At 66.8% G+C, this 55074-nt stretch carries 55 protein-coding genes, 1 tRNA gene, 1 other RNA gene and 1 pseudogene (1 of these 58 only partly in view); 33 read left to right on the top strand and 25 right to left on the bottom strand.

Annotated elements, in window-relative coordinates; all coding sequences use genetic code 11:
- Both BM282_RS17965 and BM282_RS17960 read right to left on the bottom strand, forming a co-directional pair.
- Positions 1-1219 carry the 5' portion of a metallopeptidase TldD-related protein gene (locus BM282_RS17965; RefSeq protein ID WP_245758414.1) on the bottom strand. Its footprint begins 239 nt before the window's first position, so only the first 1219 of its 1458 coding nucleotides appear in the window; it begins with the start codon at positions 1217-1219; its stop codon lies beyond the left edge, outside the window.
- Between the two features lie 79 nt (positions 1220-1298).
- Positions 1299-1553, bottom strand: a complete 255-nt coding sequence (locus BM282_RS17960; protein ID WP_089883618.1) for a hypothetical protein — start codon at positions 1551-1553, stop codon at positions 1299-1301.
- 122 nt (positions 1554-1675) lie between these two features.
- On the opposite strand from BM282_RS17960, the gene BM282_RS17955 reads away from it, so the two are divergent.
- The 4 genes from BM282_RS17955 (at position 1676) to BM282_RS17940 (ending at position 6762) form a co-directional block, all read left to right on the top strand.
- Positions 1676-2098 carry a Rieske (2Fe-2S) protein gene (locus tag BM282_RS17955; RefSeq protein ID WP_089883616.1) on the top strand — a complete coding sequence of 141 codons (423 nt, stop codon included), beginning with the start codon at positions 1676-1678 and terminating at the stop codon, positions 2096-2098.
- 71 nt (positions 2099-2169) lie between these two features.
- The gene (locus tag BM282_RS17950; RefSeq protein ID WP_089883614.1) at positions 2170-2787 is read left to right on the top strand and encodes a class I SAM-dependent methyltransferase; all 618 of its coding nucleotides are present in this window, start codon (positions 2170-2172) and stop codon (positions 2785-2787) included.
- A 238-nt stretch (positions 2788-3025) separates the two neighbouring features.
- Positions 3026-5176, top strand: coding sequence for a catalase/peroxidase HPI (gene katG / locus BM282_RS17945; RefSeq protein WP_089883612.1), 2151 nt, complete (start codon positions 3026-3028; stop codon positions 5174-5176).
- Positions 5177-5535: 359 nt separating this feature from the next.
- Positions 5536-6762 carry a CaiB/BaiF CoA transferase family protein gene (locus BM282_RS17940; RefSeq protein WP_089883611.1) on the top strand — a complete coding sequence of 409 codons (1227 nt, stop codon included), beginning with the start codon at positions 5536-5538 and terminating at the stop codon, positions 6760-6762.
- 209 nt (positions 6763-6971) lie between these two features.
- On the opposite strand, the gene BM282_RS17935 is transcribed toward BM282_RS17940, so the two are convergent.
- The 3 genes from BM282_RS17935 to BM282_RS17925 all read right to left on the bottom strand — a co-directional run bounded on the left by BM282_RS17935 (position 6972) and on the right by BM282_RS17925 (position 9319).
- A tRNA-Arg gene (locus BM282_RS17935) sits at positions 6972-7044 on the bottom strand.
- A gap of 58 nt (positions 7045-7102) precedes the next feature.
- Positions 7103-8521: an MATE family efflux transporter gene (locus BM282_RS17930; RefSeq protein WP_089883609.1), complete on the bottom strand. Its 1419-nt coding sequence runs from the start codon at positions 8519-8521 to the stop codon at positions 7103-7105.
- 210 nt (positions 8522-8731) lie between these two features.
- Positions 8732-9319: a 2Fe-2S iron-sulfur cluster-binding protein gene (locus BM282_RS17925; RefSeq protein ID WP_089883608.1), complete on the bottom strand. Its 588-nt coding sequence runs from the start codon at positions 9317-9319 to the stop codon at positions 8732-8734.
- A gap of 152 nt (positions 9320-9471) precedes the next feature.
- Here BM282_RS17925 and BM282_RS18730 point away from each other — a divergent pair, with 152 nt between their 5' ends.
- Positions 9472-9645, top strand: coding sequence for a hypothetical protein (locus tag BM282_RS18730; RefSeq protein ID WP_175501620.1), 174 nt, complete (start codon positions 9472-9474; stop codon positions 9643-9645).
- A gap of 49 nt (positions 9646-9694) precedes the next feature.
- Here BM282_RS18730 and gnd read toward each other — a convergent pair whose 3' ends face one another.
- Complete coding sequence (gene gnd / locus BM282_RS17920) at positions 9695-10591, bottom strand: phosphogluconate dehydrogenase (NAD(+)-dependent, decarboxylating) (protein WP_089883606.1); 897 nt, start codon at positions 10589-10591, stop codon at positions 9695-9697.
- Positions 10592-10729: 138 nt separating this feature from the next.
- Here gnd and BM282_RS17915 point away from each other — a divergent pair, with 138 nt between their 5' ends.
- The 3 genes from BM282_RS17915 (at position 10730) to BM282_RS17905 (ending at position 12896) form a co-directional block, all read left to right on the top strand.
- Positions 10730-11128: a CBS domain-containing protein gene (locus BM282_RS17915; protein WP_089883604.1), complete on the top strand. Its 399-nt coding sequence runs from the start codon at positions 10730-10732 to the stop codon at positions 11126-11128.
- An 87-nt stretch (positions 11129-11215) separates the two neighbouring features.
- Entirely contained in the window at positions 11216-12313 is a 1098-nt protein-coding gene (locus BM282_RS17910) for an aminopeptidase (RefSeq protein ID WP_089883602.1), read from the top strand.
- Positions 12314-12374: 61 nt separating this feature from the next.
- On the top strand, positions 12375-12896 hold the full coding sequence (locus BM282_RS17905) for a type IV pilin (RefSeq protein ID WP_089883600.1): 522 nt from the start codon (positions 12375-12377) through the stop codon (positions 12894-12896).
- A gap of 87 nt (positions 12897-12983) precedes the next feature.
- Here BM282_RS17905 and BM282_RS18295 read toward each other — a convergent pair whose 3' ends face one another.
- Positions 12984-13118, bottom strand: coding sequence for a rubrerythrin-like domain-containing protein (locus BM282_RS18295; protein ID WP_139229757.1), 135 nt, complete (start codon positions 13116-13118; stop codon positions 12984-12986).
- A gap of 134 nt (positions 13119-13252) precedes the next feature.
- On the opposite strand from BM282_RS18295, the gene BM282_RS17900 reads away from it, so the two are divergent.
- From BM282_RS17900 to BM282_RS17890, 3 genes are read left to right on the top strand one after another with little or no spacing between them, the layout of a single operon-like run.
- Positions 13253-13657 carry a 30S ribosomal protein S6e gene (locus BM282_RS17900; protein WP_089883599.1) on the top strand — a complete coding sequence of 135 codons (405 nt, stop codon included), beginning with the start codon at positions 13253-13255 and terminating at the stop codon, positions 13655-13657.
- Positions 13658-13669: 12 nt separating this feature from the next.
- Positions 13670-14104 carry a DUF7112 family protein gene (locus BM282_RS17895; protein WP_089883597.1) on the top strand — a complete coding sequence of 145 codons (435 nt, stop codon included), beginning with the start codon at positions 13670-13672 and terminating at the stop codon, positions 14102-14104.
- A gap of 47 nt (positions 14105-14151) precedes the next feature.
- Entirely contained in the window at positions 14152-14631 is a 480-nt protein-coding gene (locus BM282_RS17890) for a DUF5807 family protein (RefSeq protein WP_089883595.1), read from the top strand.
- A gap of 60 nt (positions 14632-14691) precedes the next feature.
- Here BM282_RS17890 and BM282_RS17885 read toward each other — a convergent pair whose 3' ends face one another.
- Both BM282_RS17885 and BM282_RS17880 read right to left on the bottom strand, forming a co-directional pair.
- Entirely contained in the window at positions 14692-15960 is a 1269-nt protein-coding gene (locus tag BM282_RS17885) for a DHH family phosphoesterase (protein WP_089883593.1), read from the bottom strand.
- A 77-nt stretch (positions 15961-16037) separates the two neighbouring features.
- Positions 16038-16502: a universal stress protein gene (locus BM282_RS17880; RefSeq protein ID WP_089883591.1), complete on the bottom strand. Its 465-nt coding sequence runs from the start codon at positions 16500-16502 to the stop codon at positions 16038-16040.
- Between the two features lie 104 nt (positions 16503-16606).
- On the opposite strand from BM282_RS17880, the gene BM282_RS17875 reads away from it, so the two are divergent.
- Entirely contained in the window at positions 16607-17065 is a 459-nt protein-coding gene (locus BM282_RS17875; RefSeq protein WP_089883589.1) for a universal stress protein, read from the top strand.
- A 4-nt stretch (positions 17066-17069) separates the two neighbouring features.
- Here the strand turns inward: BM282_RS17875 and BM282_RS17870 are convergent, their stop codons facing one another.
- Both BM282_RS17870 and BM282_RS17865 read right to left on the bottom strand, forming a co-directional pair.
- Positions 17070-17609, bottom strand: coding sequence for a GNAT family N-acetyltransferase (locus BM282_RS17870; protein WP_089883587.1), 540 nt, complete (start codon positions 17607-17609; stop codon positions 17070-17072).
- Complete coding sequence (locus tag BM282_RS17865) at positions 17606-17974, bottom strand: universal stress protein (RefSeq protein ID WP_089883585.1); 369 nt, start codon at positions 17972-17974, stop codon at positions 17606-17608. The genes BM282_RS17870 and BM282_RS17865 overlap by 4 nt, the downstream gene beginning before the upstream one ends.
- 101 nt (positions 17975-18075) lie before the next feature.
- Between BM282_RS17865 and BM282_RS17860 the strand changes: the two genes are divergently transcribed.
- A complete protein-coding gene (locus BM282_RS17860; protein WP_089883584.1) occupies positions 18076-18825 on the top strand; it encodes a DUF5806 family protein in 750 nt (249 codons plus the stop codon).
- Between the two features lies 1 nt (position 18826).
- Here the strand turns inward: BM282_RS17860 and BM282_RS17855 are convergent, their stop codons facing one another.
- Positions 18827-19351 carry a DUF7529 family protein gene (locus BM282_RS17855; RefSeq protein WP_089883582.1) on the bottom strand — a complete coding sequence of 175 codons (525 nt, stop codon included), beginning with the start codon at positions 19349-19351 and terminating at the stop codon, positions 18827-18829.
- A gap of 96 nt (positions 19352-19447) precedes the next feature.
- Between BM282_RS17855 and BM282_RS17850 the strand changes: the two genes are divergently transcribed.
- The 5 genes from BM282_RS17850 (at position 19448) to BM282_RS17830 (ending at position 26168) form a co-directional block, all read left to right on the top strand.
- Positions 19448-21916, top strand: coding sequence for an ABC transporter ATP-binding protein (locus BM282_RS17850; protein WP_089883580.1), 2469 nt, complete (start codon positions 19448-19450; stop codon positions 21914-21916).
- A gap of 109 nt (positions 21917-22025) precedes the next feature.
- The gene (locus BM282_RS17845) at positions 22026-23750 is read left to right on the top strand and encodes an ABC transporter substrate-binding protein (protein ID WP_089883579.1); all 1725 of its coding nucleotides are present in this window, start codon (positions 22026-22028) and stop codon (positions 23748-23750) included.
- Positions 23751-23773: 23 nt separating this feature from the next.
- Positions 23774-24799 carry an ABC transporter permease gene (locus BM282_RS17840; RefSeq protein ID WP_089883577.1) on the top strand — a complete coding sequence of 342 codons (1026 nt, stop codon included), beginning with the start codon at positions 23774-23776 and terminating at the stop codon, positions 24797-24799.
- Between the two features lies 1 nt (position 24800).
- Entirely contained in the window at positions 24801-25742 is a 942-nt protein-coding gene (locus tag BM282_RS17835) for an ABC transporter permease (protein WP_089883575.1), read from the top strand.
- A gap of 39 nt (positions 25743-25781) precedes the next feature.
- A complete protein-coding gene (locus BM282_RS17830) occupies positions 25782-26168 on the top strand; it encodes a DUF7268 family protein (RefSeq protein ID WP_089883572.1) in 387 nt (128 codons plus the stop codon).
- Between the two features lie 189 nt (positions 26169-26357).
- Here the strand turns inward: BM282_RS17830 and BM282_RS17825 are convergent, their stop codons facing one another.
- Together BM282_RS17825 and BM282_RS17820 are read right to left on the bottom strand one after the other, a co-directional pair.
- Positions 26358-27674 carry a dihydroorotase gene (locus BM282_RS17825; RefSeq protein ID WP_394327797.1) on the bottom strand — a complete coding sequence of 439 codons (1317 nt, stop codon included), beginning with the start codon at positions 27672-27674 and terminating at the stop codon, positions 26358-26360.
- A 65-nt stretch (positions 27675-27739) separates the two neighbouring features.
- Positions 27740-28459, bottom strand: a complete 720-nt coding sequence (locus tag BM282_RS17820; RefSeq protein ID WP_089883571.1) for a lipoate--protein ligase family protein — start codon at positions 28457-28459, stop codon at positions 27740-27742.
- Between the two features lie 52 nt (positions 28460-28511).
- Between BM282_RS17820 and BM282_RS17815 the strand changes: the two genes are divergently transcribed.
- Complete coding sequence (locus tag BM282_RS17815; protein ID WP_394327795.1) at positions 28512-29414, top strand: hypothetical protein; 903 nt, start codon at positions 28512-28514, stop codon at positions 29412-29414.
- Positions 29415-29431: 17 nt separating this feature from the next.
- Here BM282_RS17815 and BM282_RS17810 read toward each other — a convergent pair whose 3' ends face one another.
- On the bottom strand, positions 29432-29878 hold the full coding sequence (locus tag BM282_RS17810; RefSeq protein ID WP_089883569.1) for a DUF4385 domain-containing protein: 447 nt from the start codon (positions 29876-29878) through the stop codon (positions 29432-29434).
- 78 nt (positions 29879-29956) lie between these two features.
- On the opposite strand from BM282_RS17810, the gene BM282_RS17805 reads away from it, so the two are divergent.
- Together BM282_RS17805 and BM282_RS17800 are read left to right on the top strand one after the other, a co-directional pair.
- The gene (locus BM282_RS17805; RefSeq protein WP_089883567.1) at positions 29957-30277 is read left to right on the top strand and encodes a hypothetical protein; all 321 of its coding nucleotides are present in this window, start codon (positions 29957-29959) and stop codon (positions 30275-30277) included.
- 62 nt (positions 30278-30339) lie between these two features.
- Positions 30340-30843 carry a PaaI family thioesterase gene (locus BM282_RS17800; RefSeq protein WP_089883565.1) on the top strand — a complete coding sequence of 168 codons (504 nt, stop codon included), beginning with the start codon at positions 30340-30342 and terminating at the stop codon, positions 30841-30843.
- A 9-nt stretch (positions 30844-30852) separates the two neighbouring features.
- On the opposite strand, the gene BM282_RS17795 is transcribed toward BM282_RS17800, so the two are convergent.
- On the bottom strand, positions 30853-31434 hold the full coding sequence (locus BM282_RS17795) for a cysteine hydrolase family protein (protein ID WP_089883564.1): 582 nt from the start codon (positions 31432-31434) through the stop codon (positions 30853-30855).
- 108 nt (positions 31435-31542) lie between these two features.
- On the opposite strand from BM282_RS17795, the gene BM282_RS17790 reads away from it, so the two are divergent.
- The 3 genes from BM282_RS17790 to BM282_RS17780 are packed head-to-tail and all read left to right on the top strand — an operon-like array spanning position 31543 to position 35662.
- The gene (locus tag BM282_RS17790) at positions 31543-33033 is read left to right on the top strand and encodes an Hvo_1808 family surface protein (protein WP_089883562.1); all 1491 of its coding nucleotides are present in this window, start codon (positions 31543-31545) and stop codon (positions 33031-33033) included.
- A gap of 52 nt (positions 33034-33085) precedes the next feature.
- The gene (locus BM282_RS17785) at positions 33086-34444 is read left to right on the top strand and encodes an Hvo_1808 family surface protein (protein WP_089883561.1); all 1359 of its coding nucleotides are present in this window, start codon (positions 33086-33088) and stop codon (positions 34442-34444) included.
- A 51-nt stretch (positions 34445-34495) separates the two neighbouring features.
- Entirely contained in the window at positions 34496-35662 is a 1167-nt protein-coding gene (locus BM282_RS17780) for a nicotinate phosphoribosyltransferase (RefSeq protein ID WP_089883559.1), read from the top strand.
- 52 nt (positions 35663-35714) lie between these two features.
- On the opposite strand, the gene BM282_RS17775 is transcribed toward BM282_RS17780, so the two are convergent.
- The gene (locus BM282_RS17775) at positions 35715-36317 is read right to left on the bottom strand and encodes a TIGR00296 family protein (protein WP_089883558.1); all 603 of its coding nucleotides are present in this window, start codon (positions 36315-36317) and stop codon (positions 35715-35717) included.
- Positions 36318-36471: 154 nt separating this feature from the next.
- Between BM282_RS17775 and rnpB the strand changes: the two genes are divergently transcribed.
- The 5 genes from rnpB (at position 36472) to BM282_RS17750 (ending at position 42276) form a co-directional block, all read left to right on the top strand.
- Positions 36472-36995, top strand: an RNA gene (gene rnpB, locus BM282_RS17770) — RNase P RNA component.
- Between the two features lie 114 nt (positions 36996-37109).
- Complete coding sequence (locus tag BM282_RS17765) at positions 37110-39845, top strand: heavy metal translocating P-type ATPase (protein ID WP_089883556.1); 2736 nt, start codon at positions 37110-37112, stop codon at positions 39843-39845.
- A gap of 57 nt (positions 39846-39902) precedes the next feature.
- On the top strand, positions 39903-41000 hold the full coding sequence (locus BM282_RS17760; RefSeq protein WP_089883554.1) for a matrixin: 1098 nt from the start codon (positions 39903-39905) through the stop codon (positions 40998-41000).
- A gap of 60 nt (positions 41001-41060) precedes the next feature.
- The gene (locus BM282_RS17755; RefSeq protein WP_089883552.1) at positions 41061-41927 is read left to right on the top strand and encodes a hypothetical protein; all 867 of its coding nucleotides are present in this window, start codon (positions 41061-41063) and stop codon (positions 41925-41927) included.
- Positions 41928-41973: 46 nt separating this feature from the next.
- Positions 41974-42276 carry a hypothetical protein gene (locus BM282_RS17750; protein WP_089883550.1) on the top strand — a complete coding sequence of 101 codons (303 nt, stop codon included), beginning with the start codon at positions 41974-41976 and terminating at the stop codon, positions 42274-42276.
- Between the two features lie 10 nt (positions 42277-42286).
- Here BM282_RS17750 and BM282_RS17745 read toward each other — a convergent pair whose 3' ends face one another.
- Together BM282_RS17745 and BM282_RS17740 are read right to left on the bottom strand one after the other, a co-directional pair.
- A complete protein-coding gene (locus tag BM282_RS17745; protein WP_089883548.1) occupies positions 42287-42571 on the bottom strand; it encodes a hypothetical protein in 285 nt (94 codons plus the stop codon).
- Complete coding sequence (locus BM282_RS17740; protein WP_089883546.1) at positions 42568-44463, bottom strand: ABC transporter ATP-binding protein; 1896 nt, start codon at positions 44461-44463, stop codon at positions 42568-42570. Before BM282_RS17740 ends, BM282_RS17745 begins: the two co-directional genes overlap by 4 nt.
- Positions 44464-44580: 117 nt before the next feature.
- Between BM282_RS17740 and BM282_RS17735 the strand changes: the two genes are divergently transcribed.
- Positions 44581-45813 (top strand): MBL fold metallo-hydrolase, encoded by a 1233-nt coding sequence (locus tag BM282_RS17735; protein WP_089883544.1) that lies wholly within the window; start codon positions 44581-44583, stop codon positions 45811-45813.
- Between the two features lie 29 nt (positions 45814-45842).
- Here the strand turns inward: BM282_RS17735 and BM282_RS17730 are convergent, their stop codons facing one another.
- The 4 genes from BM282_RS17730 to BM282_RS17715 all read right to left on the bottom strand — a co-directional run bounded on the left by BM282_RS17730 (position 45843) and on the right by BM282_RS17715 (position 49762).
- The gene (locus tag BM282_RS17730) at positions 45843-46382 is read right to left on the bottom strand and encodes a PH domain-containing protein (RefSeq protein ID WP_089883542.1); all 540 of its coding nucleotides are present in this window, start codon (positions 46380-46382) and stop codon (positions 45843-45845) included.
- A 125-nt stretch (positions 46383-46507) separates the two neighbouring features.
- Positions 46508-47641, bottom strand: a complete 1134-nt coding sequence (locus BM282_RS17725) for a YihY/virulence factor BrkB family protein (RefSeq protein WP_175501619.1) — start codon at positions 47639-47641, stop codon at positions 46508-46510.
- Positions 47642-47692: 51 nt separating this feature from the next.
- Positions 47693-48883 (bottom strand): AI-2E family transporter, encoded by a 1191-nt coding sequence (locus tag BM282_RS17720; protein WP_089883538.1) that lies wholly within the window; start codon positions 48881-48883, stop codon positions 47693-47695.
- A gap of 78 nt (positions 48884-48961) precedes the next feature.
- A complete protein-coding gene (locus BM282_RS17715; protein ID WP_089883537.1) occupies positions 48962-49762 on the bottom strand; it encodes a carbon-nitrogen family hydrolase in 801 nt (266 codons plus the stop codon).
- 103 nt (positions 49763-49865) lie between these two features.
- Between BM282_RS17715 and BM282_RS17710 the strand changes: the two genes are divergently transcribed.
- Genes BM282_RS17710 through BM282_RS17700 form a run of 3 tightly spaced genes read left to right on the top strand, consistent with a single transcriptional unit; the run spans position 49866 to position 53109 of the window.
- The gene (locus BM282_RS17710; protein ID WP_089883535.1) at positions 49866-51005 is read left to right on the top strand and encodes a FecCD family ABC transporter permease; all 1140 of its coding nucleotides are present in this window, start codon (positions 49866-49868) and stop codon (positions 51003-51005) included.
- Complete coding sequence (locus BM282_RS17705; protein ID WP_089883533.1) at positions 51005-51853, top strand: ABC transporter ATP-binding protein; 849 nt, start codon at positions 51005-51007, stop codon at positions 51851-51853. The genes BM282_RS17710 and BM282_RS17705 overlap by 1 nt, the downstream gene beginning before the upstream one ends.
- A 47-nt stretch (positions 51854-51900) precedes the next feature.
- The gene (locus BM282_RS17700; protein WP_089883532.1) at positions 51901-53109 is read left to right on the top strand and encodes an ABC transporter substrate-binding protein; all 1209 of its coding nucleotides are present in this window, start codon (positions 51901-51903) and stop codon (positions 53107-53109) included.
- A 183-nt stretch (positions 53110-53292) separates the two neighbouring features.
- Here BM282_RS17700 and BM282_RS17695 read toward each other — a convergent pair whose 3' ends face one another.
- Positions 53293-54456 (bottom strand): Cdc6/Cdc18 family protein, encoded by a 1164-nt coding sequence (locus BM282_RS17695; protein WP_089883530.1) that lies wholly within the window; start codon positions 54454-54456, stop codon positions 53293-53295.
- A 57-nt stretch (positions 54457-54513) separates the two neighbouring features.
- Positions 54514-55074, bottom strand: a pseudogene (locus BM282_RS17690) (hypothetical protein); the annotation flags it as partial.

Genomic DNA, 55074 nt, shown 5'->3' with positions numbered 1-55074 from the left:
CGGGTCTGTCGACGGTCTTTCGGTCGATGTCGCGGGCGTAGAGGATGCTCGCGGGCATGACGCCGGACCGCTGGACGCGTTCGAACTCGTCGCGAAGCCACGGTTCGTCGAAGCGTTCGACGAGGACGTCGGCGTCGGCGGTCAGCGTCGCGGGCATCGCGTCGCCGGGGGCGACGTCCAGATGACGCGCGTGGATGCGCGGCGGTTGGTCGAATCCGAGGCTGTGGACCGCGTTGCCGGCGGGGAACGCGCCCTCTTCGGCCGCACTCGCGGTGTTGTGCAGGCGTCGCGTGACGACGCCGTCGTCGACCAACTGGACGGGCGTCGTCGGACGGAGTTCCGCGTCGTAGCCCGCCGCGGCCCACGACCCCGCCTGAACCGTGTCCGCTATCGAGATAGAGTCCGCGGCGAGTTCGTCGCCGACGTCGTAGGGACTCAGTCCCATGTAGCCGGTGTCGGTTTCGAGATAGCGCGCGGCGAACGCGAACAACTGTCCGGCGGCGCGCGGACTCAACGCGACGGTCACCTCGCCGGTCGGCGCGTCCGCCGGTTCCGCGTCGGTCAAGGCGTGGGCGTCCTCGGTCGCCGACGCAAACACGTCGGGTATCTCGTCGAGGAACGCCGCGCCGGTGGTCGACCCCGCGTGCCGGCGTACGTCCGGGCCGTCGGTGAGCGAGAGGACGGCCGTGAGACTCGCTCTGTCCAACGTCGTCTTCACGGTGCTTCCGGTGGTCGTCCCCAGCACGGAGTCGATGTGCGCGTCGGCGTAGTTCACCCACGCCCGGTCGAGGCCGACGCCGTCGGCGATGGCGAGGCTCTCGTCGAGGAGGTCCCGTTTCGTCTCCAGCGAGACGGCGTCGATTCGGTCCGCCGCCCACCCCTCGTGGACCGCCTGATGGAGGGTGAACTGGTCGAAGCGGGCGGGTTCGTCTTGCGCGAGAAACTCGCCGCCGCGGACCGCCCTGTCGGCCTCGTCTTCCAGCGCCTCTTCGCCGAGACTCGTCGTGTACCGGTAGTCGGCCGCGCCGTCGGCGAACACGCGGAACCAGACGCCCGTCTCGTCGAACTCCAGTTCGTCGCGCGGTCCCTCGTGCGTCACGACGAGGTCCGTCTTCGTCTGGGCGACGGCGCCCACCTCGGCGTACGCCACCGTCTCGTCGTCCTCGAAGCGGTCGAGCAACCACTCCATCGCCTCTATCGGCTCTTCGCTCTCGGTCATGGGCGGAGATACCGACTACCGTGGTATGAAACGTCCGGACGGCGACGCGTGTCGTATCAGCAGAGGGACAACTACTCCGCTAGCGGCGGTTCTCGCGCCGTTGCGCTTCGGCCTCCGCTTCGTACCGTTCGGCGACGACGGTGTCCTGTAGCTTCCGGCGGTACTCCCACACGCCCGCACCGAGGACGAGGACGCCGAGAACCGCCCCGCGAAGCGGGGTTCCGGCGAGGGCGAAGTACGCGAACGCGCCGACGGCGAAGACGACGGAGAGACCGAGTCCAACCGTCGCCCAGCCGTTCCGGCGAAGATTCCGTTCGAGTCGCGAGTTCGTCATACCTGTCGGTTGCTCCGGTGTCGGTATCAACGTTCGGACGGGCCGACTGCGTCGGTATCACCGGGACACGTCCGAGGGCACCGACGACGCCTACTTGACGGCGCGGCGAGTACGCCCGGTCGATGACGGGCATCGAAGGCACGCGAATCGCGGACGTCGACGACGTTCCCGAGACGGGGTCGTACCTGTTCACCGCCGAAGACGGGTTCACCAACGAACGAGAGGTCATCCTCGTCCCGTGCGAAGACGACCCCGGCGTCGAGGCGTGGGTCAACAACTGCACGCACGAGAACCAACGCTTCGACCGCGGGTCCGGGGCCGCCATGCGGAACGGCGAGATTATCTGCCCGAAACACGGCTCGATGTTCGACGCCTGTTCGGGCGCGTGCGACAACGGCGAGGCGGCCGGAACGTCGCTTCCGAGCGTCGAAATCGCGGTTCGAGACGGCGGCGTGTTCCTCACGGACGACCGCTACAGCTACCTGCACGACGGGGGAATCGAGGCGGACGACGGCCCCGACTCCACCTCGCACCTCGGCTTCTGAGTGCCGCGTTCGGCCGCGCGGTGAGCGCGGATTCCGCGGCACCTTTAGCCTTCGACCGCCTCACCTCGCGTGTGGAACCGGACGACAACCGCCGTGGCTGGGCCGAGCGTTCCGGAGAGTTCTCGCCGGGCTACTACGCCGAAATCGGCCCGAACGAGGTGTCAGAGACGCTCGCGACCGTCTTCGAGCACTACGTCGACGAGGACGCCGCCGTCCTCGAAGTCGGCTGTAGTTCCGGGCGACATCTCGCGCACCTCCGGAGCCACGGCTTCGAGAACCTCACCGGTATCGACCTCAACGAAGCGTCGTTCGACGTCATGCGGGAGTACTTCCCCGAACTCGCCGAGACGGGGACGTTCTACACGGGTGCGATAGAGGACGTCGTCGCCGACTTCGACGACGACGCCTTCGACGTCGTCTACTCCGTGGAGACGCTCCAACACGTCCACCCGGACGACGCGTGGGTGTTCGAGGAACTGACCCGAATCTCCTCGGACCTCCTGATAACGGCCGAGAACGAGGGCAACAGCCCACAGCGCGGCCGCGAGGGCGCGGAGGTCAGTTACGTCAACGACGACTTCCCACTGTATCACCGCAACTGGAAACAGGTGTTCTCGGGACTCGGCCTCGCCCAACTGCTCTCGGAACCGGGAAAGCGCGACACGGTGCGCGTGTTTCGCGTGCTCTGAGGCTCTGTCGCGGCCCTCGCGTCGGTGGGCTCTCTTGGCCGTGGTCGCCCCGATAGCCTCCGGTACCTGTTCGGTCCGAGACGACCGACGCGTCTGTGAGGAGTTCGACCGACGCCCGAGACGAGACCGGCTCGTTGCCGACGACGGTTTATTTATTCGGCAGAATAATTTGCTTGAAGCGAATATTTCCTCGCCGGATTAGACAATCTTAACAGGCAAAAGCAACAACTCCCTGACGATGAGAAAGACCAACCGTGACTGGTGGCCGGAGCAGTTGGACCTGGAGATTCTCGACCAGAACGCCCGCGACATCGGGCCGATGGACGAGGAGTTCGACTACGCCGAGGAGTTCCAGAAACTCGACCTCGACGAGGTCAAGGCGGACATCGAGGAGGTCTTGACGACCTCTCAGGACTGGTGGCCCGCCGACTACGGCCACTACGGCCCGCTGATGATTCGGATGGCGTGGCACAGCGCTGGGACGTACCGCGCCAGTGACGGTCGCGGCGGCGCGGGCGGCGGCAGACAGCGCTTCGCACCGCTCAACAGTTGGCCGGACAACGCGAACCTCGACAAGGCCCGCCGACTGCTCTGGCCGGTCAAGCAGAAGTACGGAAAGAAGCTCTCGTGGGCCGACTTGATGATTCTGACCGGGAACGTCTCGATGGAGTCGATGGGCTTCAAGACGTTCGGCTTCGCCGGCGGCCGCGAGGACGCCTACGAACCGGACCCCGCCGTCGACTGGGGCCCCGAAGACGAGATGGAGACGAACGAGCGCTTCGACGAACCCGGTAACATTCAGGAGGGTCTCGGTGCCTCCGTGATGGGTCTCATCTACGTCAACCCCGAAGGGCCGGACGGCAACCCCGACCCCGAGGCGTCCGCGAAGAACATCCGCCAGACGTTCAGTCGGATGGCGATGAACGACGAACAGACGGTCGCGCTCATCGCCGGCGGCCACACGTTCGGGAAGGTCCACGGCGCGGACGACCCCGACAACCTCGGCCCCGAACCCGAGGCGGCCCCCATCGAGGCGCAGGGCTTCGGCTGGGAGAGCGACCACGAGTCCGGAAAGGGCGCGGACACCATCACAAGCGGCATCGAGGGGCCGTGGACGCAGTCGCCCATCGAGTGGGACATGGGCTATCTGAACAACCTGCTCGACTACGAGTGGGAACCCGAGAAAGGCCCCGGCGGCGCGTGGCAGTGGACGCCCGTCGACGAGGAACTCGAAGACACCGTTCCGGACGCCCACGACTCCGAAGAGACGGCGACGCCGATGATGCTCACGACGGACATCGCCCTGAAGAAGGACCCCGACTACCGGGAGATTGTCGAACGCTTCCAGGACAACCCGATGGAGTTCGGGATGGCGTTCGCGAAGGCCTGGTACAAACTGACGCACCGCGATATGGGTCCGCCGATTCGGTTCCTCGGCCCGGAGGTCCCGGACGAGGAGATGCTGTGGCAGGACCCGCTCCCGGACGCCGACTACGAGCAGGTCGGTGACGAGGAAGTCGCCGAACTCGAAGAACGCATTCTCGACTCGGGTCTCTCCGTCTCCGAACTCGCCGAGACGGCGTGGGCGTCGGCGTCGACGTACCGCGACAGCGACAAGCGCGGCGGCGCGAACGGCGCTCGAATCCGACTCCGCCCGCAACGCGACTGGGAGGTGAACGACCCCGGACAGCTCTCGACCGTGCTCGACACGCTCCGAGAGATTCAGACGGAGTTCAACGACTCCAGAGACGACGACGTGCGCGTCTCGCTCGCGGACCTCATCGTCCTCGGTGGTAACGTGGCCGTCGAGCAAGCGGCCGAGAGAGCGGGCCACGACGTGGACGTCCCGTTCGAACCCGGCCGGACCGACGCCACGCAGGACCAGACCGACCCCGACTCCTTCGAGGCGCTCGAACCGACGGCCGACGGCTTCCGGAACTACCGCGCGGACGACGCCGACCGTGCGAGCGAGGAACTGCTCGTCGACAAGGCAGACCTGCTCGACCTGACGCCGAAAGAGATGACGGTGCTGGTGGGCGGCATGCGCGCACTCGACACGAACTACGACGACTCGGACCTCGGCGTCTTCACCGACGAACCCGAGACGCTGACCAACGACTTCTTCGTGAACCTGCTGGACATGGACACGGAGTGGCAGGAGTCCGACGAGTCGGACAACCTGTTCGAGGGACGCAACCGCGACACCGGCGACGTCGAGTGGCGAGGCTCCCGCGTGGACCTTATCTTCGGTTCGCACTCCCGGCTTCGCGCCCTCGCAGAGGTGTACGGCAGTGCCGACGCAGAGGAGAAGTTCGTGCACGACTTCGTGGACGCCTGGCACAAAGTGATGACGCTCGACCGGTTCGACCTCGAGTACGCCGACGAGTAGACCACGAAGCGTAACCGTCGCAGCGACCGTGACCTGAACTCCGTCGTCCCGTCGCCCCCGGCGAACGAGACGGGTCGGAGTCTGCGTCGGAGAACACCCCCATGCGTCCCTTCTTCGGCTCGAACTTTTGTTCGTGCGTTCCGAGACGACGGTATGGACGAGACCGACCGCCGCGTTCTCTCTGTGCGTGTCGAACGGGGACGGGCTACTCCCGACGACGCTCACGAACGGCCTGTAATTTCCACCTCGGCACTCCACTCGGAGTCCGACGACGCGACGAGACACCGCGTAGCCGGCGCGCATCCGGTCACGCGTCCGCGAACACGTCCCGACGGACACTCGCATTTACGGACCGGCCGATGACCGGGGAAGCCCGCACTCCGGACGGTGAGACCGGGCCGCTCGACGGACTCACCGTCGTCGACGCGTCCCGCGTCCTCGTGGGGCCGTTCTGCACGATGCAACTCGGTGACCTCGGTGCGGACGTCATCAAAGTCGAGCGCCCCGACGTCGGCGACCAGACCCGCGGGTGGCGGCCGCCGTCGTACGGCGACACCGAGGAGAGCGCCTACTACCTGAGTATCAACCGCAACAAGCGTTCGGTCACGCTCGACTTCTCGACCGACGCGGGGCGCGAGGTGTTTCGTGACCTCGTGAGCGAGGCCGACATCCTCGTCGAGAACTTCCGCGTCGGGACGATGGAGGAGTGGGGTCTCGGCTACGACGACCTCCGCGCGGAGAATCCGGCGCTCGTCTACTGTTCGCTCTCCGGGTACGGCGAGTGGGGACCGCACAGAGACCGCCCCGCGTACGACATCATGATGCAGGCCGAGGGTGGCCTGATGAGCATCACCGGCGAGGAGGACGGCCCGCCCGTCCGCGTCGGCGTCGCCATCGCGGACATCGGGGCGGGGATGTACGCCACGCAGGCGATTCTCGCCGCCTTACTGTCCCGTGAACTCGGCGACGGAACCGGACAGAAAGTCGACGTCAGCCTCCTCGACGGCCAGGTGGCGTGGACGAGTTACATGGCCTCGAACTACTTCGCGACGGGAACCCCGCCGGGACGAATGGGGAGCAAGCACCCGACTATCACGCCGTATCAGGCGTTCGAGACCCGCGACGACTACGTCGTCGTCGCCTGCGCGTCCGAACACATCTGGCCGCGGTTCTGCGCCGCGTTCGACCTGATGGACCTCGTGGACGACGAACGCTTCGCGACGAACGCCGACCGGGTCGAAAACCGGGATGCCCTCGATTCGATTCTCGACGCGGAACTCGCGACGTACACGACCGCGGAAGTCGTCTCGCGTTGCCGCGACCACGACGTTCCGGTCAGTCCGGTCAACGATATGGAAGACGTGTTCGACCACCCGCAGGTCGAAGCGCGGCGGATGCATCGGACTGTCGAGCATCCCACGGCCGGCCCCGTCGAGATGGCTGGAAGCCCCATGCACTTCTCGGGCACGCCGACGTCGATTCGTCGCCATCCGCCGCTTCTCGGTGAACACACGGAGGAGGTCCTCGGGGAGTATGGGTATCGACCCGAAGACATCGAACACTTGCGCGACGTGGGCGCTATCTGAACTTCTCGTATCGGTTTTCCGACTGAAGCTGTCTCAGTTCACCGAGTAGCCTATCGTCGCACGTCCTCGGAAACCAACGGACTCGGTGGGGATTCGGTACGAAACGAGATAAATTTCGTTCACTCGAAACCACCACAAAACGGACCCGACGGGATTCCCGCGAGCGAAGTGAGCGGGAAGTCGTCGGGGGAGTGAGGCCGAAGGCCGAACGGACCCGACGGGATTTGAACCCGCGACATCTTGGTCCGGAACCAAACACTCTGTCCGCTGAGCTACGGGCCCTCGGAAGTGAGTACCGCACGACGCCGCTTAACCGTTGTGAACGACCGGCACCACGACGTCACTCTACCGCGGCGTCCGAGCGGTCGATGACGGACTCTTTCCACGTTCCGCGGGTGAACCAGGCGGCCGCCGCGATGGCGCCCAGAATCTGCCCGACGGCCATTCCGATCCAGATGCCCATCTCGCCGAACCCCTGGACGAACGAGAGGTAGTAGACGATGGGAATACGGCCGAACCAGAGCGCGAACAGCGAGAACGCCAGCGCGGTCTTCGTGTTTCCGGCACCGCGGTAGGCGCCGAGGACGGTCTGGAGGACGCCGATGAAGCCGAACTCGAAGGCGCGGACGCGGATGTACTCCGCTCCGAGTTCGATGGTTCGCGCCGCGGAGTCGGTTCCCGTCCCGATGAACACGCCGACGATGGGTTCGGCGAAGAGATAGGCGACGACGCCGATGACGAGCATGACGCTCGCGCCGACTTTCGCGGCCAACCAGACGGCACGCTCGGCCCGTTCGGGCTTTTGAGCGCCGAGGTTCTGGCCGACGATGGTGTCGGTGGCCCGGCCGAGGCCGAGTGCGGGGAGGAACACGAGCGAGGTGAGTCGGTTGCCGAGGCCGTAGGCGGCGACGACTTCGGGGGCGAACGTGACGACCATCGCGGTGAGGGTGATGAAGCCGAGTGCGCTGGCGGACTGTTCGAGTGCGCTCGGGACGCCGAGTCGAACGATCTTTTCGATGTACTCGCGTTGGGGGACGAAGTCGCCGAGCGACACGTCCGGACCGGCACTCGTCCCGAAGATGACGTAGAGGCCGATGACCGTCGCCACGGCGCGAGACAGCACCGTCGCGAAGGCGGCACCGGTGACGCCGTATCCCTCGAAACCCGTCGCGGCGAACAGCCACGTTTCGACGCCGCGGAGGCCGAGCATCCCGAACAGGGGGTTGTTCTCGAAGCCGAAGATGAAGATGGGGTCGACGAGGACGTTGATGGCGACGCTGACGAACATCACGACCATCGGCGCGCGGGTGTTGCCGTAGCCGCGCATGAGAGAAGAGAAGACGAAGAAGCCGAAGAGGAACGGCAGGCCGAGGAAGAAGACGCGCATGTAGTCTCCGGCCAGCGGGATGACCTGGCCGGCCGTCGCCGGGGAACTCGGGAGGACGCCGAGCATCAGGTCCGTCGCGAAGAAGCCGAGGACGCCGACGGCGACGGCGATGACGGTGATGAACGAGAACGTCTGCCCGGCGACGACGCCCGCCGAACCCTCCTTCTTCGCGCCGGTGTACTGCGCGACGAGAATCGTCCCGGCCACGGTGAACCCGCCGCCGACGGAGATGAGAAGGAAGATGAGCGGAAACGCGAGGCTGATGGCGGCGACGGCGTCCGTCGAGAGGCGGCCGAGCCAGATGGTGTCGGCGAGGTTGTAGGCCACCTGGAGGAGTTCGGTGACGATGATGGGCCACGCGAGAGCGAACATGGGCCGTTTCAAGTCGCCCTCGGTCAGCGAACCACCGTCTGACGGAGGGTTTGGAGGCACTGAACGTTACGGACAACGTGTTCTCGTTTCAACCCGTCGAAACGGGAACGGACCGCCGGCTATTTCGAATCGAAATACGTCTCGGAGCGGACGGAAGCGCCGCTTCGAAATCAGCGTCGAGAGAACGAATCCTCGGGGGAGTCGGCCGCGCTACGGTGCTTCGCCGGTCTCGATGGTGAAGTCGGCCTTCGGGTACGCAACGCAGGTGAGGGTGTAGCCCTCGCCGAGTTCGCCGTCGTCGAGCATCTGCTGGTTGTCGTGGACGACGTAGTCCTCGGAGTTGCCGCCGGAGGTAATCTGCCCGGCGCAGGAGACGCACTGACCCTGTCGGCAGGCGTACGGCAGGTCCCAGCCCTCGTCCTCGCCAGCCTCCAGGACGGTCTGGTTGTTGGCGACTTCGATGGTGCTTCCCTGCTTCGTGTACTCGACCTCGAAGTACTCGACTTCGTCCTCGGGGATGTCAGCGGGACTCGTCGACTCCTCTTCGGCGTCGCCTTCCAGTTCCGCGCCGTCTTCGCCGCCCGCGACGGCACCGGCGGCGACGCCGCCGCCACCGATAGAGCGGTTCATCGGTTCGGGGAAGTCCGTTTCGGCGACGGTGCTCGCTCGCTGTTCGAGGACGGCCTGCGAGATGTCCCCGGTGGGCTTCCACTCGGTCCCTCGCGAGAAGTGCAAGGCGACGGCGGTGAGCGTCAGGGTCACGCCGATACCCAACCCCACGAGGCTGATTTCGACCATGTCGGCGGCTACGGAGTCGGGGGTTAAGGGAATTTTGATTGTCGCCACGCCGAACGGCGGTTCGAAGGGGGTGAGTGGATGAATTTCACCGTCTCACTTCGGATACCGCTCCCCGACCGAACGGTTTTCTCCTCCCTCGTCCACAGTTCAGCATGGCGAAGATAGTCTACGACGACGGCTCCGGTGTCGTCGAGTACGAGGCTCCGACCATCGAGTACGACAAGAACAGACGCGCCTGGGCGATTCGACAGGAGGGCGAAAAGCCCATGTCCATCTACGTCCCCGAGACGCGGGTGTTTCGGGTGGAGAAGCGCGGCGGACGGTAGTCGCCGTCAGTTCGGCTGACTACTCCTCGCGACGCTCGTGTCGCTTCGCTCACTCCTCGCGAACGATTTCGTGCCGCCCGAATCCGTATCGCAGACGGTTCGCGAGACGGCGCGAGAAGCGCGCCTCGTCGCGACTGCCGAAGCGTTCTGAGAGCGCCTGATAGATGAGCGGCACCGGTACCTCCTGTTCGAGGGCTTCCTGCACCGTCCACGTCCCCGTCGACCCGCCGGAGATGTGGTCGGCGACGTCGCCGAGGTCGTTTCCTTCTTCTCTGAAGGCCTCCTCGCAGAGTTCCAAGAGCCACGAGCGGATGACCGCGCCGTTGTTCCACGTCCGCGAGACGGCTTCGAGGTCGAGGTCGTAGCGGCCGTTCGCGAGCAGTTCGAACCCCTCGCCGTACGCCTGCATGAGGGCGTACTCGACGCCGTTGTGGACCATTTTCACGTAGTGGCCCGACCCCGCCGGACCCATCCGGTCGTGGCCCGCGGGTCCGGTCGCGACGGCGTCGAAGACGGGCGTCAGTTCCTCGTAGGCCCACTCGGGACCGCCGACCATGAGCGAGAAGCCGAGTTCCGCGCCCGCGGGGCCGCCGGAGGTGCCGCAGTCGAGGTAGGCCGCCTTCGTCGCCTCCGCACGGCGGACGGACTGCTCGAAGTGCGAGTTGCCGCCGTCGACGACGACGTCGCGGTCGGTGAGATGGGGGTCCAGTTCGTCCAGCGTCGCGTCCACCGCGTCGCCCGCCGGGACCATGAGCCAGATACGCTTCTCCTCGTCGAGTCTGTCGACGAAGTCGTCGAGGCTCGACGCGGCCTCCGCGCCCGCGTCCGCCGCCGCCGCGACGGCCTCCTCCGAGAGGTCGAACGCGACCACGTCGTGCCCGGCGTCGAGCACGCGGTTCACCACGATCTGCCCCATCCGTCCGAGTCCGATGACGCCCAGTTGCATGCGTGGCCGTCCACTCGCGGGGGAGGTAGTGGTTCCGATTCGTCGACTCTCCGCTCCCCGTCTTCCCGCGCGGTACTCCTGTCCCGCACCCGACACACCGCGATGCGCCTATGTACTGTCACGGCGTAGCACAGCATCATGCTCGACGAACTCGTCAGGACGAACGCGCCGACCGCCGCCCCGGACACTCCAGTCGCGGACGTCGCGACGGCGATGCGAACGCACGACGCGGATGTGGTCGTCGTCCTCGACGAGGACCGACCGCGCAGCGTCGTGACGCCCGCCACGTTGGGCCGGGCCGTCGTCGCGGGCGAGGACCTCGGGTCGCAGGCCGTCGGCGAACTCCTCCCCGCCGACCCGGTGACGATTCGACGGGTCGCCACCCGCGCGGACCTCGTCGCCGTCTTCGCCCGCGAGGGCGTCCGCGAGGCCATCGTCGTCGACGACTCCGACCAGTACGTCGGCGTCGTCACGTTCGAGAACGTCCTCGCGGCCTACAGTGCGGAGTTCGACGCCTTACTGGACTTACTGAAGTGAGCGACCCCGGGCGGCCGCCCGCCAAACGCCGCCCGCGTCGGCGACACCAGACGCGACTGTTTTCTCTCTGCTCCGTGAACGCCCGCTATGGACCCACGAGTGCGAGACCACGCCGAGGTGTTGGTCGACTGGAGCGCGCGAATCGAGGCCGGAGACGACGTGGTGTTGAGCGTCGCCGAAGACACGCACGAACTCGCCGTCGCCGTCGCCGAGAAACTGGGCGAACGCGGTGCAAATCTGGTCACCACCTACGCCTCTGATGAGGTGTCCCGCGCGTACCTCCGCGCGCACGACGCCGACTTCGAGACGGCGGACCACGAACTCGCCCTCTACGAGAACGCCGACTCGGTGCTGTTCCTCCGCGGCGGGCGCAACACGTTCGCCACCGCCGACGTCCCCGGTGAGAGGCGGCAGGCCGCGGACGTGGCCGCCCAACCGGTCCGCGAGGCGCGGATGGACACCGACTGGGTGCTGACGCTCCACCCGACGCGTTCGCTCGCCCAACAGGCCGGGATGGCCTACGAGGAGTATCAGGAGTTCGTCTACGACGCCGTCCTCCGCGACTGGGAGACGTTAGCCGAGGAGATGCAGCAGATGAAGGAGATTCTGGACGACGGCTCCGAGGTGCGCCTCGTCAAGGAGGACACGGACGTCACGATGTCCATCGAGAACCGCGTCGCCGTCAACTCCGCCGCCTCCGTCGCCTACGACTCGCACAACCTCCCCTCGGGCGAGGTGTTCACCGCTCCCGCGGACCCCGAGGGCGAGGTGTTCTTCGACGTGCCGATGACCATCTCGGGGACGCGCGTGCGGAACGTCCACCTCACGTTCGAGGACGGCGAAGTGACCGACTTCTCCGCGGAGTCCGGCGAGTCTGCGCTCGCGGACGTCCTCGACACCGACGCGGGCGCGCGGCGACTCGGTGAACTCGGTATCGGGATGAACCGCGGTATCGACCGCTTCACCGACAACATCCTGTTCGACGAGAAGATGGGCGACACCGTCCACCTCGCCGTCGGCCGGGCCTACGGGTCGAACTTCCCGCCGGGCCGCGAGGACGAGGCCAACCAGTCGGCCGTCCACGTCGACATGATAACCGACGTGAGCGAGAACTCCAGAATCGAGGTGGACGGCGACGTCGTCCAACGAGACGGCGTCTTCCGCTGGGAAGACGGGTTCGAGTAGCGCGCACCCACTCTGGAGCGGTCATCAACAGACCCAATACTCCGGGTCAGTTGTATCTGGTATGTATCGGGGGAACCGTGCGGTGTCGTCGGTCATCGGCGTGATTTTGATGATCGCCGTGGTGGTCGTCGTCTCGTCTTCTATCGCCTTCTACTTCTGGGACGTCGCCGGAGAACAGACGCCGGCACCACAGATATCCGTCTCGCACGAACTGGTGCAGGACGGTGACGAACAGACTATTGCCGTCACGCTCGAAGCCGGGAACGCCGTCCAGACCGACCGATTGTACGTCATCGGGTCGAAGAACCTCGATATCGGGGGCGCACCGGGGAGTGCGACACCGGCGTTGGAGCGATACAGCAGCGAACGCGAGGCGTTCACCGAATCGTCCGGCGGGAGACCACCACAGGTCGGCATCGGCGAGACGTGGGAGGCCGGCGAGACCGTTTACCTGGACCCGGACGGCAGCGTCGACGGCGTCACGGTCGAACTCCACTGGAACACACGCCCGGTTCAGAACGTCAATCCCGGAACCGTCGAAGGCTCTCAGTCGTACAAGATAGCCGAATTCACGATTTCGTAGGCCCCCGTTCTGCGTCGTCACTCGGAGAGAAGAGTCGAGCGGATAGCGATGAGCGCCGACACGTCTGTCCGGATTAGGGGTCCCGACTCACTCTTGCACGCGCGCGATGTTGTGCATCTGCTTGCCGCACCGGGGACAAACCGTCGTCGGGTCCCCCGGTTCCGACCGGAAGTTGCAACTCGCGCACTCGTACCACTGCGACCTGTCGAACAGTTCTGTCATGAGAAGGAGTACGCTACTATCCATGTTAAATGCCATCTATTGTCACACTGGACGTTCACGTAAACCACGCAGACCGTGCGAGAGGGAGAAGTGCTTTCGACGTACTTTTTACCGGCTGTCGTCACGTTCCACGCATGGCAGAATTTCAGGTGGTCGTCTCCGACCCCGACACCGGCAGCACGTACCAGTTCGAGGTAGACGGTCAGGACGCGAACCGATTCCTCGGCAAAGACATCGGCGACGAAGTCGACGGCGGCGCCGTCGGCCTCGACGGCTTCACGCTCGAAATCACGGGCGGGTCCGACGAAGCGGGCCGTCCGATGCGGGCGAACGTCGCCGGGTCGAACCTCAAGGAACTCCTCTTAGAGGGCGGCGTCGGCTACAAGCCCTCCCGTGACGGCGAACGAAAGCGAATCACCGTCCGCGGCCGTCAGGTCTCCGACGAGACGGCGCAGGTCAACGTCAAGGTCATCGACGGCGGCGACGTCGCGGCCGCACTCGGCGAAGGCGACGACGAAGACGCCGAAGACGACGAGTAACCACGCGCACACGTGTCGGAACGCGTTCCAAGCGACCACGCCTCGGTGACCTCGTACCGCGCCACGGTCGCGCGTAGCGGCGGCACTCGCCGGCCGTGTCTCCGCGTCCCCGACGAAGTATCCCTCTCGGACGGCGACATCGTCAGGCTCTCTCTCGACGGCGAGTTGTACCACGCTCGCGTCGACGCCGACAGTTCCGGTCGGCTGATTCGCGGCGCGTACGACAACAAACGACTCGCGCGAACGCCCGGCGAGGGGACGAACCGCCTCGTCGAGTGGTGCGAGAAGACCGGTCGCGGCCCCGGGTCCGCCGTCGAACTGGACGTCCTCGACGCGGGATTCTGTTACGGCCTCCGCGAACCCGGCAAGCGGACCGTGTACTCCGTTCCGCAACGGCCGAACGAGTCGCTCTCGAACATCGCCGAGAAGTTCACACGCGACGAGTAGCACCGAAGTTCACGCGATTTTTACGGTTCCGCGGGGTACCGGAGAGTATGAGCAAACTCGACGAGTTCCTCGCGGGTGAACGGCACGACGACGTGGCGCTGTTCCTGACGCACGAGTATCTCGACAGTCAGGGCAAACTCCCGAACCTCGGCGAAGAGGTGGAGAACGGCTACGTCCTCGTCGTCCCCGGCGACGACGGCCGCCGCGCGTTCGCCGCCGGCACCGGTATGGACGCGATGGAGTTCTCCCGTACGGCGATGGGACAGAAGGGACACGTCGACCGCGACTTGGGCGGCGGCGAGTGCCCGGACCGCGACCCCGACGAGAACCACCAGGCGGAGTTCATCTTCTCCTTCTCTGAAGCGCAGAACGAAGAGGTCGGCGGCCTCTACGCCCGCGGTGCGGTGGTCCACGCGTACGCCCACTGCGCCTGCGGCGCGAGTTACTCGGACAAGTGGGTCGTCGGCGAAGAGACCGAGACGGGCGTCCAACCCGGCGAGTCCGACCCCGCCGAAGGGACCGAGTAACGAGACGAGAGCCGATTCGTCTGCGACTATCGTTCGTCCGCGGCTATCGGTCGTCTGCGACTATCGTTCGGTCTCGACGCCTTCGTCCTCGTCGTCGTCTCGGTCCGTTTCTGCTTCTGCTTCCGCTTCGACGTCTTCGGCCACACGCTCAAACGCCGCGAGGATGACGCGCTTTGTCGTCGCGCCGTTCGTCGTCCAGTGGTGCGCGTAGTCCAGCATGTCGTCGTAGATGTCGGGCTTGCACCCCGCGGCCTTCGGGTGGCCGCCGCCGTTGACCTGTCCGGCGACTTCGTGCGCGTGCTCGAAGTCGTCCGACCCTCTGATGCTGGCGCTTCCGGCGGGTTTGACGACGACGGCGGCGTCCGCGCCGCGTTCGCGGAGGCCCTCCGCGACTTCGTTCTGCGAACACCGGCCGTAGGTGACGCCCACCGTCCACGGGCCGACGCGCTTCATCTCCGCCCGCGAGAGGGCGGCGTCGATGAGTTGCTGTTTCTCCACGCGGCGCAGTTCGATGAACTGCTCGACGATGGGCGGCAGGTCGACGCCGTACGCGCCGACGACGGTGACGTACTCTTCGGGGTTCACCCAGTAGGCGTAGTCCGACAGGTCGTCGCTCCGGTCGTCCTCCTTTATCCACAGGTCGTGGTCGCGGGTGACCGCCGCGAGTTCCTGCCAGCGGTCGTCGAACTCGTGGTCCAAAGAGCGGAGCGTCACGTCCGTCGAACACTCCTCGTCGGACTCGCCGACGACCAGTTCGACGCCCGCGTCGCGCACGGCCTGCATCGTCTCGTCGTCCCACTGGTGGTGGTCGTACCACGACACCGAGGCGGCCTTCGCCACGAGTGCGTCGAGTTCGTCCGCAATCCAGCGATAGTCGTCGGGACAGAGGTCACAGACGTACGCGTCGATACCGTCCGGGGCGTACTCGGCGACGCGTTCGAGGGCGTCGTCCAGCGAGTACGGACCCGCGCCGACGAGGGCGACGCGCGAACGCGGCGCTTCCTCGTCTTCGTCTCCGTCTTCGCCCGAGTCGTCCTCGTCCTCGGCGGGGGCCTCGGACTCCCAGCGCTCGACGCGTTCGGCGACGCTCTCCTCGAACGAGGCCACGTCGAGGGCGGCGTCGTACATCTCGCGCACGAGGGCGACACAGCCCAGTCCGTCGGCGTCGGTGTCGGCGACGACGACGACGTCTGCGTCCTCGACGGCCTCCTTCACTCGTTCTTCGGCGTAGTCCTCGTCCAGCGAGTCGGGGTAGAAAAAGCCCTTTCCGGGCAACTGCGACTTCCGCGAGAGCGACAGTCGCGCGCTGTCGATGAGTTCGTCTTCCATACCGGGGCGAGGAGGCGGGGAGTGAAAGCCTCCGTGGTCTCTGCGCTCTCCAGTCGCGACGCCGTCTCCGCCGACGCTCAGACCGTCTCGGGCGTCCCCGTCGGTCCGTCTCGCTCGTCTTCGGCCAACTGTCGAACCGTCAGGACGGGGACCGGACAGGTGCGGACGACGCGTTCTGCGACCGACCCGATGAGAAACCGGTTCTCGCCGTGACGGCCGCGCGTGCCGAGTGCGACCACGTCGGCGTCTATCTCGCGGGCGTAGTCGCCGACGACGGTGGCCGGGCGGCCCTCCCGGACGGCCGTCGTCACCGGTCGGTCGGTGGCCTCCTCGACTTCCGAGAGCGCGCGTTCGCCCCGTTCGGTGAGCGCGTCGCGCATCTCCTCTCGGAGGCGCTCGGGCGAGGAGTCCACCTCTCCGGCGTCCACGACGTACAGGGCGTGGACCGTCGCGTCGAACCGGTCTGCGAGGTCCGCGGCGACGCCGACGGCCCGCCGAACGCTCTCGGACCCGTCCGTCGCGATGACGATGGTGTCGAACATGCGCGGCGGTTCGTCCGTCGGCGGCTTAAAACCAGCCGGGAACCCGCGGGAATCGCGAGGCGGCGGGGTGAGTCTTTTTGACCGCGGGAGTCGCATGGCCGGATATGACCGACCGACGCCCGTTGGACGTGAACCTCGTCCTCGTCCCCGTCGACCGGAGCGAGGAGTCCGCGAACGCCGTCGAACACGCCGCCGCCATCGCCGAGAAATACGACGCGCGCGTCCACGCCGTCCACGTTCTCGGCGAAGACGTCGTCCGCGCCATCGAGACGGGCGCGGTGAACGACGAGGACGTCGTCGCCGACAGCGACGCCATCGAGACGACGTGCGACGACATCGCCGCGCGGTACGGCGTCCCGTTGTCCACATCCGTCGCCTACGGCTTCTCGACGAAGATGAAACTGCGTCACCCCGGAAGCGTCGTCCTCGACACCGCAGAAGAACTCGACGCCGACTTCGTCGTCGTCCCCCGCGAACCCGTCTCCGGCGACCCCGGCGAAGTGCTGGCGAAGGCCGCCGAGTACGTTCTCCTCTACGCCAGCCAGCCCGTCCTCTCTGTCTGACGTCTCACTGCGCCGAGAGGGTGAGGGTCATCTCCAACTCGAAGCTCTCCGAATCGCTCGTCTCGAAGCCGATTTTCTTGTACAGACCGACGGCCGCGCGGTTCCAGCGTTCGACCGTGAGCCAGACGTTCTCGACACCCTGCTCGGCACCGTACCCGAGCAGCGACTCGATGAGGTGCGTCCCGATTCCGGCCTCCTGGTACGCCTGCAAAACGAAGATAGCGAGTTCGTAGGCGTCGCCGTCGGGGACGAGGGTGGCGTGTCCGGCCGCGTCGTCGCCGTCCCAGACGACGACGTTCAGACAGTCGCCGTCAAGGATGTTGTCCAGCCAATCGCGGATGCGGCGTTCCTGTCCCGGGGGGATACCCTGCGCTCTGTCCGCCGGGTCGAACGCCTCGTACATCGCCACGAGCGCCTCGAACTCCTCGTCGCTCCCGTCGTACGGCCGAATCTCCATCTCGCGGCCTTCGCGGTCTTCGAACGAGGTCGGGGGCGCTGCGAACGGTCCGGCGGTCTCGTCCGGATATCGACGTGGTTTGCTCATCGGACCAGAGACACCGTGACGTGTGAGTTCAGGAGCACGAACTCCGCGATGCTCCCGAGGTTTATCTTCCCCATCGGACTCGTCTGCCCGCCGCCGATGACGATTTCGTCGAAGCCCTCGGATTCGGCGGTGTCGACGAGGCTACTCCCCGGGTCGCCCTCGAGGTGTCGAATCTCGGCGTCGACGCCCTCCGCGTCGAGAATTTCGCGGACCATCTCGGCTATCTCCTCGCGAGACCGGTCCGAAGAGGGGTTCTCCACGATGGCGACGGTCAACTCGTCGCCCGCGGTGGCCGCCCGAGCGGTGGTCTGTTCGACCGCACGTATCGAATCGTCGCTCCCGCCGACTCCCAACAGCACCTTCATGAGACGTGGTGTCGTGGCCGCGGTAAAAAACAGTTGCCCGTCGGAGTTCGCGCGGACGCCCCGACGGAACCCTTTTCCGCCGCGCCGAGATACCCCGCGGTATGACCGACGACGACCCGACGGCGACGGACCCCGAGGCGTCCGCCGACGGACGGGAGCAGACAGCGGACACGACGGGGGACGCCGACACCACGACCGAGGACGGGGCCGCCGAGTCCGACACTGCATCCGAGGCGGTGGACAACGTCGACGCCAACGCCGACACCGACGCTGACGCCAACGCCGACACCGACGCTGACGCCAACGCCGACACCGACGCTGACGCCAACGCCGAACCGGAGATTCCGCGAGACGTGCAGAAGTATGCGCGCTTCAAGAAGATGGACGGCGCGCAGTACGACCGGGTCAACGAGTTCCTCCGCGACCGAACGTACGTCACGGCCCGCGAGTGGGCCATCGCGCGACTCTGCGCGGATTTCCGCACGGAGACGGGCGTCGAGATGACGAAAATCGGTGAGAACCTCCCCGAACTCGTCCCGTTCATGACGGACACGTACACCCCGCAGGCGGTCAATCAGGCCCGGTCGTCGTTCGAGGGAAAGGTCCACAAAGCGGGCGCGACGTTCCTCTACGGCGCGATGTCGGGCTTTTTCACCGCTGAAGAACTGGACGAGTTGATGTACGAGGTGACCGAGGTGGCGAAGTTCCTCCTCGAAGTCGAGGGCGTGGACCTCTCTGTCGCCGACGAACTGGAGGCCGAAGAGCGCATCTCCAGCGTGATGCGCGAGGTGCGCGACGCCAGCGCGGACCTCCGCAGAGAAGACCTGTCCGACGACGCGAGCGACGACTGACTCAGGCGTCTTCGTCGCCGCCGTCGTCCACGGGCAACAACGCTTCCGGGTCCGACTGGACGAACACGACGCGCCGGTCGCCCGAGAGCGGTCGAACGTACAGGCGCATCTCGCCGTCCTCGTCCACGCGTTCGAGCATCGGACTCGCTTCCTTCTTCGTGTAGTACACCGGGACGGCGACGGCCTCGCCGGCGTCCTCGGCCTGCATGACCACGACGGCGAACACCACGTCGCCGCGTTCGGCGCGGTAGGCGTCGTACGCGTCGAACGCCGCCCGTCCGACGACGTCCTCCACCGCGTCGAACTCGTCGCCGGGGACGAGGACGTCGAGGCCGACGCGACCCGTCTCGACGGTGTCGACGCGCGCCGGGACGGGCGTCACGTCGCCCGGATGGAGTTCCGTGACGGTCCACCCGGCCTCGCGGTACTCGGCCGCGGTGGCTTCCATGTCCGCCATCACGTTCTCCCAGAACTCCATGACGCCGGAGAGCGGGTGCGTCTCCTTCTCTCGGTCCGGGTCGTTCATGTCCCGTGTTCGGCCACCGCGCGAGCAAAAACGTTCCCCTCCGGTCTCGAAGCGGAGTGAAAAGCTATTTCGTGGCGAGGGAGGCAACTGTTGGCAATGAGTCTCCTCTCCCTCTCGGACCTCCGCACGCAGTTCGCGACGGACCGCGGTCAAGTGAAAGCCGTCGACGGCGTGGACTTAGAGATAGACGAGGGCGAGACGGTCGGTCTCGTCGGCGAGTCGGGGTCGGGCAAGAGCGTGACCGCCCTCTCGGCGATGGGTCTCGTGGACGACCCGGGCCGCGTCGTCGGCGGCGAGGTGACGCTCACGTCTCCCGAACTCGCCGAGCAGTTCCGCGAGGAGTACCGAAAGCCCGCCTTCGTCGACGGCGACGAGGTGGACCTCACCGCCGCACCCGAAGAGGCGCTTCGTTCGGTTCGCGGCGGCGAGATGAGTATGATCTTCCAGGACCCGATGACCTCGCTGAACCCCGCGCTCACGGTCGGCGAGCAAGTCTCCGAGAGCCTCCGCCTGCACCAGTACGGCGGCCGAAAGAAGGACACGTGGCTCAACGCCGTCCGCGAGATTCTCCCGAAGATAGGCGGCAAGGACCTCGACGAAGCGGTCGTCGAACGCGCCGTCGACGTGCTCTCGGAGGTCGGCATTCCCGAACCCACCTCGCGCGTCGACGAGTACCCGCACGAGTTCTCCGGCGGGATGCGCCAACGCGTCCTCATCGCCATCGCCCTCGCCTGCCGCCCAAAACTGCTCATCGCCGACGAACCGACGACGGCGCTGGACGTGACCATCCAGGCGCAGATTCTCGAACTCGTCAACGAGTTACAGGACGACCTCGGGATGTCCGTCCTGATGATAACCCACGACCTCGGCGTCGTCGCCGAGACGTGCGACCGCGTCGCCGTCATGTACGCCGGGGAGATAGTCGAGGAGGGGCCGGTCGAGGAGATATTCGCGAACCCCTCGCACCCGTACACGTACGCGCTCCTCGAATCCATCCCCACGGAGGACAAAGACCGCCTCACCCCCATCGAGGGGAACGTCCCCGACCTCGTGGAGATGCCCACCGGCTGTCACTTCGCGGACCGATGTCCGTGGGCCGTCGACGAGTGCCGCGAGGGCGAGATTCCGTTCCTCCAGCACGGCCCCGACGACGTGGACCACCGCGCGAAGTGTATCATGCAGGAGTTCGACGAGAGCGTCTACGGGTCCGGCGACGCCCTCGGGAAGGAGGACCACGAGATAGGCGACGAACTCCTCCGAGCGGAAGGGCTGAAAAAGCACTTCTCTCGGGCGGACGGCCTCTTAGACGAGTGGCTCGGCCTCGACGGTGCGAGCGTGAAAGCCGTCGACGGCGTCGACCTCTCGGTGTACGAGGGCGAGACGCTCGGGCTCGTCGGCGAGTCCGGATGCGGGAAATCGACCACCGGCGAGACCATCCTGCAACTCCTCGACGCGACGGCGGGTCGCGTCGTCTTCCAGGGCGAAGACCTGACGCAGATGGAGGGCTCCGAACTGCGGGAAAAGCGTCGCGACCTGCAGATGATATTCCAGGACCCGATGTCGAGTCTGGACCCCCGGATGACCGTCGGGCAGATTATCGCCGAACCGCTGAAGATTCACGACCTGCCGGAGGCGGAACCGCCGGAGGGGCAGAACCGCCGCGAGCAACGCCGTGACCGCGTGGAGGAACTGATGCGAGCGGTCGGACTCGAACCCGGCCAGCAGACGCGCTACCCGCACGAGATGTCCGGCGGCCAGCGACAACGCGTCGGCATCGCCCGCGCTCTCGCCGTCGACCCGGACTTCATCGTCGCCGACGAACCCGTCTCCGCACTCGACGTCTCGGTGCAAGCGCAGATTCTGAACCTGCTCGAAGACCTGCAGGACGAGTTCGGTCTGACCTACCTGTTCATCGCGCACGACCTGAGCGTCGTCCGGCACATCTGCGACCGCATCGCCGTGATGTACCTCGGCGAAATCGTCGAGACGGCGGCGACGGACGACCTGTTCGCCGAGCCGAAACATCCGTACACGCGGGCACTGCTCTCGGCGATTCCGGAACCCGACCCGACGGCGGAGACGGACCGAATCATCCTCGAAGGCGACGTGCCGTCGCCCATCGACCCGCCGTCTGGATGTCACTTCCGGACGCGGTGTCCGCAGGTCATCCCGCCCGAGGACGTAGACGTCGAACAGGCGGCGTACCGCGAGGTGATGGACCTCAGACAACGCGTCGAGTCGCGGAAGATAGACGTCGACGCCGTCCGCGAGTCCGTCGCCTCGGGCGACGAAACGGGGGCCGCCGCGGCCGCCACCGACGGCGGCGAACCGCAGGCAGTCTCCGCGGACGCCGTCGTCGCCGCGTTGTACGACCGGTTCTTCGACGAACCGCTGACCGGCGAGAACCGTCGCGTCGTCGAGTCGGCACTCGACGCCGTCGCCGCCGAACGCTGGGACGAGGCGGCGGACACGCTTCGCGGCCGGTTCGAGAGCGTCTGCGAACGCGACGCTCCGACGCTCGGAACGGGTGACCATCCGGCATCTTGTCACTTGTACGACGAGTAACGAAGCTCGACAGAATTCGACGTACGGCACCTCATTTGTACATTTTTTCTTCAGGGTCGATCACGGTAGAATCGACACTTTTAGGTGACAACTCGGATTGTTTCGGAACATGTCACGTGATATTGATAGACGTGCGTTCTTGAAGGCGGCCGGCGGTGCCGCGGCGGCGGCGACGCTCGCCGGCTGTGCGGCGGACCCCGACGAGACCGGAACGGGGACCGAAGGCTCCGGCACGACCGAGGCCGGCGGTGACGGGACCGAGGCCACCGAGTCCGGAACGGAGTCCGAGGGCGAAGGGTCGACGCTGACCTACGCCCGCGGGAACGACTCCGGGACGCTCGACCCCCAGAACACGACCAGCGGCGAGGACGTGAAGGTCACGAACCAGGTGTACGACCAGCTCATCATGTTCGAGCCGGGGCAGACGACCCTGCGCGAAGGGCTGGCGACGGAGTGGAACCTCGAGGGGACGACGGTGACGCTCACGCTCCGCGAGGGCGTGACGTTCCACAACGGCGACGACTTCACGGCGGACGACTTCATCGCGACGTTCAACCGCTTTACCAACCCCGACTACGAGTACTACCCCGGCGACAGCTACGTGTCGGCGTACGGCCCGTTCACGCTGGGCAACTGGATAGATTCGGTCTCGAAGGACGGCGACTACTCGCTGACCATCGAACTGAACCAGAAGTACGCGCCGTTCCTGCGCAACCTCGCGATGTTCGCCTCGTCGGTGCTCTCCCAGCAGGCGATTCAGGAACTCGGGCAGGAACTGGCGCAGAACCCGGTCGGAACCGGTCCGTTCCAGTTCGAGAACTGGGACACCTCCAACCAGCGCATCCGCCTCTCGGCGAACGGCGACTACTGGGGCGAGGCGCCGCAGGTCGACGAAGTCGTCTTCTCGGCCGTCGGCAGCAACACGACGCGCGCCCAGACGCTCGACAGCGGTGGCGCGGACATCATCGACGGCATCGGCGCGCAGGCGTCGAAAATCGTCCAGGACTCCTCGAACGCCGAACTCGTCCAACAGGCCGGTATCAACGTCGGCTACATGGCGTTCAACATGGCGAAGGTCGAGGCGTTCCGCGAGACGAAGGTCCGACAGGCAATCAGTCACGCCATCGACACGCAGGCGCTCGTCGAGAACATCTTCAAGGGCATCGCCGAACAGGCGAGTCAGCCCATCCCGAGCAACGTGTTCGGCTTCAACGACGACCTGAGCCCGTACGAGCAGAACCTCGAACGGGCGCAGACGCTCCTCGATGAGGCGGGCTACGGCGACGGCTTCAGCTTCGAGCTCGCGACGTTCAAGAACCCACGGACGTACAACCCCTCGCCGCTTCAGGCGGCGCAGTTGGTCAAGTCCAACCTCGCCGAAATCGGCATCGAAGTCTCCATCAACCAGCAGTCGTTCAACCCGTTCCTCGACTACACCAGCGCGGGGAACCACGACGCCTGTTTCCTCGGCTGGATGACCGACAACGCCGACCCGGACAACTTCTTCTACGCCCTGCTTCACCCGCAGGTCGCAGACGGCGAACTCACGGAGGGACAGGACTGGGTCTCCTTCGACGCGGAGGGCTTCAACACGCTCAACGTCGCCGCGTGGGCAAACCGCGACTACATGACGCTGGTCGAAGAGGCGCAGACGACGTACGACCAGACCGTCCGCGAGGAGAAGTACAAGCAGGCCGCTAAAATCGCGCACGACGAGGCGCCGTGGGTCTTCATGGACCACGCGAAGGAACTCCGCGGCGTGGCGAACCGCGTCTCCGGGTTCGTCCTCGCACCGATCAGCGGACCGTTCCTCAATCTCGTAAGCCTCAACTAACGCGTCGACAGTTATTTTTTCACATGGTATCGAAGCGCTTCGTTCTCAAGCGACTCCTCCTCCTCGTGCCGGTGCTTTTCGGCGTCGCGACGCTCGTGTTCGCCATCCTGCACCTCAGTCCGGGGGACCCGGCCCGCGTTATCGCGGGACAACGGGCGACGGACGCACAGGTCGCCGCGGTGCGGGCAGACCTGGGTCTGGACGACCCCCTGTGGGTCCAGTACGGTCGCTACCTCGTGGATATCGTGACGCTCAATCTCGGCGAGTCGTACATCATCCAGCGCGGGACGCCCATCCTCACCATCCTGCGCGCCCGCCTGCCGGTCACGCTCGAACTCGCCATCTACGGGCAGGTCATCGGCATCCTCCTCGGCATCCCGTTCGGCATCATCAGCGCGGTGAAGCAGGACACGCTGACCGACCACCTCACGCGCGTCGGTGCGCTGACGGGTATCAGCATGCCCATCTACTGGACGGGTCCCCTCGTCATCCTCCTGTTCGCGCAGTTCCTCAACGTCCTCCCGGCGTCGAACCGTATCGCCTCGCAGTTCGACCCGCCGGTGTACACCGGCCTCATCACCGTCGACACGTTCGTCTTCGGCCTCCAGTCCGGCGAGTTCGCCGCCTTCGTCTCGGCGGCGTCGCACATGCTCCTCCCGGCCGCCGTCATCGGCGTCTACGGCATGGCGCTCATCTCCCGGATGATGCGCTCGTCGATGCTGGAAGTCATCCGCCAAGACTACATGCGGACCGCCCGCGCGAAGGGCCAAGGCGCGAAGATAACCGTGATGAAACACGGCTTCCAGAACGCGCTCATCCCCGTAATCACCGTCATCGGTATCCAGTTCGGGACGCTCCTCGGCGGGGCCGTCCTCACCGAGACGGTGTTCGGTATCGGCGGCATCGGAACGATGCTCGTGCAGGCCATCGAAGTCGGGGACTACCCCGTCGTCCAAGGCACCGTGCTGGTCTTCGCCTTCCTGTTCACGTTGGTGAACCTCGGCGTCGACCTGACCTACTCGTACCTCGACCCCCGCATCGACCAGTAACATGAGCACCCAGACACAGACGGAGACCGACTCGACTCGCCGCGGCTTCGTGAGTCGACTCCGGGCCTCTCCGTTCCTCTCAGACCTGCTGTCGAACCGTCTCGCCCTCGCGGGTATCGCGCTCATCCTCGCGATGGTGGCCGTCGCACTCTACGCGCGAATCGGCGCGCTCGTCGGCTTCGCACCGACGTACGCCGAACTGCAGTCCTCGCAGTTCGGGGCGAACCCGAGTCTCGCCGCCCCATCCGCGGAGTACCCGTTCGGGACCGACATCCAGGCGCGCAACATCTTCGACCGCGTCCTCTACGGGTCGTGGTTGGCGCTGAAGTTCGGTACCGTCACCGTCGGTATCTCCACGGCCGCGGGCGTCTCGCTCGGCGTCGTCGCCGCCTACTACGGCGACATCACGGACAACGTCATCATGCGGACGATGGACGTGCTGTTGGCGTTCCCGTCGCTCCTGTTGGCGCTTGCGCTCGTCGCCATCTTCCCGAACGAACTCGGTCTGTGGCGGGCGGTGACGGCGCTGACGCTCGTCTACACGCCGCGGTTCGCCCGCGTCGTCCGCGGCGCCGCGCTGAAAGTGCTCGAAGACGAGTACGTGGACGCGACCATCGCCCTCGGCGCGACGGACCCGCGCGTCCTCGTTCGGCACGTCATGCCGAACTGTCTGGCGCCCATCACCGTCCAGTCGACGCTCAACTTCGGCCTCGCCATCATCGACCTCGCGGCGCTCTCGTTCCTCGGTTTCGGCGCCGAACCGGGGTCGCCCTCGTGGGGACTGATGCTCTCGAACGGCGTGAGTCAGGGGCTTCTCACCGGCGACTGGTGGTGGTCGTTCTTCCCCGGCCTGTTCCTCGCCGTGACCGTCCTCGGGTTCAACCTCCTGGGTGACGGTATGCGCGACGCACTCGACCCGCGGATGCGCGAAGCGGTCGACTGACCGCGCTCGACGGCCGCGCTTCTCTCTCGCTCATCGCTCATGTCACCCCCACCGGACGACACGCCGCGACGCGAACTCGACCGAGCGTCGCCGACGCTCTCGCGCCGTCTGACCGTCGCCGGCGGGGCGTTTCTCGTCGGCCTCGGAGGCGGCGTCGTCGCACTCGCTGTCGCCACTCTTCTCCTGTCCAGCGTCGCCGACGGCGCGGACACGGCCTTCCTCCTCGGCGTCCTCCTGTTCGGGTTCGGAACCCTGGGCTGGTCGGGGTCCGTCCTCGCCGGGCGGGGGTTCGAGGAGATGCAACGCCGACTCGACACCGGCGCGGACTGGACCGAGATGGACTCGCGCCGCGCGATGGCCCGCATCGGCGGGTTCGGCGCGGGCGTGATGCTCGCGGCGGCGACGCTCGGGACGCTCCTGACCTGAGGTTCAAATAGGAAGTCGGGGCCAGTCACCCCGTGACCTGACCACGGCCCCGAGTCGGTCCGCGGGAGTCCAGCACCCGACTCGGTTCGCTACCGCTGGCTGTCTGCCCTACAATAGCGTCTGCGCCAGTTTCCTCATCCGACCACACGCCGCCCGTGCGGTCGAGTGAGCGACGACTCGCAGACGCTCCTACACTCGGTCCGCGACGCTCGCACGCACGTTCTCGCCCGTCGCGTCGCCGAACGCTCCGTCCTCGTAGACGACGTTCCCGCGAACGACGGTCATCTCGGGGAAGACGCCGCGCATCCCCTCGAACGGCGTCCACCCGCAGTTCGAGTGCAGGTCCGAACCGCGAATCTCCCGGGAGTCGTCGGGGTCGAACAGGACGAGGTCCGCGTCGTTTCCGACGGCCACCCGACCCTTCGACGGCAGGTCGAATATCTCGGCGGCGTTCGCGGCGGTCACGTCGCGGACGCGTTCGTACGAGATGTCGTCGTTCCGCGCTCGTTCGAGCAACAGCGGAAGCATCGTCTCGACGCCCGGAACGCCGCTCGGAGCGTCCCACAGTCCCACGTCCTTCTCGGCGCGCGTGTGCGGTGCGTGGTCGGTCGCGACGATATCTATCTCGCCGGAGACGAGTCGCTCCCACATTCCGGCGCGACGCTCCTCGCTCCTGAGCGGCGGGTTCATCCGGCCGTACGTCCCCAACTCGGTGGCGTCCTCGCGCGAGAGGAACAGGTGATGCGGCGTCACCTCACAGGTCGCGCCGCCCGCCTTCGCGGCGTCGACGCCCTCCGGTGTGCTCGTGTGCGCGATGTGGATGGCCGCGCCCGAGTCGGAGCCGACTTCGACGGCGCGTTCGACGGCCGCCGCCTCCGCCTCGGCGGCGCGGTACTGACTCCAGACGTCGGCGTCGGCGGCCTCGCCGGTTCCGCCGGCGTCTCTGTCTCGCGCCGACTCGTCGAACAGGTCCGCGTCCTCGGCGTGGACCGTGACGGTCACGTCGGCGTCGGCGGCGCGCGACACCGCGTCCGCGAACAGATCGGCGTCGATTCCCATGTCGCCCGTCGAGTCCGCGAGGAAGACTTCGCCGAGTGCGAACAGCGGTCGGTCGAACAGCGAGTCGGGGTCCCAGTCGGGCGTCACGCCGCCGCTGATTCCGAAGTCGACGCACGACGCTGCGGCCAGCGCCTCCTTCTCGTCGAACGCCTCGCCGGTCGTCGTCGGCGGCGTGGTGTTCGGTTGGTCGGCGACGACGGTGACGCCGCCCGCGGCGGCGCTCTGCGACCCGGTCTCCCACGTCTCCTTGTGCGAGAACCCCGGTTCGCGGAAGTGAACGTGCGCGTCTATCGCGCCCGGAAACAGCATCTTCTCCGAGGCGTTCACGACCCGGTCGTCGTCCCGCGGTTCCAGCGACTCCTCGACGGCGACGACGGTCTCTCCCTCGACGCGAACGTCGCGGACGCGGCCGTCGGCCAGCGTCACATCGGTGACGAGCAGTGACATACCTGCCTCTCCCACGGAGGTGTCGTAAGCCCCGCGGTTACTCGCGGACGTCGCCGGAACCGGGGTCAGTCGGGGTCGCCCGACCCGACGGCCTCCACGCGCCGCCGTCGTTCACCGACGAACGCGTCTTCGAGCACGCGACACACCCGTTCGGCGTCGGCGGGGCCGCCGCCGCGGACGACGCTCCCGACCGTATCGGGCTCGAACGGCACGCAGAGGGCGTCGTAGACGGGGTCGAGCACGGCCGCTATCTCCTCGTGGTCGGCGACGACGACGATGCCGGAGACGAGTGCGACGTCGCGCTTGACTCGCTGTGCGATGCCGCATATCTTCCCGTGCGCCTGTACGGAGTGGTCGCCGGGGCAGAACGACGCGGACGGTTCGCCGCGCCGTGCGGGGACGCCGAGCGACCGCAGGGCGCGGACGACTGCCGTCGTCGCCGTCTCGTATCGCCCTTCCATCTCCGTTCGCGCGTCGTCGAGCGGAACGGCCGAGGCGAACGCGACGGTCCGTCCGGTGTAGGCGACGACGCGCCCGCCGACGCTCCGTTCGACCGCCGGAAACCCTCGTGACTCGGCCGCCTCGCGTGCCGCTTCGTAGCCGTCCGAACGCGTATCCCGCCGCCCGAACGCGACCTGTCGGTGCGGCGTCCACGCGCGAAACGCCGGTTCGCCCGTCTCGCCGGCCACGTCGGCCATCCGGGCCGTCACCGCCCGGTCGGCGTCTCTCGTCGCCGTCCGTCCGCGGAGCGTCCGGACGGAGTCGGCGGCTCTGTCGCCGTCCATGCTCCAGACAGGACCCGACGCGTCTAAGCCCTCCCGGTCCTCCCGTCTCGACATGGACGGCCACGAGTCGCGGACGGCGTCCCGGCCCGCCGCCCCCGCCGACGCCGACGAGGTGGTGACGGTTCCCGAGTCCGTGCTCCGGCGCTACCGACGGTTCTCGCTCTACAACTCGCCGTATCCGGCGCACGACCGCGGCTGTGCCATCGACCTCTACCCGGCGTCGAACGAGGGGCTCTCGCCCGTCTCCGGTGAGGTACTGGAGACGCGAACCGTCCGCGCGCCGCCGAAACCGTACGCTCACGGCGACGAGTTCCTGATTCTGGTCGACGCCGGCGACTACGTCGCCCGAATCCTCCACGTCGACCCCGACGTCGAGGCGGGCGAGACGGTCGAGGTGGGCGATTCGCTCGGGCAGATGATTCGCTCGGGGTTCTTCGCGCCGTGGGTCGCCAACCACGTCCACGTCGGCTTCCGTCGCCACGACCAGAACCTCCGGCGCGCGACGGGGTCGCTCCCCGCCGTCGCCGACGCGCCGGTCGAACCCCTCGCGTGGGACGGCACGGGAACCGTCGTCGAGACGGCGGCGACGTACGCGCTCCTCGACAGTCCCGTGCATCCGAACCCCGGCGAGACGTTCGCTGGCATCGGGACCGACGACGGCCGCGTCTTGGACGGCGGGTTCGCCCACTACGCGGCGGGCGGCGTCCTCACCGCCGGCGACGACGGACCCGTCTCGTTTCTCGGCCACCGCGTCGGCGACGCGACGGGCCGAAACGTCCCGTGGCGCGATATCGACGTGCTGGCGAACGGCGAGCGAATCACCGGTCTCTCGCTCTTTTCGGGACTGGACCCGGAGTTCGGCGCGAAACTCGTCTGTCCCGGCCACGAGTTCGCCGTCGGCGACGAGGTTCGCGTTCGGGTACGCGATACCGACGACCCGATTCGGCTGGGGTAGCGGTCGGTGGGTTCGGCTCAGCCGTGTCGCTCTCGGTGTCCGTCTCGTAACTCCTGATACCGCTCGTCGTCGCGAACGCGTTCGAGGTACGCCTGGAAGACGAGGGCGGCGGCGCGCTTGTCGGCGTCGGCCCACTCCCGCGGTTCGCGTTCCTCGCCGTCTTCGTACTTCTGCCCGCCGGGGTACTTCGCGTACCGCATCGACCGGGTGTACCCCATCTGGAGGTACTTCCGAGCCATGTCCATCCCGACGAAGTCGTCGGCGTCTCGGTAGGAGTCGTACCGGTCGTAGATGGCCGCTGCGGACTCCTCGGCGGACTCCTCGTCGGCGTACGACCAGTGCGGCAGCAGTTCGGACTTGTACGGTTCAACTTTGAACACGCCCTCCTCGCCGCGGCCGACGTCGTACTTCTCGGGATGTTCGCGGAAGTCCACGTCGTATTCGGGGCCGTCGTTCTCGCTCATACGCTCGATTCGGCTCCGAGGGGGTTCGCTCTGCTGGCCCGTGCGACAGTTATGTGTCTGGAAATCGAGGAATCTCGTATGACTGACGAGGGGCTGACTACGGAAATCAACACGATTCGCTCGCATCGAGACGGGGACGGAACCCTCGACGCCGTCTCGGCGACGGTCGAACTCTCTGGCACGGTGGAGACGCGCGTCCGCGTCCACTACGCCGTCGAGGAGGGCGTGGCGACGCTGGACCGCTTCGTCGTCGACGACGACATCTCCGTCTTCGAGGTCGCGGACCTCGCGTGCGTGCCGGTCGCCGAACGCGCTATCACCGTCATCCCCGGCGTCGAGGAGGTGGAACCGGCGTTGGAGACGTTCGGAAGAGCGCTCGAACTCGGGAAGAAGCTGTAGCCGAAGCGCGGCGGCGACGTCTCACCGGTGGCTACATACGCGCCGCCGCCGCCAACGGCTGTATGAGCGAGGATGGAACCACCGAGTTCCCGGACGACGCCGTCGCGTTCGTCCAAGCCTACATCGAACAGGAACACGGCTACCTCTCGTGGCTGGGGACGCAGGTAAACGAGATTTCGCCCGGTCGCGTCGTGATGACGATACCGTACGACGAGAAACTCACAAACACCACGAGTCCGCCGACGGTCCACGGCGGCATCGCGGCGACGCTCATCGACACCGCGGGCGGCGTCGCCCAGCGGACGATGCTCGGCGACCCGCTGAACGGCGGCGTCGCGACGGTGAACCTGAACGTGAACTACCTCCGGCGCGCCGCCGGCGACTTGCGCGCGACGGCCGAAGTCGTCCGCGCGGGCGGCACCATCGGCGTCAGCACCATCACCGTCGTCAGCCGACCCCCGAAACACGTCCGCGAGGACGAGGAGGCGTTCGAGCGGTGGGAGGGAACCGCAGACGAGGAGGCCGTCGCCACCGGTCAGGGCGCGTACCGCCTGTTCCGCGACTGACGCCGCGTCTCACTCGAACCGCACCTGCGCTCGGGGCGTCACCTCGCCGAACAGCCATCCCGCGTGGTCGAGGGCGTACTCTCGGTGCTCGTCTTCGATAGCGCCGATGGCGTCTTCGACGAGGACGGGCCGGTAGTCTCTGAGACCGGCGCTCCCCGCGGTGTGGAGGACGCAGACGTTCGCCAGCGTCCCGCAGAACAACAGGTCGTCGATGCCGTGCGCCCGGAGCCACCCGTGCAACTCCGTCTCGTGGAAGGCGTCGTAGGTGTGCTTCGTGACCACGTGGTCGTCGTCTCGGACGTCGAGTGCGTCGACCAGTTCGGCCTCCCACGTCCCCTCGAGGACATGTTCGCCCCAGCGGTCGAACTCGTCGTAGTAGTACGCGTCCGCGAACTGTTCGGGCGGATGGACGTCTCGCGTGTAGACGACGGACGCGCCGGCGTCGCGGGCGTCGGCGACGAGAGCGGTCACGTCGTCGAGAATGGCTTCGCTGGGCGGCGCGTACAGACTGCCGTCGGGGTGACAGAAGCCGTTCTGCACGTCCACGACGACGACGGCGGTTCGCTCGGGGTCGAACGTGTAGTCTCCCATACGTCTCCGAAGCCGGCGCGAGACCAAAACGGTGTCCCGGGATGCATTTTTGCGCGAGAGTCTCGGGAAAAAGGTACTTCCCCGCGGGGTCCCAGGGGGACGTATAGTATGCTAACGCGACACGGAATCGCCGTGGGTGCCCTCGCCCTCCTCCTCGTTCTCGCGGGATGTGCGGCACCGATGGTGAACCCGGACGGAGACGGTGGCGCGACGGGCGCGGCGTCCGACGCCGCGGATATCGCCACGCCGGACGAGAACTTCTCCGACCCGAGCGGTGACCCGCTGGGGTGGGAAGACGGCTACTGGTACAACGAGTCTATCGACGTGGACCAATCCGACGGCCTCTCGGACGCGGAGATGCGGACGTACGTCGCCCGGTCGATGGCCCGCGTCGAGTACCTCCGGCACAAGGAGTTCAAAGAACGCGTCTCCGTCGACGTGCTCTCGCGCGAGGAGTACCAAGAACAGACGCGATCGCGGTCACAGAACGCCTCCAGCGGTGACCAAGCAGAGTTCAGCGAGTGGAACAACCAGGTGTGGGAGGCGCTGTTCGTCACCGGCGAATCCGGCGACAGTCAGGAGGCGATAAGCGAGACGCAAGGGAGTTCGGTGGCGGGGTTCTACGCGCCGACGAACGACGCGATAACCATCATCACGCCCTCGCCCGACTCGCCCACCATCGACAACGTGACGCTCGTCCACGAACTCGTCCACGCGCTTCAGGACCAACATTACGACCTGACGAGCGACCAGTTCCGCGCGCAGACGCAGGACGCGGAGTTGGCCATCGACGGTGCCGTCGAAGGTGACGCGAAGTACGTCGAACTCCGCTACGTCGACATGTGCGGCGTCGAGTGGGACTGCGTCCAGACCCCGCCCGCGACGGGTGGCTCCGACCAGTCCGGCCAGTCCGCAGGCAACGGGAACGGCCCCAACCTCGGCATCCTCCTCACCATCTTCCAACCGTACTCCGACGGCCCGGTGTACGTCCACGACAAAGTGGAGGCGGGCGGCTGGCAAGCGGTCGACGAGATGTTGCAGGACCCGCCGGAGTCGACGGAACAGACCATCCACCTCACCGACGAGAAGCCGGTTCCCATCGAGTACCGGAGTCGCGCGACGAACGGGTGGTCCACGTTCCCCGAGCAAGGACAGCGAGGCTCTGACACCGTCGGCGAGGCGTCGATGTACGTGATGTTCTGGTATCAGGCGCGAACCGCCGGTGCGGACACGATTCGCCCGCAGAACGTCATCGAGACGGACGAACGGTACGACACGTACAACTACAACGCCGCGCCGTCGAACGGGTGGGCGAACGACCGTCTGTTCCCGTACCAGAAAGAGAGCGGCGACGAGACGGAGTACGGCTACGTCTGGGTCACCGAGTGGGACACGAAGGGTGACGCCCGCGAGTTCCGCGACGCCTACACGAAGATTCTCCGAGCGCAGGACGCGACCAAGCAGAGCGAGAACGTCTGGGTCGTCGAAGACGGCGAGTTCGCCGACGCGTTCCGCGTCCAACACGAAGGGACGCGCGTCGTCATCACCAACGGACCGAGCGTCGAAGACCTGAGCGACATCCGCCCGTCGTCGAACTGACCGACGGCCGACGCGCCGGGAAGCTTTTTTTCGCGCTCACCCACGATACCGTGTGAACGTCTCTCGCTCCTCGCTCGTCGCCGTCTCGTTCGCCCTCCTCCTCGTCCTCGCCGGGTGTAGCGCGCCCGTCGCCGACGCGGACGCGACGTGGTCGTGGCCGGACGACCCGCCGACGGACAGAATCGGCTGGGAGAACGGCTACTGGTACAACGAATCGATAGACGTAGACCAGTCCGACGGACTGAACGAGACCGAACAGGAGGCGTTCGTCGCTCGGACGATGGCCCGCGTCGAACAGATTCGGCAGTTGGAGTTCGACAAAACCGTTCCCGTCGACGTCGTCTCGCGCGAGGACTACCAGTCGAACCGGAACGTGTTCGTCTCAGAACCCGACCCGTGGGAAGAACAACTGTACGAGGCGACGTTTCTCGTCGGCGAGGACGAGTCAGTCGCGGAGGTGTTCTCCGAACTCTACGGCGGGGCCATCGCGGGTTACTACACGCCGAGCAACGACCGGATAGTCGTCGTCAGCGACTCGGAGGCGCCGACGATGAGTCGCGCGACGCTGGCGCACGAACTCGTTCACGCCCTGCAGGACCAGCAGTTCGGCTACGCCGCGCCGCCGCAGACGCGCGACGGCACCCTCGCGGAGGACGGTCTGTTCGAAGGCGACGCGAACTACGTCGAGTCGCTGTACGCCGAACGGTGCGCGGCCGAGTGGGACTGCGTCGAATCGCCCGCGCGGGAGGCCGGCGGCGGGTCGTCGTTCGACTTCGGCGTCTACCTCACCGTCTACGCGCCGTACAGCGAGGGGCCGGAGTTCGTCGCCGCGCTTCGAGAACGCGGCGGGTGGGAGGCGGTGAACGCCGCCTACGACGACGTCCCGGTCTCTTCGGAGCAGATTCTCCATCCGGACGCCTACCCCGACGAACGACCGGCGAACGTGACCGTCCCCGACCGGTCTTCGAACGAGTGGTCCCGCTTCGACCGTGACCCGGCCACGGACAGACTCGGAGAGGTGTTCGCGTACGTGATGTTCTGGGACGCGCGCGCCATCGACCAGTCCTCGCTCAGACAGCAGACGGGGGCGTACTCGCGGTACAACTACTCCACCGGCGCGACGGTCGGATGGGCCGGCGACAGCGTCGTCCCGTATCGGAGCGACGACGGCGAGTACGGCTACGTCTGGGCCACCGAGTGGGACACGAAAGGCGACGCCGACCAGTTCCGCAGGACGTACGAACGGTTCCTCTTACAACTGCGGATGAACGCCGACAGGGTGGACGAGAGCACCTACGTGATAGAGTCGGGACCGTTCGCGGACGCCTTCCGCGTGACGCAAGACGGCACCCGCGTCACCATCGTCAACGCGCCGACGGCCGAACAGTTGGACGACGTGCACGCGGCGTAGTCGACGCCGCCGAACACGTGCGCTTTTCACGGCCCCTGTGAATGGAGAAATATGGATTTCGACATCGTCGGCACCGACGCCATCCGCGAGGGGTCGGCGACCGACGCCTACTTCGAGCGGACGGAGACGACGCTTCGGTACGCGGAGAAGGACCCCCACGTCGTCGCCGAGGTGACCGCCGACCAGTTCCCCGACGGCGACTACGAACTCCTCGCGGGCGTGAAAGACGCCGCCGCCCTCCTCGAAGGCCACGACGTGGACGTCGACGCGATTCCGGAGGGCCGCCTGTTCGACGGCGGCCCGGTCATGCGAATCGAGGGGAACTACCTCGACTTCGCCCGGTTCGAAACCTCGCTCTTGGGCTTTCTCTCGCACGCCTCCGGCGTCGCCACCGCCGCACTCGACGTGCGCCGCGCCGCGCCGGAGTCGACGGTGCTCTCGTTCGGCGCGCGCCACGTCCACCCCTCCATCGCCGCGATGGTCGAGCGAAGCGCACTCGTCGCCGGTCTGGACGGGTTCTCGCACGTCGCCGCGGGCGAGGTGCTGGGGAGAGAGGCGTCCGGAACGATGCCGCACGCCCTCCTCATCTGCTTCGGCCGAGGGAACCAAGAGGAGGCGTGGCGAGCGTTCGACGAGGCGGTGGACGAGGACGTCCCGCGCGTCGCCCTCTGTGACACCTACAGCGACGAGACGGACGAAGTGCTCCGCGCCGTCGACACCCTCGGCGACGACTTAGACAGCGTCCGTCTGGACACCACCTCCTCGCGCCGCGGCGACTTCCGGCACATCGTCCGCGAGGTGCAGTGGACGCTCGCCGCGTACGACCACGACGACGTGGACGTGTTCGTCTCCGGCGGCCTCGGCCCCTCGGACCTGCGACATCTCCGCGACGTGGCCGACGGGTTCGGCGTCGGCGGCTACGTCTCGAACGCCGACCCGGTGGACTTCGCGCTCGACATCGTCGAGATAGACGGCGAACCGGCGGCGAAACGGGGGAAACTTACGGGCGTAAAGGAGGTGTACCGCACGCAGGACGGCGGCCACCACGTAGGCCTGAGCCGTGCGGACCCGCCCGCCGACGCGGAACCGCTCTTGGAACCGCTGATTCGCGACGGCGAACTCCTCACCGAGGAGTTCGATATCGACGCCGCGGCGGCGCGCGCGGCGAACGACGCGGACCTGTGTGGCTACGGCGCGGAGTCGCGACTCGACGGGTGAGAAGGCGCAGAAGTCGAACGCGGTCGCTCGTGCTCTCGTAACTCCGTGCAGGCTACAGTTCTTCGACGCTGCCGCCGTCCGGACGCTCGCGGAACACCTGGCCTTCGAACAGCGTGACCATGGCGTCTTCGTCCTGCCACGCCAGCGGCGAGAGACCGGCCTTCCGGCAGGCGTGCGTCAGGAACTGCTCTTTCGACCAGCCGTTCTCGACGGGAATCGTCGGGTAGAGCCAGCCGTGGCTCCCGTCTTTGTCGATGGCGACGCCGTGCGTTCCGAGTTCTAGGTCGGCGACGGGGTCGTTGGTGAGAACGTGATTACAGACGATACAGACGGAGATATTGAGGTTCGGGAGTTCGGGCGGTTCGATTTCGGACCCGCACGAGTCGCCCGACGCGGCTTGAATCGCCGCGTCGACGATGGCGTGTCCCAGTTGATCTTTCCCTCGATACGCGCCGGCACAGCCACGGAGACGGCCGCGGCCGCGTGTGGATTGGATTCGGACGAACGCCCCGGTACGTGCGTAGAACGCATCACGCATACTCCCCGGTTGTTCTCGTTGGCCGTGGAGTACGTACGATTCGACCGATTCACGCGCTAGTTCGACCGCCCTCGACCCATCGTCGTACGTGAGTCGAACGGTCTGCGCCTCGGACATGGTGTGTACGAGGCACTCGTCAAACTTGAACGCTTCCCTTGTCACCACCCTGATTCGTCCTGTATTTAGCCCGCTCGTTCGTGATGGACTCGGCGAATCGCCCGCGAACGGCCGAATCGAACCCCTTATTGGACTCACGGGGGTAGAGAGAGACGGCAGAGAGAGCCCGGTTCCCGTGTCCTGTCGGACAGCATTCCTGTCCGCGGACATGAGGAAAGTCCCCCCACCGTTCGGACAGGTGACCGGGCGCAAGCCCGGAGTCGGAGACGACTGGCTCTGGAACAGAAACGAGACCCCTCGGTCCGACCGATGAGACGCGCGGGTGGACGGACGTCCACCGGCGGCGCGTGCGGGGCTACCCGCACGCGTGCGAACCGACCCGTAAGGGAAGGGAGCTAACCCGTCGAGGGACACGTGGTCACTCCGTGACCGCGGGAGGTGAACGGCGTCAGCCGTGACCCACGGGGCGACGGCAGTCGCCCCGGACGCGAACGGTGCGAACCGTGCGCAGACGACCGAGAACGGATGGAACGGCGAAACTTCACCGGTGCAAGTCCGCGCCGATAAGGTAGTCCGAACAGCACGTTCGGGTTCGCCCGGCGTGCCCCCTCACGGGGAGGACGCGGACGCTCAGCCGAATGCCGGGTAAAAACAGAAGGGGGCTTACTCCTCTCAGCCGCTCTCGACCGACGAGATGTTGTTATCTCATCCTCTTCTAATTAATAATATATCGCACTAAACGGGGGCGTTTTCGTAGATGGATTAATAACCACGACCGAGCTAGTAGCTCGTATGAATCGAGACGGTCACGACCACGACGGGGGTGAGAACGCCCACGACCACGCCCGCGACGGGTCGGAACACGCACACGGTGCCGGCGACGCGCACGGCACCGACGACGCCACGGACGCCGCGCACGACACGGCCGACACGGACGCCCCGGGCGCGACGTGCGGGTGCGACGGCGAGTGTGCGGATTCGTCTTCCGCCTCCGAATCGGGTGCGACCGAGGCGGAGGCGACGTCCGCCGCCGACGAGGGCGTCGCCGACGGCGAGACGCTTCGCCTCTCGGTCCCCGACATGGACTGCGCCTCCTGTGCGGACAAGGTCACAAAGAGCGTCCGCGCCGACGCCGGCGTCCGCGACGTGGACGCGCAACCGACGACCGGGACGCTGTTCGTCCGGTTCGACCCGCGGACGACCGACGGCGACGCGGTGCGGTCGCGGGTCGAAGGTGCGGGCTACGCCGTCGCCGACGAGGAGACGGTTCGGTTCTCCGTCCCGGAGATGGACTGCGCCTCCTGCGCGGGGAAAGTGTCGAACTCTCTGGAGAGCGTCTCCGGCGTCGTCTCGTTCGACACCCAACCGACGACGGGGCGGGTGACGGTCACCTACGACCCCGACGTGGCCTCCCGCGGTGACCTCGTCGCCGCCATCGAGGGCGCGGGCTACGCCGTCGAAGACGACGGGGAGAGCGATTCGCCGAGCGACGTCTGGCGCAGTCGGCGCGCGCTGAAGACGTGGAGCGGTGCCGTCTTCCTCGCGACGGGTCTGGCGCTGGAGTTCGTCTTCTCCGCGCTCGACGCCGTCCTCGCCGCCCCCCTCGGCTACGAAGTGAGCGTCGCCTGGGTGCTCTACACCGCCGCCGTCCTCCTCGCCGGCATTCCGATCCTCCGAAACGGCTACTACTCCGCGAAGAATCTGAGCCTCGACATCGACTTTCTGATGTCGGCCGGTATCCTCGGCGCGATGGCGGTGAACATGCCGTTCGAGGCGGCGACGCTCGCCGTCCTGTTCAGCGTCGCCGAACTGTTAGAGCGGTTCTCGATGGACCGCGCGCGCGACTCGCTCCGCGAACTGATGGAACTCTCGCCGGACACGGCGACGGTCCGCCGCGGAGAGGCCGAATCGGTCGTCCCCGTCGAGGACGTGGCCGTCGGCGAGACGGTGCTGATTCGACCGGGCGAACGGATTCCGCTCGACGGCGTCGTCACCGAGGGGACGTCCGCGGTGGACGAGTCGCCCATCACCGGCGAGTCGGTGCCCGTCGACAAGGGGCCGGGCGACGAGGTGTTCGCGGGCAGTATCGTCGCGGAGGGCTACCTCGAAGTCGAGACGACGACGCTCGCGGGCGATTCGACGCTCTCGCAGGTCGTCTCGATGGTCGAGGACGCCAACCGCGAGAAGACCGAGGCCGAACGCTTCATCGACCGTTTCGCGCGGTACTACACCCCGATTATCGTCGCGGGCGCGATACTCACGGCGTCGGTTCCGCCGCTCCTGTTCGGCGAACCGTTCCGGATGTGGTTCGTGCGCGCGTTGACGCTCCTGGTCGTCGCCTGCCCGTGCGCGTTCGTCATCTCGACGCCCGTCTCCGTCGTCTCGGGAATCACGTCGGCGGCCCGAAACGGCGTCCTCGTGAAGGGCGGCCAGTACCTCGAAGCGATGAGCGACGTCGAAGTCGTCGCCATCGACAAGACGGGGACGCTCACGACGGGCGAACTCGGCGTCACCGACGTCGTGGCGCTCAACGGCAACGACCCGACCGACGTGCTGGGATGCGCCGCGGCCATCGAGTCCCGCAGCGAACACCCCATCGCGCAGGCCATCGTCGGGCACGCCGCCGAACGCGACGTCCCCGACAGGGAGATTCGCGACTTCGAGTCCATCACCGGCGAGGGCGTGAAGGCCGTCCTCGACGGCGAGACGCACTACGCCGGCAAGCCCGCCCTGTTCGAGTCGCTCGGCTTCGACCTCGAACACGCGCACGTCGAGACGGACGGTGGACAGGTGACGAAAGACGCCCGCGACTGCGACCACGGGACGTTCCTCGACCTGACGAACGAGGTCATCCCGCGCCTCCAGTCGGAGGGGAAGTCCGTCGTCCTCGTCGGCACCGAAGACGAGATAGAGGGCGTCGTCGCCGTCGCCGACACCGTCCGCCCGGAGGCCGCGTGGGCCGTCTCGCGCCTCCGCGAACTCGGCGTCTCGCGCGTCGTGATGCTCACCGGCGACAACGAACGGACCGCGCAGGTCATCGGCGAACGCGTCGGCGTCGACGAGGTTCGCGCGGACCTCCTGCCCGACCAGAAAGTCGACGCCGTCCGCGAACTCGCCGCCGAGTACGACTCCGTGGCGATGGTCGGCGACGGCGTGAACGACGCGCCCGCCCTCGCCGCCGCCACGGTGGCTATCGCGATGGGCGCGGCGGGGACGGACACGGCGTTGGAGACGGCGGACGTCGCCCTCCTCTCGGACGACCTGACGCGCCTGCCGTACCTCCTCGACCTCTCGAACCGCACGTCGTCGGTCATCAGACAGAACGTCTGGGCGTCGCTGCTCGTGAAGGGCGCACTCGCCGTCGGCGCACCTCTCGGCCTCGTCACCGTCGCGATGGCCATCGTCGTCGGCGACATGGGGATGAGTCTCGGCGTGACGACGAACGCCCTGCGTCTGGCGGGCGTCGAACCCGATTCGGCCGCTGCGGACCACGAGTCGGCGTCTCCCGCCGATTCCTCGGCTGCGTGACGCCGTCGACGCTCGGGCGGAACGTTCTTTCACTCCGGCGGTATGGTATCCCAGTAGATGCCGTCTCGTAGCCCCCGCCTCGCGGCGGCGACGCTCGCACTCCTCGTCGTCGTCGCCGGATGCGCCGCCCCCCTCTCCGGGGACGGGTCGCCCGTCCCGGTGCCGGACTCGGTTTCGGCCCCGGCAGCGGAGACGACGCCGCCGGACGACTCGCCGACCGACCGGACGCGCGCCGACGGAGCGACGCCGGTACCGACGGCCGTCCCCGACGCGCGGAGTCCGTGGGGGTCCGACCCCATCGTCGTCGCGGTTCGAGACCCCGCCGACACGAACCGAGACTGGGAACCGCTCGTCCGCGAAGCGACGGCGTACTGGGAGGAACACGCCGAGCGATACGCGGGCTACCCCGTCGACTACGAGGTCAGACCGACCGCCGAGAACCCCGACCTCGTCGTCGAGTTCGTCCGGACCGTGCCCGAGTGCGACGGGTCCGACGACGCCGCCGGGTGCGCTCCGCTCGTCACCGACGCGAGACAGATAGACCGCCCCGAGACGGTCTCTGTCCGCACGGGGTTCTCCGACGAGTCGACGGTGCTCGTCCTCGAACACGAGTTAGGTCACACGCTCGGTCTCACGCACGACGACGCACCCGCCGACGTGATGTCGAGTCGGTCGGTCCTGTACACGACGGAAAAACCGAACGCCACAGAACGCGACTTCCCGTGGAGCGACGGCGCGTTCACCGTCTACGTGAACACGACGAACGTAGACGACGCCGCGGCCAAGCGACAACAGGTGCGTCACGCCCTCGACTACTACGAACGCGGCGCGCCGGGGATGCCCGACAACCTCACCTTCACCGTCGTCGACGACCCGGCCGGAGCGGACGTCGTCGTCGAGTTCGCAGAGACGTCACCGTGCTCTCCGAACGCCGCGTCCTGCGGCGCGACGCGCGGGTGGGACCCCGACGGCGACGGAGCGGTCGAGACGTACTCGGACGTCCGAATCGTCCTCGTCGACCTCGAAACCGACGCCGTCGGCTGGCACGTCGGCTACTGGCTGGCGTTCTCGCTCGGCGCGGAACGGGACGAGGAGAAGCCCGCGCCCTTCCGCGACGCCTCCTACAGCGACCGACGCAGCGAGTGGTGGACGTGACCGCGCTGTCACGGTTGTCACGTGCGAACGGTGATGTTCTCAGTACGCTTCTCTCCTGTCATGACCGCGCAATCGAATGACGACTCGCGGGCCGCCGTCGTCCGCTGGCGGGGTGAGACGACGGGCCGTCTCCGGGCGGCGTTCCGGCACGTCGTCGCGGGCACGTTCGCCCTCGTCGGCCTCTGCGTCCTCGCCCTTCTGGCGCTCGTCGTCGTCTCGTCGGCCACCGGCGGCGCGCCTGTCGACCAACTCGTCATCGTCGCCGTGGGTCTCCTCTTCGGCGGGCCGTTCGCCCTCCTCTACCTCGTCGCGCTTCGCGACCGGATATCGCTCGCGGAGTTCCTGCCGTACGAACTCGACTTGAACCCGTGGTACGTCCTCCTCGGGATGCCCGTCGGTGCCCTCCTCCTCCTCTCGTGGGTGCTGTTCCCGCCCGTCGGCTTCGTCTACCTCCTCGGCGCGCCGTTCGTCTGGGGTGCCATCGCGGCCCGCGACTCCGGCGGCGAACTCGACGTCGAAGCGGGGACGCTGACCAGAGACTACGGCGGCGCGGAAGCAGTCGGGCCGGCCGACGTGCGCCAACTCCGCTCGCACTCGTCGTGGCGCGTGGGTCGCTATCGCCTCGTCCGTCTCCGGTACCGGGGGACGGCGATTCTCTCGCGGCCGACGCTCCTCGTCGTCCCCGTCGAGGACTACGGCCGCATCGACTCCGCACTCTCGGCCGTCGAGACGCGAGACTACGGCGTCGAGGTGACCGAGACGTCGCCCGTCGCGAAGGCGTTCCTCGCCGGGTTCGGTCTGCTGTTCGTCGCCGTCGCCGCCGGACTGTTTCTCAGCGTCGGCGACAGCGACCCGCGGGTGGCGGTTCCGGCGCTCCTGATGGCGAGTTTCGGCGTGCTGTTCGTCGGTCTGGCGTGGCTCGTGTGAACCCCCCGCCAGCGCCTTCTTGCGGTTCGGGAACGAACGAAGCGGTATGCCCAGTTTCGTGCCGCCGTTCGACCCCGAGGAGTTGATGACCTCGTTGGAGGCCGCGTTCGGCGGGACAGAACCCGAACGGCGGGTCGTCGCCAGACAGGCGCGTGACCTCGCGGACTCCGGGAAACCGGAACGCGACCGCGGCGAAGCGCTCACCGTCGACGACATCGTTCGCCAGATGCGCGACGCGCCCGACGATTCGACCGTCGCCGAACGCTGGAACTGGTGGCTCGGGGCGCTCGAAGCCGCCTACGGCGGGTACCGGGAGTTCCAGGTGACGCGCGTCCCGACGAAGGACTAACGCCGAACGACTAGTCCGCCAGCAGTTCCGCGACCCGTTCTCGCGCCCGCTCGACGTGTTCGTCCGCCTCGTCGTCGCCCGTTCCGTCGACGTTCGAGAGCAACTCTCCGACCGTCTCGACGCGCGACCGAACTACGTCTTCGGTGACCGTCGGGTCCCGCGCGAGGTCACCGGCGATGGCCTCCGCCTCGCCGAGATGCGCGCTCGCCGTCCGTTCGACCGGTCGCTCGGCCGTCGCCGCGAGGTGGTCGTACAACGCCTCTACCCGCGCTCTGGTCTCGTCATCAACGCTCATCGTCTTCCCTCCGACAGCGGTTCGTCGGCGGTGCCCGTCTGGGCGTTCCACAGTGCCGCGTACTCGCCGTCCCGCGCGACCAGTTCGTCGTGAGCGCCGCGCTCGACCACTCGCCCGTCGTCCAACACGAGAATCTCGTCGGCGTCGACGACGGTGGAGAGGCGGTGCGCGACGACGAGCGTGGTTCGCTTCTCCGAGAGTCGGTCCAGCGAGCGCTGAATGGCCCGCTCGGTTTCGGTGTCGACGGCGGAGGTGGCCTCGTCCAAGACGAGCACCGGCGGGTCGCGGAGGACGGCGCGGGCGAGCGAGATACGCTGACGCTGGCCGCCGGAGAGTTTCACCCCTCGTTCGCCGACGCGCGTCTCGTAGCCGTTCGGCAGGTCGGTGATGAACGCGTGCGCCTCCGCGGCCTTCGCGGCCCGCCGGACCGCCTCGTCGCTCGCGTCGAACCGCCCGTACCGCACGTTCTCGGCGATGGTGCCGTCGAACAGGTGCGTGTCCTGACTCACGTAGCCGACGGCGTCACGGAGACTGCTCAGGGTCAGGTCCTCCACGTCGTGGCCGTCGAGTCGCACCGTTCCGCTCGTCGGTTCGTACAGTCGGAGGAGCAGTTTCAGGAGCGTCGACTTCCCCGCGCCCGTCTCGCCGACGACGGCCACCGTCTCGCCGGGTCCAGTCTCGAACGAGACGGACTCCAGAACGGGGTCGCTCGCCACCTCGCCGAACACGTCGCGGTAGGCGAACGAGACGTTCTCGTAGGCGACGACGCCCCGGGGGTCCTCCAGTACCGTCGCGTCGTCGTGGTCTTCGATGTTCACGGGGATGTCCGAGAGGCCGAAGACGCGTTCGGCGGAGGCGCGGGCGTTCTGCACCTGGTCGACGATGTTCGACACCTCGGCGAGGGGGGCGACGAACCGCTGTGTCATGAAGATGAACGTGACGAACGTCCCGACGGCGAGTTCGCCGGTGAGGGGGCCGGGAGCGGTGCCGGTGAAGAGCCAGTACCCCCCGACGAGGAACGTCGCGGCGAACGAGAGGCCCGCGAGCAGTTCCATCCCCGGCCGGTAGAAGTAGCTCAGTTTCAGGACGGACATCGTCGTCTCGAACAGACTCCGCGAGGCGTTTCGGACGCGTTCTCGCTCGTAGCCCTCGCTGTTCGTCGTCTTCACGAGTTCGATGCCGCTGATACCGTTCTCGATTCTCGTGTTGAACCCGGCGTTGGCGGACTGGCGGGCGCGGTACCGCGGGGCGACGACGCGCATGAACCACCACGTCAAGAGCACGATTGCGGGGACGGCGACGAGGGTGACGAGCGCCAACTGCCAGTTCAGCGTGAAGAGGACGACAGCGATGCCGCCAACCATGACGACCAGTCGGAGGGAGTTCATGAGGGCGTTGTCGAGGAACGTCTCCAGGTTCCCGGCGTCGTTGTTGAGGATGGCCATCACCTCGCCCGTCTGCTTGTCGTCGAAGAACGTCATGTCGAGACGGACGAGTTTCGCGAAACTGTCCGTGCGGACGGCGTGCATCACGTCGTGGGCGAACTGGTTGGCGGCGACGCCGTACACCCACGTGAACGCGCCGGTGACGACGAACGACCCGGCGATGAGGGCGGCGGAGAACCAGAACTGTCCCTCGGCGGTCGGCGGAATCACCGACTGCGGGACGAACGGCAGCGTGTACGCCGTCGTGCCGGACCCGAACAGCGAGTCGATGGCGGTGCCGAGAACGACCGGCGGGAGGAGGGAGGCGGCCTGTGCGACGAGGTTCGCGAGGAGGCCGACGGTCAGCCACCGCGCGCGCGACGTGCCGTACTCGCGGAAGAGGCGGGCGAGCGGACGCGTCACGTCTCGACGGTACCGGTCGAAGGCGCTCTCGTCGGCGTGACTCATTGGTTTCGAGAGTAGCGCCCGTGACATGAACGCGACGAAGACGGCGAAAGAGGGGAGCCGACGGGTCGAGTATCGGAACCGACGACGAAAAGCCCCTCCAGCGGAAAGGAGAGGTAGATGAAACTCCAGTTCCTCGGGGGCGTCGGCGAGGTGGGACGCTCGGCGATTCTCGTGGACGACTCGCTCCTCCTCGACTACGGGATGCTGACGGGCAACCCCCCGCAGTACCCCGTCTCGACGCCGGAACCCGACGCCGTCGTCGTCTCGCACGGGCACTTAGACCACGTCGGACTGGTTCCCTCGCTGCTCTCCGGTGACCGCCGCCCGCCGATTCACTGGACGCCCGTGACGGCGGAGTTGGCCCGGACGCTGGCGCGCGACACGCTGAAACTCCACGGCGGCACCTACGACTGCCCGTTCACGGAGACGCACGTCCAGCGGATGTCGCAGGTCTCCGAACGCCACGACTACGGCGAGACGTTCGAGGCGGCGGGGTACGAGGTGACGCTGTACAACGCGGGCCACATCCCCGGGAGCGCGCACGTCCTCGTCGACGACGGCGACACCCGACTGCTCTACACCTCGGACTTTCACACCGACGACCAACGCCTCGTCTCGGGCACGACGGACCGACCCGACGCGGACGTCGTTATCTGCGAGTCGACCTACGCCGACGTGGAACACGACGACCGGTCGACGGTCGAAGAGCGGTTCGTCGAGTCCGTCCGGACGACCATCTGGGAGGGCGGCACCGTCGTCGTCCCCGCGTTCGCCATCGGCCGCACGCAGGAGATGCTCCTCGTCTTGGACGCCCACGACGTGGACTGCTACGTCGACGGGATGGGAAAGCAGGTGACGAAGATGCTCCGGCGGAACCCCGGGTTCGTCCGCGACGCCGACGCCCTGCGCCGGGCGAAGTCGAACGCGCGGTTCGTCACGGGCAGAGACGGTCAGCGCCGTCGAATCGCGAACCAGAACACCGCCATCGTGACGACGAGTGGGATGCTCTCGGGCGGTCCGGCGATGACGTACGTCCCCGAAATTCGAGGCGACCCGACGAACAAAATCGCGCTTACGGGCTATCAGGTCGAGGGGACGCCGGGTCGCGACTTGGTCGAACGCGGCCGCGCCGAGATAGCCGGGCAGATGATGCCCATCGCGGCCCGCGCGGAGATGTACGACTTCTCCGCGCACGCGGACCGCGACGGTCTCAGGGAGTTCCTCTCGGAGTACGAGGGTGCGGATATTCTCGTGAACCACGGCGACGACTGCGCCGGGTTCGCCGAGCGACTTCGCGACGACGGGTTCGACGCCCGCGCGCCCGAACTCGGCGACGTCGTGGAGTTCTGAACGCACAGTCTTTCGTTTATACTATTCTGTTACCGCTCCCCGTAGTGGCGACTCTGTTTAGATTCCCGACGCTGGTAGCCACCGATAGTCGAAGCTACTTCCTCGTAATTTGGAATCGATGTCAGTGCTATTTCGCTCGTCTTCCCGTCACGTTCTTTGAGGGTGACAGTACCGACACCAGCCCGTTGCTCAAACCATGTCGCTCGTGTTTGAATATCTGATACGTTTCGGATAGGGAACTCTTCTGTCCGCTTCGTACCCAACAATCCACCTTCGTCCTTGATAACGACGCGTTCGCTCGTAACGATGTATCGAACCTTCTTACTTGAACGCCACATTTTGAGGGCAGGATACCAGAAATAGAGTAGAGCAAGACCGAGCGTAACGGTCGTCGCGACGGTCCATAGTGCGAGGCGTTTTAATGTCATACCTCCGTACCACGCGGGTCTGAGGTCGAATAATAGTTCTTCGTCGTCGAGTAGTGTTACGCCTTGAATATTCGACACTCGGTCTGCGTGCATTTCGCTTCTTCTTTGTTCTCCTTCCACCTCTGTCTCCTCGGTTGACATGACGTGGTAGTTAGTAGCAACCGTGTTAAGTATGTGTTCTCACTGGAAATTATTTCTCCCCACTCAACATTCCTGTATCTGTTGTTGCCGAACTCGGCGACGTCGTTGAGTGCTGAGTCCGACCGTTAGCGACCGACCCCGAGAGCGGCCGCCACGACGGCGACGAATCCGACGAGGACGCCGACGGCGAACGCCGCCACGATGCTCCGCGTCGGTCGTCTCCGACCGCTGTCGGCGTTTCGCTCTCGGTGTCCGCTCCGTGCACTCTCGGCGGCGAACCTCGCGTCTTCTGACGACGACTTCGACGCCGTTCCGCCGTTCGTCTGCGACGTCGCCTCCGTCGTCACCGCGTCCGTCTCCACCGTTTTCGCCTCCGTCGTCGCAGCACCCGTCGCGGTGTCGCCTCCCGGTGTCGCACGTGCCACACCGTCTTCGCTCTCGGTTGCCTCGTCCGTCGCCGCCGCCACGAGACCGCTCTGGTCTCGTTCGCGGATGACCGCGTTCACCGCCGCGCCGACGAGGAGGACGAACCCGCCGAAGTAGAGCCACGTCAGGAGGAGGAGGATGCCGCCGACGACGCCGTACGCCTCGTACTGGCCCGCGTAGGTGGCGTACACCTGGAACCCGACTTCGAGTATCGCCCACCCGCCGGCGGCGACGACGGCACCGGGGAGTGCGTCGCGGACGGTCATCTCCACGTCCGGGAAGACGTAGTACATCGGGAGGAACGCGAGGCTCAGGCCGACGAGGAGGAACAGGGGGTTGAGGACGTGCAGGAGGGGGAGTCGGAAGTAGGCGAACGCCGTCCCGGCGAGGGCGAGGGCGACGAGCGAGAGGCCGATGACGGTCAACGCGACGAGGCCGTCGCGAAACTGCTTCAGGAGGTTGGGGTCCTGTTCGGTCTCGTACACCTCCGCGAACGCGGTGTCGAGGCCGCGGAACAGTTTGAGCGCCCCCCACAGGAGGACGAGGACGCCCGTCACCGACAGGCCGAGTTCGCCGCCCGCATTGTCGATGGCGGCGGCGATCTCCTCCTGTGCGCCGGTGGTGAGGTACGTCCCCGTGAGTTCTGCGACGCGCGTCGCGAACACATCGTTTCCGACGGCGCCGACGACGAGGAGGAGCAAGAGGAGAAGCGGGATGAGCGAGACGAAGGCGTTGTACGCGAGGCTTCCGGCGAGGAACGTCAGATTCTGCTCGCGGACACGCGCCGTGACCGTCCGGAGCACCGCCATCGTCTCGCCGCCTTCGACTCTCATTGGTAGTTCGTTCGGGCGCATCAGTGATGGATGCGACGGCCGAAGCGACGCTCAGTCGTCGTCCGCGCCCGTCGCGTCGAAGTCGGAGATGCTTCGCTGTGCGCCGTCGTCCGACCGGAGCGGGTTCCGGCCGCGCGCGTCGGGGTCCAGCGGTTCTCCCGAGACGAGTTCGGGGAGGACGATACGGACGAAGTGGACGGCGACGACGAGGAGGAGTGGACCCAAGAACAGCCCGTACCACCCGAACAGCGCCGGGCCGATGATGTACGCGAACATCACCGTCCCCGTGTGGAGGTTTCGCCCGGAGACGTACGGTCTGAGCAGGAAGTCCGGGATGGTGTCGACGACGACGAACGAGACGACGCCGTAGACGACGGCGACCCATATCGTCGCCGGGTCGGTCAGCGCCGCCTCGACGGCGAGGAGAACCGTCACCGGGACGTAGATAATCTTCATCCCGACGACCGGGATGAGACTGGCCGCGCCCGTCAGTGCCCCGAGGAGGGTCGGCGACGGAATCGACAGCGTCGACGGCGCGAACAGGTTGATGACGTTGTAGGAGACGGCGGCGATGACGGCGATGGCGAACGCGTTGAGGATGTTGCCGAAGTAGATGGTCTTCAGGTCGCGGTCGACGGCGGTCATGTACGCGTTGACGACGCCGCCGCGACCGGAGAGGTTCTCGCGCGTCCACGCCGACAGTCGCCGGTCGTCGCGCAGGAGGTAGAACGCGAACGCGAACGCGATGAACAGTTGGAGGGCCGCCCCGAGGACGAACGATGCGGTTCCGGCGAGCGAGGCGAGTATCGTCTCCGCCGTCGCCGTGTCGGCGGAGTCGAAGAACGCGCCGGGGTCTTCGAGGAGCGACCCGAGCACCTCCTGGGGGTTGCGAACGGCGTCGAACGACCCGAGGTAAGGGTCCAGCATCGCCAGCAGTCCCTGCTGGTTCTGTCCGACGAACGCGCTCAGTTCTTGGAACGCCACGAGGACCGTATAGGCGACGAGGAGGACGATTGGTAACGACAGCGCGAGAAGCGAGACGGCCGCGCCGATGCTCTGCTGGCCGATGCGCCCGCGAATCCGCGAGTAGACGGGCCGCGTGGAGTAGTAGAGAAACAGTCCGAGCATGAACGTCCCGAGGTACGCCTCGGCGACGAACGCGAGGACGAGGAGTATCGCCAGTCCCAACAGCCACCATCCTACCCGTGACCGGTCGATAGTCGAAGTGAAGCCGAACTGCATCGTCGTGAGTACGGGCAAAGAGCACTAAACTCCTCGCCCTCCTGTCACTCCGGCGCGTCCGTCTCCACCCGCGTGTCGTTACTCGTCGGCGCGGAGCGAGTACGACCCGTCGAACCGCCTGTCGTGGAGAGCGGGGAACTCCGAACGAACCTCCGAGACCGTCTCGATGTCGACTTCCGCGTGCGCGGTGTGCGGCCCGTTCCCGGCGTTCGCTCGCTGGGTCCCCCACGGGTCGACGACGACGCTCTGGCCCGCGAGCGAGACGCCGCGGTTCGTTCCCGTGAGGTTCGCGGCGACGAGGAACACCTGACTCTCCACCGCCCGGGTCCGGGTGAAGAGATGCCAGTGGTCCGCGCGGGCGTTCGGCCACGCGGAGGTGACGAGGAGCATCTCCACGCCCTCGTCGACCAACTGCCGGTACAGTTCCGGAAAGCGCAGGTCGTAGCACGTCGTGAGACCGACCGTCCCCAGTTCGGTGTCGGCGGCGACGACGTCCTCGCCGGGCGTGAGGATGGCGCTCTCCTCGGACTCGTAGCCGAACAGATGCACCTTCCGGTAGGTGGCGATTCGGTCGCCCGCGGGGTCGAACAGGAGACTCGTGTTGTACAGGTCGCCGCCGTCGCGTTCGACGATGCTGCCGCCGTGGAGGTGGATGCCGAGTTCGGCGGCGAGTTCGGAGAGACGCGTCGCCGTCGGCCCGTCGACCGGTTCGGCGGCCGCCTCGTACGCGTCGAACGCGAAGTAGCCCACGTTCCACATCTCGGGGAGAACGACCAGTTCCGCGCCCTTCTCGGCGGCCGCCCGGACGCGCGAGACGGCGCGTTCGACGTTCGCTTCCACGGACTCCGCGGCGGGTATCTGGACGGCGGCGACGTTCATGACTCATCCTCCCGCGGCGGGCGCTTATGAGTTTCCCGGGCCGTCGGACTCGGAACCGATGTCGCAACTGCTTTACCGTTGCTTTAGGTATACCTAAATCAACATGGCCGGAGACGCGCGGACGAATCGACTCGGTGGCGCACGACTGTTCGACTGGGTGGACGCGACGCTCGTCTCCGTCTGCCTCGTCAGCGTGGGCCTCGTCGTCCTCGGCGGCCTGGTGCAGGTGAGTTTCGGGACGTACACGATGACGCTCGAACAGGCGTGGCGCGCCGTCCTGGACCCCATCGTCCTCTTCGACCCCCACTGGCTCCTCAACTTCTTCGTCGGCGAGGGGCTGATGCGGACGCTCACGGGGTTCGAGGGGACGCTCACCGAACTGCCGACGACGACGCTCGTCGTCTGGAACATCCGCCTCCCGCGCGTCCTCGTCGGCATCCTCGTCGGCGCGAACCTCGCCGTCTCCGGGGCCATCTTCCAGGCCGTGACGCGGAACGAACTCGCCAGTCCGTACATCCTCGGCGTCAGTTCCGGTGCCGGTCTGGCCATCCTCCTCACGCTCGTCGTCTTCAGCGGACTCGCGCCGTTCCTCCCCCTCATCGCCGCCGGCGGTGGGGCCGTCGCGTTCCTCATCGTCTACGGTATCGCGTGGCAGAACGGCACGTCACCCGTCAGACTGGTCCTCGCGGGCGTCATCGTCTCCACCATCTTCCAGTCGCTGCAGACGGGGCTGTTCTTCTTCGCCAACGACTTGGCCGTCGTCCAGAGCGCTATCGCGTGGACGACCGGTTCGCTGACGGGCGTCGACTGGCAACAGGTCAGACTCGCGCTCCCTTCGACGACGCTCGCCGTCGCCCTCGCCGTCCTCGGCGCGCGACAGTTGAACGTCCTGCTCCTCGGCGAACAGACTGCGCGTTCGCTCGGCATGTCCGTCGAACGCACGCGATTCCTCCTGTCGGGCGTCGCCATCCTCGCGGCCAGCGCCGCCATCGCCGTCGCGGGCATCGTCGGCTTCGTCGGCCTCATCGTCCCGCACGTCGTCCGCAACCTCGTCGGCAGCGACTACAAGCGACTGGTGGTCGGTTGTCTGTTCGTCGGCCCCGCGCTGATGGTCCTCGCGGACGTCGGCGCGCGACTCGCGATGGCCCCGACGCAGATTCCCGTCGGCATCGTCACGGGACTGGTCGGCGGTCCGTACTTCCTCTACCTGATGCGACGCCAACAGAACCTGGGTGACGTCTGATGTCCGAGAGCAACCACGAGAACGACCACGAGCGCATCGAGCGAGCACGGAACGGCGAGGCGGACGACGCCAGCGCACTCGTCGGCGACGGACTCACGCTGTCGTACTCGACGAGCGAGCGACCCGTCGTCGAGTGCGACCGAATCGACATCCCACGCGGGGAGATAACCGCCCTCGTCGGCCCGAACGGGAGCGGCAAGAGCACTCTGTTGAAGGCGCTCTCGAAGCAACTCGCCCCCGATACCGGACGCGTCCTCCTCGACGGCCGCGCGGTCCACGAGTACGACGACAAGGAGTTCGCCCGCGAACTCGGACTCCTCTCGCAGGAGAACGAGTCGCCCGGGTCCATCACCGTCGAGGAACTGGTCTACCACGGACGCTACCCGCACCGGGGCTTCTTCGAACAGGTCGGAGAGGCGGACCACCGGGCGGTCGAACGCGCCATCGAACTCGCGGGCGTCGACCACCTGCGCGAGCAGACGGTCGGGAACCTCTCCGGCGGGCAGAAACAACTGGCGTGGATCGCGATGGTGCTCGCACAGGATACGGACGTCCTCTTACTGGACGAACCGACGACGTACCTCGACCTACACCACCAACTCCGGGTGATGGAGACGGTCCAGCAACTGAACGAGAGACGAGGGGTGACCGTCGCCGTCGTCCTCCACGACATCGCTCAGGCCGCCCGCTTCGCGGACTACCTCGTCGCCCTGCAAGACGGCGAGGTGTACGACTGGGGCCCGCCGCGAGAGGTCGTCACCGAGGAACTCCTCGCGGACGTCTTCCGCGTCGAGGCGGCCGTCTCCTACACGCCCGACCCCGAAATCGTTCCGAAGCACTCGCTGTGAGCCGCGTACCGAAACTCCTTTGAACTTTTAGGTCGGCCTAAAATACAATGACACACGACGGCTCGCGGAGTCGAACGCGGCGCGACGTACTGAAGGCGAGCGGGATTCTGGCGGCTAGCGGCCTCCTCGCGGGATGTACCGGAACCTCCGAGGACGGGACGGACGCCGGGTCGACGGCGACGGAGTCCGCGGCGGCGACGGAGACGGGCACCGAGAGTTCGACGGACGCCGAGACGGAGACCGACGAAGCGACCGAGACGACCGAGGCGTACTCGGTGACGATGGAACCCGTCGGGACCGTCGAGTTCGACAGCGTGCCGGAGACGTGGGTCGCGAACAACGGCAGTTGGGCCGATATGGGCGTCGCTCTCGGCCTCGAACCGCCGAAGGGTCTCTGGCTCACTTCTCGGTACCACACGCAGTACTACGACGAGATTCCGGACGTCTCCGTCGACAAGAGCGAGATGGTCGACCTCTACTCCGACGGCGTCTCCAAAGAGGTGTTCTACGAACTCGACGGCGACGTGCACGTGATGGACCCGAACTTCCTCATGAACCGGTTCAAGGGGTGGGAACAGGCGGACGTCGACGAGATTTCCGAGCAGGTCGCCCCGCTCTTCGGGAACTGCATCTACGCGCAGCACTACCCGTGGCACGAGGACTACCGCTACTACACGCTGTACGAGGGCTTCGAGAAACTCGCACAGGTGTTCCAGCGGACCGACCGATACGAGGCGTTCGCGACGCTTCACGACGAGTTCCAGACCGCTCTCTCCCCCCACGTTCCCGAACAGGGTGACCGACCCGAAGTCGCCGTCCTCTGGGGCGTCGGCGACGAACCGACGGAGTTCTACCCCTACATCATCGGCGGCGGGACCGGCTTCAAACACTTCCGTGACCTCGGCGTCCGCGACGCCCTCGCCAACACGGACGTACAGGACTTCCACGGCAGTCGGGCGGCCATCGACCTAGAGACGGTTCTCGAAGTCAACCCCGAGGTGCTCATGCTCCGCGGCTACGAGTCGAAGACCCGCGAGGAGTTCCAGAACACCGTCGTCGACTACCTCCGAAACGACGACACCGCCAGCGCGCTCACGGCCGTGAAGAACGACGACGTCTACCGCGCCGGTGGGCTCTACCAAGGCCCCATCACCAACCTCGTGCTGACCGAACGCACCGCCGGACAACTGTACGGCGTCGAAGACGAACTGTTCGACCGTCAGCGCGTCGCGGACATCGTCGCCGGCGACTTCTGAACGACGGCCGCGTCGTCGGTACTTTCCGACCCGTATCCGACTGTTTGCACTCGAAGGTGTAGAGACGAAGCGAGTGGTCTCCGGTATCCTACGTCGCAGACCACTCGCTTCGTGCGAGGATGCGCGGTGCACGCGAAAAAGACTGTCGAACGGCGCGTCGCGTCGGTGCGTCCGACACGCCCCTCAGTCGTCGCCGCGGGTGAGTCGGCGAAACGCCCGCGTCGGGACGCGCGTCTCGACGCGACTCGGCGGTCGACCCGCGCCCTGCGACCCCTCGACGGGGACGCGTTCGACGATTCCGTTCTCGGCGAACTCGTAGAGGTAGCGCGTGATGGTGCTCTCCGACAGCGACGAGGACGCTGCGATGGCGGCCGCGGTCCGACTCACCGACGACCGTTCCTCGGCGTCGAGGACGACGAGGGCCCGGAGGACGGCGCGGCGATTCTCCGAGAGAGCGAGGACGCGCCCCAACGAGACGCACGGCTTGGGAACCGACTCTATCCCCGCGTCGAGGTGGGCGTCTTCGAGGACGTCGCTGTCCGCTTCCAGTGCGACGTCGACCGCGCCGAGGAGGGCCGCGAGGGCGTCGTGCGCGTCGCCGTCGGCCCACGTGGACAGCCTCCGAACCTGCTGATGCGTCGTCGCGTCTCTGGCCAGTCCGGTCGAGATGCGCGCGGTCAACACGTCGGTGAGTTCGGCGGCGTGGTACGGGTCGACGCCGACGACGCTCGTCGCGCGGGGGTCCGGAAGCACGTCTTTCGGGTCCCCCCGGCCGACGGCGACCCATGCGGTTCGATGACCGAGGCTCTCCAGTTCGCCCGCGAACGACGCGAGTCGGTCGGTGTCGTCGTCGGCGTGGTCCATCGCCACCACGAGGACGCGGCCGCCGCGGAGGTGTTTGCTGACTCGCTGTCTGAGGTCGATGGTCGCGAGTCCGCGGCGCGGGACCGATTCGGTCGTCGTCGCAGAGAGGATGGCGTGGTAGAACTCGAACCGACTCGTCGCCTCCCGGAGGTCGACGTACGCGAACGACCGGCGGGAGGCGCTTCCCCCGCGCGTCGTCGTGACGATGGTGTCTTCCGGCGAGGAGAGGAGACGAGAGAGTTGTTCGAACAACGCGGTGACGACGGCTGACTTGCCCGACCCCGCGGGACCGCGGACGTAGACGTTCTCCGGCGTCCGGTGGTCGAACACGGGTTCGAGGCGGTCGAGGAGACGTTCGATAGTCGGACCGCGCCCGGTCGGTTCGCTCGGGTGCCAGACCGGACTCAGCGACGTCTCTTCGAGAAGTAACTGTCGCCTGTCACCGCGTCGTTTTCGTTGGAGGATTCGTTCTTCGAGGTTCATCCGAACTGCTGTGTCCGCGTCGTGTTGAATGGTCGAACGGGGTGGCCTCGTTCGGCGTTAGAGGCCGAGGGTGGCGACCCAGGAGGAACTGGGGAAGACGCCGGCGATGTGGAGGACGGCGACAAGGAACGTCCCGAAGACGATGGCCGCCGCGGGCGGGTCCCAGTGGGTGTCGCCGTGCGCGTAGAAGATGCGCTGGAACACCTCACCGAACAGCGCACAGACGACGCCGAAGACCGCGGCGACGACGAGCGCGACGACGAGCGACCCCTCGCCACCGTTCGTCACCGCCAGCGCCGCCGTGCTTCCTGGTAGAGCCATGTGGTGGGTGACCGGAATCTTCTCGACGCCCAGATTCAAGAACAGCAGCGACGCCGCGCTGATACCGAACGCGAGGAACGCGCTCCCCGTGGTCATCGCGATGTAGCCGCCGAGGATGCCGACGACGAGGCCAATCATCGCGACGTTGCCCCACTTGTACTGGTGCGGAAGCCACGGTTCGACCGCCAGTCGGTCAGCAGTCGCCGTGCCGCCGTCGGTTTCGACGCCGCCGTCGGCCGCCGCGTCGCCGATGACGCGCATCTCTTCGCGCTCGAACGGCGACATGTCGAGGGGACC

Origin of the sequence: Halogeometricum limi (assembly GCF_900115785.1) — an archaeon.
In the GTDB taxonomy this organism is placed as follows: Archaea; Halobacteriota; Halobacteria; order Halobacteriales; family Haloferacaceae; genus Halogeometricum; species Halogeometricum limi.
The sequence above is the reverse complement of the archived record's forward strand: the minus strand, read 5'-3'. Positions and strand labels throughout refer to the sequence as shown.

Excerpts from the sequence above, each read along its gene's own strand:
- BM282_RS17885 (WP_089883593.1), bottom strand. The coding sequence starts at position 15,960 with ATGGAAGACGAACTCATCGACAGCGCGCGACTGTCGCTCTCGCGGAAG.
- BM282_RS17755 (WP_089883552.1), top strand. The coding sequence starts at position 41,061 with ATGACCGCGCAATCGAATGACGACTCGCGGGCCGCCGTCGTCCGCTGG.
- BM282_RS17750 (WP_089883550.1), top strand. The coding sequence starts at position 41,974 with ATGCCCAGTTTCGTGCCGCCGTTCGACCCCGAGGAGTTGATGACCTCG.
- BM282_RS17775 (WP_089883558.1), bottom strand. The coding sequence starts at position 36,317 with ATGTCCGAGGCGCAGACCGTTCGACTCACGTACGACGATGGGTCGAGG.
- BM282_RS17940 (WP_089883611.1), top strand. The coding sequence starts at position 5,536 with ATGACCGGGGAAGCCCGCACTCCGGACGGTGAGACCGGGCCGCTCGAC.
- BM282_RS17830 (WP_089883572.1), top strand. The coding sequence starts at position 25,782 with ATGTCACCCCCACCGGACGACACGCCGCGACGCGAACTCGACCGAGCG.
- BM282_RS17880 (WP_089883591.1), bottom strand. The coding sequence starts at position 16,502 with ATGTTCGACACCATCGTCATCGCGACGGACGGGTCCGAGAGCGTTCGG.
- BM282_RS17695 (WP_089883530.1), bottom strand. The coding sequence starts at position 54,456 with ATGAACCTCGAAGAACGAATCCTCCAACGAAAACGACGCGGTGACAGG.
- BM282_RS17725 (WP_175501619.1), bottom strand. The coding sequence starts at position 47,641 with ATGAGAGTCGAAGGCGGCGAGACGATGGCGGTGCTCCGGACGGTCACG.
- BM282_RS17855 (WP_089883582.1), bottom strand. The coding sequence starts at position 19,351 with ATGAACGACCCGGACCGAGAGAAGGAGACGCACCCGCTCTCCGGCGTC.
- BM282_RS17795 (WP_089883564.1), bottom strand. The coding sequence starts at position 31,434 with ATGGGAGACTACACGTTCGACCCCGAGCGAACCGCCGTCGTCGTCGTG.
- BM282_RS17910 (WP_089883602.1), top strand. The coding sequence starts at position 11,216 with ATGGACCCACGAGTGCGAGACCACGCCGAGGTGTTGGTCGACTGGAGC.
- BM282_RS17915 (WP_089883604.1), top strand. The coding sequence starts at position 10,730 with ATGCTCGACGAACTCGTCAGGACGAACGCGCCGACCGCCGCCCCGGAC.
- BM282_RS17845 (WP_089883579.1), top strand. The coding sequence starts at position 22,026 with ATGTCACGTGATATTGATAGACGTGCGTTCTTGAAGGCGGCCGGCGGT.
- BM282_RS17760 (WP_089883554.1), top strand. The coding sequence starts at position 39,903 with ATGCCGTCTCGTAGCCCCCGCCTCGCGGCGGCGACGCTCGCACTCCTC.
- BM282_RS17800 (WP_089883565.1), top strand. The coding sequence starts at position 30,340 with ATGAGCGAGGATGGAACCACCGAGTTCCCGGACGACGCCGTCGCGTTC.
- BM282_RS17925 (WP_089883608.1), bottom strand. The coding sequence starts at position 9,319 with ATGGTCGAAATCAGCCTCGTGGGGTTGGGTATCGGCGTGACCCTGACG.
- BM282_RS17960 (WP_089883618.1), bottom strand. The coding sequence starts at position 1,553 with ATGACGAACTCGCGACTCGAACGGAATCTTCGCCGGAACGGCTGGGCG.
- BM282_RS17890 (WP_089883595.1), top strand. The coding sequence starts at position 14,152 with ATGAGCAAACTCGACGAGTTCCTCGCGGGTGAACGGCACGACGACGTG.
- BM282_RS17865 (WP_089883585.1), bottom strand. The coding sequence starts at position 17,974 with ATGAAGGTGCTGTTGGGAGTCGGCGGGAGCGACGATTCGATACGTGCG.
- BM282_RS17870 (WP_089883587.1), bottom strand. The coding sequence starts at position 17,609 with ATGAGCAAACCACGTCGATATCCGGACGAGACCGCCGGACCGTTCGCA.
- BM282_RS17900 (WP_089883599.1), top strand. The coding sequence starts at position 13,253 with ATGGCAGAATTTCAGGTGGTCGTCTCCGACCCCGACACCGGCAGCACG.
- BM282_RS17905 (WP_089883600.1), top strand. The coding sequence starts at position 12,375 with ATGTATCGGGGGAACCGTGCGGTGTCGTCGGTCATCGGCGTGATTTTG.
- BM282_RS17720 (WP_089883538.1), bottom strand. The coding sequence starts at position 48,883 with ATGCAGTTCGGCTTCACTTCGACTATCGACCGGTCACGGGTAGGATGG.
- BM282_RS17930 (WP_089883609.1), bottom strand. The coding sequence starts at position 8,521 with ATGTTCGCTCTCGCGTGGCCCATCATCGTCACCGAACTCCTCCAGGTG.
- BM282_RS17740 (WP_089883546.1), bottom strand. The coding sequence starts at position 44,463 with ATGAGTCACGCCGACGAGAGCGCCTTCGACCGGTACCGTCGAGACGTG.
- BM282_RS17835 (WP_089883575.1), top strand. The coding sequence starts at position 24,801 with ATGAGCACCCAGACACAGACGGAGACCGACTCGACTCGCCGCGGCTTC.
- katG (WP_089883612.1), top strand. The coding sequence starts at position 3,026 with ATGAGAAAGACCAACCGTGACTGGTGGCCGGAGCAGTTGGACCTGGAG.
- BM282_RS17790 (WP_089883562.1), top strand. The coding sequence starts at position 31,543 with ATGCTAACGCGACACGGAATCGCCGTGGGTGCCCTCGCCCTCCTCCTC.
- BM282_RS17815 (WP_394327795.1), top strand. The coding sequence starts at position 28,512 with ATGGACGGCCACGAGTCGCGGACGGCGTCCCGGCCCGCCGCCCCCGCC.
- BM282_RS17700 (WP_089883532.1), top strand. The coding sequence starts at position 51,901 with ATGACACACGACGGCTCGCGGAGTCGAACGCGGCGCGACGTACTGAAG.
- BM282_RS17955 (WP_089883616.1), top strand. The coding sequence starts at position 1,676 with ATGACGGGCATCGAAGGCACGCGAATCGCGGACGTCGACGACGTTCCC.
- BM282_RS18730 (WP_175501620.1), top strand. The coding sequence starts at position 9,472 with ATGGCGAAGATAGTCTACGACGACGGCTCCGGTGTCGTCGAGTACGAG.
- BM282_RS17745 (WP_089883548.1), bottom strand. The coding sequence starts at position 42,571 with ATGAGCGTTGATGACGAGACCAGAGCGCGGGTAGAGGCGTTGTACGAC.
- gnd (WP_089883606.1), bottom strand. The coding sequence starts at position 10,591 with ATGCAACTGGGCGTCATCGGACTCGGACGGATGGGGCAGATCGTGGTG.
- BM282_RS17805 (WP_089883567.1), top strand. The coding sequence starts at position 29,957 with ATGACTGACGAGGGGCTGACTACGGAAATCAACACGATTCGCTCGCAT.
- BM282_RS17840 (WP_089883577.1), top strand. The coding sequence starts at position 23,774 with ATGGTATCGAAGCGCTTCGTTCTCAAGCGACTCCTCCTCCTCGTGCCG.
- BM282_RS18295 (WP_139229757.1), bottom strand. The coding sequence starts at position 13,118 with ATGACAGAACTGTTCGACAGGTCGCAGTGGTACGAGTGCGCGAGTTGC.
- BM282_RS17715 (WP_089883537.1), bottom strand. The coding sequence starts at position 49,762 with ATGAACGTCGCCGCCGTCCAGATACCCGCCGCGGAGTCCGTGGAAGCG.
- BM282_RS17850 (WP_089883580.1), top strand. The coding sequence starts at position 19,448 with ATGAGTCTCCTCTCCCTCTCGGACCTCCGCACGCAGTTCGCGACGGAC.
- BM282_RS17820 (WP_089883571.1), bottom strand. The coding sequence starts at position 28,459 with ATGGACGGCGACAGAGCCGCCGACTCCGTCCGGACGCTCCGCGGACGG.
- BM282_RS17875 (WP_089883589.1), top strand. The coding sequence starts at position 16,607 with ATGACCGACCGACGCCCGTTGGACGTGAACCTCGTCCTCGTCCCCGTC.
- BM282_RS17780 (WP_089883559.1), top strand. The coding sequence starts at position 34,496 with ATGGATTTCGACATCGTCGGCACCGACGCCATCCGCGAGGGGTCGGCG.
- BM282_RS17730 (WP_089883542.1), bottom strand. The coding sequence starts at position 46,382 with ATGTCAACCGAGGAGACAGAGGTGGAAGGAGAACAAAGAAGAAGCGAA.
- BM282_RS17710 (WP_089883535.1), top strand. The coding sequence starts at position 49,866 with ATGGCCGGAGACGCGCGGACGAATCGACTCGGTGGCGCACGACTGTTC.
- BM282_RS17810 (WP_089883569.1), bottom strand. The coding sequence starts at position 29,878 with ATGAGCGAGAACGACGGCCCCGAATACGACGTGGACTTCCGCGAACAT.
- BM282_RS17765 (WP_089883556.1), top strand. The coding sequence starts at position 37,110 with ATGAATCGAGACGGTCACGACCACGACGGGGGTGAGAACGCCCACGAC.
- BM282_RS17705 (WP_089883533.1), top strand. The coding sequence starts at position 51,005 with ATGTCCGAGAGCAACCACGAGAACGACCACGAGCGCATCGAGCGAGCA.
- BM282_RS17825 (WP_394327797.1), bottom strand. The coding sequence starts at position 27,674 with ATGTCACTGCTCGTCACCGATGTGACGCTGGCCGACGGCCGCGTCCGC.
- BM282_RS17860 (WP_089883584.1), top strand. The coding sequence starts at position 18,076 with ATGACCGACGACGACCCGACGGCGACGGACCCCGAGGCGTCCGCCGAC.
- BM282_RS17735 (WP_089883544.1), top strand. The coding sequence starts at position 44,581 with ATGAAACTCCAGTTCCTCGGGGGCGTCGGCGAGGTGGGACGCTCGGCG.